This is a genomic window from Porphyromonas sp. oral taxon 279 str. F0450 (assembly GCF_000292995.1).
In the GTDB taxonomy this organism is placed as follows: domain Bacteria; phylum Bacteroidota; class Bacteroidia; order Bacteroidales; family Porphyromonadaceae; genus Porphyromonas; species Porphyromonas pasteri.
The window spans coordinates 115,343-173,013 of sequence record NZ_ALKJ01000016.1 but is presented as its reverse complement, the minus strand read 5'-3'; the positions used below and the strand labels follow the sequence as shown (position 1 = coordinate 173,013).

Annotated in this window: 42 protein-coding genes and 2 tRNA genes (2 of these 44 running past the window's edge); 19 read left to right on the top strand and 25 right to left on the bottom strand. The window is 57.5% G+C overall.

The features are described from left to right. The 11 genes from rpoC to HMPREF1323_RS03575 all read right to left on the bottom strand — a co-directional run. A protein-coding gene (gene rpoC, locus HMPREF1323_RS03625) for a DNA-directed RNA polymerase subunit beta' (RefSeq protein WP_009432736.1) crosses the window boundary here: on the bottom strand, nt 1-1,048 show its beginning. It extends 3,308 nt beyond the left edge of the window; 1,048 of the gene's 4,356 nt are visible here — the first part of the coding sequence; it begins with the start codon at nt 1,046-1,048; its stop codon lies beyond the left edge, outside the window. Nucleotides 1,049-1,073: 25 nt separating this feature from the next. Continuing rightward, the gene (gene rpoB, locus HMPREF1323_RS03620) at nt 1,074-4,886 is read right to left on the bottom strand and encodes a DNA-directed RNA polymerase subunit beta (RefSeq protein WP_009432700.1); all 3,813 of its coding nucleotides are present in this window, start codon (nt 4,884-4,886) and stop codon (nt 1,074-1,076) included. 117 nt (nt 4,887-5,003) lie between these two features. Then, nucleotides 5,004-5,372, bottom strand: a complete 369-nt coding sequence (rplL, locus tag HMPREF1323_RS03615; protein WP_009432679.1) for a 50S ribosomal protein L7/L12 — start codon at nt 5,370-5,372, stop codon at nt 5,004-5,006. Between the two features lie 56 nt (nt 5,373-5,428). After that, nucleotides 5,429-5,941, bottom strand: coding sequence for a 50S ribosomal protein L10 (rplJ, locus tag HMPREF1323_RS03610; protein WP_009432754.1), 513 nt, complete (start codon nt 5,939-5,941; stop codon nt 5,429-5,431). 17 nt (nt 5,942-5,958) lie between these two features. After that, nucleotides 5,959-6,654, bottom strand: a complete 696-nt coding sequence (gene rplA / locus HMPREF1323_RS03605; protein ID WP_009432822.1) for a 50S ribosomal protein L1 — start codon at nt 6,652-6,654, stop codon at nt 5,959-5,961. 11 nt (nt 6,655-6,665) lie between these two features. Further along, entirely contained in the window at nt 6,666-7,106 is a 441-nt protein-coding gene (gene rplK / locus HMPREF1323_RS03600; protein ID WP_009432763.1) for a 50S ribosomal protein L11, read from the bottom strand. A gap of 59 nt (nt 7,107-7,165) precedes the next feature. Next, entirely contained in the window at nt 7,166-7,717 is a 552-nt protein-coding gene (nusG, locus tag HMPREF1323_RS03595; RefSeq protein WP_044115652.1) for a transcription termination/antitermination protein NusG, read from the bottom strand. A gap of 23 nt (nt 7,718-7,740) precedes the next feature. Further along, nucleotides 7,741-7,947, bottom strand: a complete 207-nt coding sequence (secE, locus tag HMPREF1323_RS03590) for a preprotein translocase subunit SecE (protein ID WP_009432821.1) — start codon at nt 7,945-7,947, stop codon at nt 7,741-7,743. Nucleotides 7,948-7,964: 17 nt separating this feature from the next. Then, a tRNA-Trp gene (locus tag HMPREF1323_RS03585) sits at nt 7,965-8,037 on the bottom strand. A 63-nt stretch (nt 8,038-8,100) separates the two neighbouring features. Further along, entirely contained in the window at nt 8,101-9,288 is a 1,188-nt protein-coding gene (tuf, locus tag HMPREF1323_RS03580) for an elongation factor Tu (protein ID WP_044115653.1), read from the bottom strand. A gap of 73 nt (nt 9,289-9,361) precedes the next feature. Then, nucleotides 9,362-9,433, bottom strand: a tRNA-Thr gene (locus HMPREF1323_RS03575). 1,076 nt (nt 9,434-10,509) lie between these two features. Between HMPREF1323_RS03575 and ruvA the strand changes: the two genes are divergently transcribed. The 13 genes from ruvA (at nt 10,510) to der (ending at nt 29,824) form a co-directional block, all read left to right on the top strand. Further along, nucleotides 10,510-11,130 carry a Holliday junction branch migration protein RuvA gene (ruvA, locus tag HMPREF1323_RS03570; RefSeq protein ID WP_009432803.1) on the top strand — a complete coding sequence of 207 codons (621 nt, stop codon included), beginning with the start codon at nt 10,510-10,512 and terminating at the stop codon, nt 11,128-11,130. A 5-nt stretch (nt 11,131-11,135) separates the two neighbouring features. Then, a complete protein-coding gene (sprA, locus tag HMPREF1323_RS03565; protein ID WP_009432785.1) occupies nt 11,136-18,257 on the top strand; it encodes a T9SS outer membrane translocon Sov/SprA in 7,122 nt (2,373 codons plus the stop codon). A 558-nt stretch (nt 18,258-18,815) separates the two neighbouring features. Beyond that, nucleotides 18,816-20,039 carry a uracil-xanthine permease family protein gene (locus tag HMPREF1323_RS03560; RefSeq protein ID WP_009432705.1) on the top strand — a complete coding sequence of 408 codons (1,224 nt, stop codon included), beginning with the start codon at nt 18,816-18,818 and terminating at the stop codon, nt 20,037-20,039. Nucleotides 20,040-20,063: 24 nt separating this feature from the next. Then, a complete protein-coding gene (locus HMPREF1323_RS03555; RefSeq protein ID WP_009432728.1) occupies nt 20,064-20,771 on the top strand; it encodes a nucleoside-specific channel-forming Tsx family protein in 708 nt (235 codons plus the stop codon). Between the two features lie 16 nt (nt 20,772-20,787). Then, complete coding sequence (locus HMPREF1323_RS03550) at nt 20,788-22,092, top strand: NCS2 family permease (RefSeq protein ID WP_009432719.1); 1,305 nt, start codon at nt 20,788-20,790, stop codon at nt 22,090-22,092. 183 nt (nt 22,093-22,275) lie between these two features. Then, entirely contained in the window at nt 22,276-23,529 is a 1,254-nt protein-coding gene (locus tag HMPREF1323_RS03545) for an N-acetylmuramoyl-L-alanine amidase family protein (RefSeq protein ID WP_009432777.1), read from the top strand. A gap of 40 nt (nt 23,530-23,569) precedes the next feature. Then, nucleotides 23,570-24,448, top strand: a complete 879-nt coding sequence (locus HMPREF1323_RS03540) for an MlaD family protein (RefSeq protein WP_009432786.1) — start codon at nt 23,570-23,572, stop codon at nt 24,446-24,448. Between the two features lie 24 nt (nt 24,449-24,472). Then, nucleotides 24,473-25,486, top strand: coding sequence for an NAD-dependent epimerase/dehydratase family protein (locus HMPREF1323_RS03535; protein ID WP_009432797.1), 1,014 nt, complete (start codon nt 24,473-24,475; stop codon nt 25,484-25,486). A 123-nt stretch (nt 25,487-25,609) separates the two neighbouring features. Beyond that, nucleotides 25,610-26,155 carry a YceD family protein gene (locus HMPREF1323_RS03530; RefSeq protein WP_009432706.1) on the top strand — a complete coding sequence of 182 codons (546 nt, stop codon included), beginning with the start codon at nt 25,610-25,612 and terminating at the stop codon, nt 26,153-26,155. A gap of 22 nt (nt 26,156-26,177) precedes the next feature. Continuing rightward, nucleotides 26,178-26,354: a 50S ribosomal protein L32 gene (gene rpmF, locus HMPREF1323_RS03525; protein ID WP_009432677.1), complete on the top strand. Its 177-nt coding sequence runs from the start codon at nt 26,178-26,180 to the stop codon at nt 26,352-26,354. 124 nt (nt 26,355-26,478) lie between these two features. Further along, nucleotides 26,479-27,480 (top strand): beta-ketoacyl-ACP synthase III, encoded by a 1,002-nt coding sequence (locus HMPREF1323_RS03520; protein WP_009432778.1) that lies wholly within the window; start codon nt 26,479-26,481, stop codon nt 27,478-27,480. A 93-nt stretch (nt 27,481-27,573) separates the two neighbouring features. Beyond that, on the top strand, nt 27,574-28,476 hold the full coding sequence (gene era / locus HMPREF1323_RS03515) for a GTPase Era (protein WP_009432799.1): 903 nt from the start codon (nt 27,574-27,576) through the stop codon (nt 28,474-28,476). A gap of 37 nt (nt 28,477-28,513) precedes the next feature. Then, nucleotides 28,514-29,824, top strand: a complete 1,311-nt coding sequence (gene der / locus HMPREF1323_RS03510) for a ribosome biogenesis GTPase Der (protein WP_009432761.1) — start codon at nt 28,514-28,516, stop codon at nt 29,822-29,824. A gap of 349 nt (nt 29,825-30,173) precedes the next feature. Here the strand turns inward: der and HMPREF1323_RS09350 are convergent, their stop codons facing one another. Both HMPREF1323_RS09350 and HMPREF1323_RS03500 read right to left on the bottom strand, forming a co-directional pair. Beyond that, nucleotides 30,174-30,761 carry a 5-methylcytosine restriction system specificity protein McrC gene (locus tag HMPREF1323_RS09350; RefSeq protein WP_410524575.1) on the bottom strand — a complete coding sequence of 196 codons (588 nt, stop codon included), beginning with the start codon at nt 30,759-30,761 and terminating at the stop codon, nt 30,174-30,176. A 740-nt stretch (nt 30,762-31,501) separates the two neighbouring features. Then, nucleotides 31,502-32,905, bottom strand: coding sequence for an AAA family ATPase (locus HMPREF1323_RS03500; RefSeq protein ID WP_009432737.1), 1,404 nt, complete (start codon nt 32,903-32,905; stop codon nt 31,502-31,504). Between the two features lie 442 nt (nt 32,906-33,347). Here HMPREF1323_RS03500 and rpsU point away from each other — a divergent pair, with 442 nt between their 5' ends. From rpsU to cobC, 5 genes are all read left to right on the top strand, one after another. Then, nucleotides 33,348-33,542, top strand: coding sequence for a 30S ribosomal protein S21 (rpsU, locus tag HMPREF1323_RS03495; protein ID WP_009432718.1), 195 nt, complete (start codon nt 33,348-33,350; stop codon nt 33,540-33,542). Nucleotides 33,543-33,787: 245 nt separating this feature from the next. After that, entirely contained in the window at nt 33,788-34,519 is a 732-nt protein-coding gene (locus tag HMPREF1323_RS03490; RefSeq protein WP_009432693.1) for a nitroreductase family protein, read from the top strand. 165 nt (nt 34,520-34,684) lie between these two features. Further along, nucleotides 34,685-36,970: a GH92 family glycosyl hydrolase gene (locus HMPREF1323_RS03485; protein ID WP_156795191.1), complete on the top strand. Its 2,286-nt coding sequence runs from the start codon at nt 34,685-34,687 to the stop codon at nt 36,968-36,970. Continuing rightward, nucleotides 36,963-37,793 carry an adenosylcobinamide-GDP ribazoletransferase gene (locus HMPREF1323_RS03480; protein WP_009432683.1) on the top strand — a complete coding sequence of 277 codons (831 nt, stop codon included), beginning with the start codon at nt 36,963-36,965 and terminating at the stop codon, nt 37,791-37,793. The genes HMPREF1323_RS03485 and HMPREF1323_RS03480 overlap by 8 nt, the downstream gene beginning before the upstream one ends. 21 nt (nt 37,794-37,814) lie before the next feature. Beyond that, nucleotides 37,815-38,375, top strand: a complete 561-nt coding sequence (cobC, locus tag HMPREF1323_RS03475) for an alpha-ribazole phosphatase family protein (protein ID WP_009432758.1) — start codon at nt 37,815-37,817, stop codon at nt 38,373-38,375. Nucleotides 38,376-38,378: 3 nt separating this feature from the next. Here cobC and gmk read toward each other — a convergent pair whose 3' ends face one another. From gmk to HMPREF1323_RS03460, 3 genes are read right to left on the bottom strand one after another with little or no spacing between them, the layout of a single operon-like run. Further along, the gene (gmk, locus tag HMPREF1323_RS03470) at nt 38,379-38,951 is read right to left on the bottom strand and encodes a guanylate kinase (RefSeq protein ID WP_009432738.1); all 573 of its coding nucleotides are present in this window, start codon (nt 38,949-38,951) and stop codon (nt 38,379-38,381) included. A 36-nt stretch (nt 38,952-38,987) separates the two neighbouring features. Next, nucleotides 38,988-40,094: a recombinase RecA gene (recA, locus tag HMPREF1323_RS03465; RefSeq protein ID WP_009432708.1), complete on the bottom strand. Its 1,107-nt coding sequence runs from the start codon at nt 40,092-40,094 to the stop codon at nt 38,988-38,990. A gap of 42 nt (nt 40,095-40,136) precedes the next feature. Beyond that, entirely contained in the window at nt 40,137-40,598 is a 462-nt protein-coding gene (locus tag HMPREF1323_RS03460; RefSeq protein WP_009432784.1) for a peroxiredoxin, read from the bottom strand. 568 nt (nt 40,599-41,166) lie between these two features. Between HMPREF1323_RS03460 and HMPREF1323_RS03455 the strand changes: the two genes are divergently transcribed. Then, nucleotides 41,167-41,970, top strand: a complete 804-nt coding sequence (locus tag HMPREF1323_RS03455) for a DUF3575 domain-containing protein (protein ID WP_009432748.1) — start codon at nt 41,167-41,169, stop codon at nt 41,968-41,970. A 96-nt stretch (nt 41,971-42,066) separates the two neighbouring features. On the opposite strand, the gene HMPREF1323_RS03450 is transcribed toward HMPREF1323_RS03455, so the two are convergent. The 9 genes from HMPREF1323_RS03450 to HMPREF1323_RS03410 all read right to left on the bottom strand — a co-directional run. Then, nucleotides 42,067-43,137: a S41 family peptidase gene (locus HMPREF1323_RS03450; RefSeq protein WP_009432824.1), complete on the bottom strand. Its 1,071-nt coding sequence runs from the start codon at nt 43,135-43,137 to the stop codon at nt 42,067-42,069. 1 nt (nt 43,138) lies between these two features. Next, entirely contained in the window at nt 43,139-44,113 is a 975-nt protein-coding gene (locus HMPREF1323_RS03445) for a DUF3316 domain-containing protein (protein ID WP_009432745.1), read from the bottom strand. A 15-nt stretch (nt 44,114-44,128) separates the two neighbouring features. Further along, nucleotides 44,129-46,801, bottom strand: coding sequence for a DNA gyrase/topoisomerase IV subunit A (locus HMPREF1323_RS03440; RefSeq protein ID WP_009432802.1), 2,673 nt, complete (start codon nt 46,799-46,801; stop codon nt 44,129-44,131). Between the two features lie 179 nt (nt 46,802-46,980). Further along, on the bottom strand, nt 46,981-49,959 hold the full coding sequence (locus HMPREF1323_RS03435; protein ID WP_009432769.1) for a putative LPS assembly protein LptD: 2,979 nt from the start codon (nt 49,957-49,959) through the stop codon (nt 46,981-46,983). Nucleotides 49,960-50,609: 650 nt separating this feature from the next. Further along, complete coding sequence (locus HMPREF1323_RS03430) at nt 50,610-52,184, bottom strand: NAD(P)/FAD-dependent oxidoreductase (RefSeq protein WP_009432752.1); 1,575 nt, start codon at nt 52,182-52,184, stop codon at nt 50,610-50,612. 113 nt (nt 52,185-52,297) lie between these two features. After that, nucleotides 52,298-52,930 carry a DedA family protein gene (locus HMPREF1323_RS03425; protein WP_044123997.1) on the bottom strand — a complete coding sequence of 211 codons (633 nt, stop codon included), beginning with the start codon at nt 52,928-52,930 and terminating at the stop codon, nt 52,298-52,300. Between the two features lie 18 nt (nt 52,931-52,948). Continuing rightward, complete coding sequence (locus HMPREF1323_RS03420) at nt 52,949-54,679, bottom strand: glutamine--tRNA ligase/YqeY domain fusion protein (RefSeq protein WP_009432712.1); 1,731 nt, start codon at nt 54,677-54,679, stop codon at nt 52,949-52,951. A gap of 85 nt (nt 54,680-54,764) precedes the next feature. Further along, nucleotides 54,765-56,978, bottom strand: coding sequence for a heavy metal translocating P-type ATPase (locus HMPREF1323_RS03415; RefSeq protein ID WP_009432817.1), 2,214 nt, complete (start codon nt 56,976-56,978; stop codon nt 54,765-54,767). Between the two features lie 145 nt (nt 56,979-57,123). Further along, nucleotides 57,124-57,671, bottom strand: partial view of a GT-D fold domain-containing glycosyltransferase gene (locus HMPREF1323_RS03410; RefSeq protein ID WP_009432726.1) — the 3' end only. The gene runs 649 nt beyond the window's last position; the window shows 548 of its 1,197 coding nt (coding positions 650-1,197); its start codon lies off the right edge, out of view; the stop codon is at nt 57,124-57,126.

Below are 57,671 nucleotides of genomic sequence, written 5' to 3'. Positions count from 1 at the left end.
TGTTGTCGGAGCGTACAGCGCTTGACTTACGCGAGTTGTCGAAGAGGGAGTCGACAGCCTCCTGGAGCATACGCTTTTCGTTGCGCAGGATGACCTCAGGAGCCTTGATCTCGATCATACGCTTCAGACGATTGTTACGGATGATCACACGACGATAGAGGTCGTTGAGGTCAGACGTAGCGAAGCGTCCCCCATCCAGAGGTACGAGCGGACGGAGATCGGGTGGGATGACGGGCAGCACCTTCATGATCATCCACTCGGGGCGGTTGACATTCTTGGAGGCGCGGAAGCTCTCTACGACCTGAAGGCGCTTGAGGGCTTCGTTCTTACGCTGCTGTGAGCCGTCGGTGCTGGCGCGGTGGCGCAGCTCATAGGACAGAGCATCGAGGTCGAGGCGAGCGAGCATATCGTAGATCGCCTCAGCACCCGTCTTACAGATGAACTTCTCGGGATCCGAGTCTTCGAGCTGTGCATTACCTGGATATTCCTGATCGAGGTAATCAAGGTAGTCGAGGTACTGCTCTTCGGTGAAGACAGGATTGGGATCCTTGTCGAGCGACTTAGCGGCGGTCTCCTTCGTCAGGTCATCATTGATGCGAGACTGGAGCACACCACCCTGGATGAGGACGTAGCGCTCGTAGTAGATGATAGACTCGAGCTTCTTGGTAGAGAGACCAAGGAGGTAGCCCATCTTGTTGGGGAGTGAGCGGAAGTACCAGACGTGTGCGATGGGCACCTCCAGCTTGATATGCCCCATACGCTCACGGCGTACCTTCTTCTCCGTGACCTCGACACCGCATCGGTCGCAGACGATACCGCGATAGCGGATACGCTTGTACTTACCACAGTGGCACTCGAAGTCCTTGACGGGACCGAAGATGCGCTCACAGAAGAGCCCATCACGCTCGGGCTTGTAGGTACGGTAGTTGACGGTCTCGGGCTTCAGCACTTCGCCGCTGGAGTTCTCTAAGATCTCCTCAGGGGAGGCAAGAGAAATCCGGATCTGTGAGAAGTTGCTCTTTATCTTATTGTCTTTCTTGAAAGCCATAATAGAAAGGGAAATAATGCGGATCTTATTCGAGGGAGAAGCTTAGACCTAAGCCCTTAAGCTCGTTGAGCAGTACGTTGAGCGACTCAGGGATACCAGGCGTAGGCATGGGATCACCCTTGACGATCGCTTCGTAAGCCTTCGAGCGCCCGTGGACGTCGTCAGACTTGATGGTGAGGATCTCCTGGAGGATGTGCGAAGCACCGAAGGCTTCGAGAGCCCAGACTTCCATCTCCCCGAAGCGCTGACCACCGTGCTGAGCCTTACCACCGAGTGGCTGCTGCGTGATGAGCGAGTAAGGACCGATGGAGCGAGCGTGCATCTTGTCATCGACCATGTGACCGAGCTTGAGGAAGTAGGTCACACCGACCGTAGCGGGCTGGTCGAACTGCTCACCCGTACCACCGTCGAAGAGGTAGGTCTTACCATTGCGAGGAAGCCCAGCCTTATCCGTCCATGCGTGCATATCATCAAGCGAAGCACCGTCGAAGATAGGCGTAGCGAACTTGCAGTCAAGACGACGGCCAGCCCAAGCAAGGACAGCCTCGAAGATCTGACCGAGGTTCATTCGTGAAGGCACACCGAGGGGGTTCAGACAGAGGTCGACAGGCGTACCATCTGCGAGGAAGGGCATATCCTCCTGGCGGACGACCTTAGAGACGATACCCTTGTTACCGTGACGACCTGCCATCTTATCACCGACCTGGATCTTACGCTTCTTAGCGATGTAGACCTTGGCCATCTGGATGATACCGGAGGGCAGTTCATCACCCATGGTCTCGTCGAGCTTCTTACGACGGAGATCTGACTCGTATTCCTTAGACTTCTTGAGATAGTTGGAGATCACCTCCGTGATGAGCTTATCCGTGTGCTCGTTGCCCGTCCACCCCGAGAAGATGATCTCGTTGTAGTTCAGAGCCTCGAGCTCAGTGCGGGTGAACTTAGCACCCTTGCGAATCTTCTCGACACCGAGGAAGTCCTTCACGCTGTTCTTACAGGTCTTGCCTGAGGTCAGCTTGAAGAGCTTGTCGATGAAGAGCTCACGGAGCTCAGCCTGCTTGCGCTCTGCCTTCTCTTCGAGGGCCAGGACAGCATCCTTCAGCTCGGAGCGATTCTTCTTAGCAGCCTTAGAGTAGAGCTTCGTATCGACGATGACACCACGCAGTGAGGGCGTAGCCTTGAGTGAAGCATCCTTCACGTCACCAGCCTTATCACCAAAGATAGCACGGAGGAGCTTTTCTTCTGGCGTGGGATCCGACTCACCCTTAGGCGTGATCTTACCGATCAGGATATCACCTGGCTCGACGCGAGCCCCGACACGGATGATACCGTTCTCATCGAGGTTCTTCGTAGCGTCATCGCTGACGTTGGGGATATCGCTGGTCAGCTCTTCGAGACCGCGCTTCGTCTCACGGACCTCGAGCGTATACTCGTCGACGTGGACAGAGGTGAAGAAGTCCTCACGGACGAGGCGTTCGTTCAGCACGATAGCATCCTCATAGTTGTAACCCTTCCAAGGCATGTAAGCGACCTGGACGTTACGACCGAGAGCAAGCTCACCAGCCTGGGTAGAGTACCCTTCGGTGAGGACATCACCGGCCTCGACACGCTGCCCCTTGAAGCAGATAGGACGAAGGTCGATCGTGGTGCTCTGGTTCGTCTTGCGGAACTTAGGCAGGCTGTAGGTCGTGATAGGATCTTCGAAGCTTACGAAGAGCTCGTCATCCGTGCGGTCGTAGCGGATCTTGATAGAGGTAGCGTCGACGAAGACTACTTCACCAGCGCGCTCTGCTACGATCTGCGTACGAGAGTCACGTACCAGCTGAGCCTCGATACCCGTACCGACGATAGGAGCTTCGGGACGGAGGAGAGGTACAGCCTGACGCATCATGTTCGATCCCATGAGCGCACGGTTAGCATCGTCGTGCTCCAGGAAGGGAATGAGCGAAGCAGCGATAGAGGCGATCTGCGTAGGTGCAACGTCCATGAGCTGAACTTCAGCGGGCGTCACGACAGGGAAGTCAGCCTCCTTACGTGCCTTGACAGCGTCGCGGAGGAAGTTACCTTCATCATCCAGAGGAGCATTCCCCTGAGCTACGATGAGGTCTTCTTCTTCCTCAGCGGTATAGTACTTCAGAGCCTCATCAGAGAAGTCAACCTTCCCGTTCTCGACGCTACGGTAAGGCGTCGTGATGAAGCCGAGGTCATTGATCTTCGCATAGACACAGAGCGAAGAGATCAGACCGATGTTTGGCCCTTCAGGCGTCTCAATAGGACAGAGACGACCGTAGTGGGTATAGTGTACGTCACGGACCTCGAAGCCAGCACGCTCACGAGAGAGACCGCCAGGACCGAGAGCCGAGAGACGGCGCTTGTGCGTGATTTCGGCCAGAGGGTTCGTCTGGTCCATAAACTGCGACAGCGCGTTCGTACCGAAGAATGAGTTGACGACCGAGGAGAGCGCCTTAGCGTTGATCAGATCCGTAGGGACAAAGACTTCGTTGTCACGGACGTTCATACGCTCACGGACGGTACGAGCCATACGAGCTAGACCGACGCCGAACTGATTGTAGAGCTGCTCACCGACGGTACGTACACGACGATTCGAGAGGTGGTCGATATCGTCGACGACCTCCTTAGAGTTGACAAGCCCGATGAGGTACTTGATGATGGCCACGATATCCTCGTTGGTCAGCACACGTACCTCGGGATCGATGTCGAGACCGAGCTTCTTATTGATGCGATAGCGGCCTACTTCACCGAGGTCATAGCGCTTGTCGGAGAAGAAGAGGTTCGAGAGGACTTCACGAGCGTTGGCCTCATCGGCAGGGTCTGCATTACGCAGCTGACGATAGATATAGTAGAGGGCGTCGTGCTCGGAGTTACAGGGGTCCTTCTGCAGGGTGTTGAAGATCAGCGTGAAGTCAAGAGAATCCTCGGTCTTCTCCTTGTGAAGGAGGATCGTCTTGTTGCTCGACTCAAGGATCAGGTCGATGTTGTCTTCAGTGATCTCTGCCTCACGCTCTACGAGGACGGTGATACGCTCCATGGAGACGACTTCACCCGTATCCTCATCGCTGAGGTCATCGATATAAGTCTTGGTGACGCGGCCAGCAAGGCGGCGACCGATGTGCTTCTCAAGGTTAGCGCGCGTGACCTTCACCTCTTCGGAGAGATCGAAGAGATCGAGGATCTGCTTATCAGACTCAAAGCCAATAGCACGCAGCAGGGTCGTCACAGGGAGCTTCTTCTTACGGTCAATGTAGGCATACATGACATTGTTGATGTCCGTAGCGAACTCGATCCAAGAGCCCTTGAAAGGAATGATACGTGCCGAGTAGAGCTGCGAGCCGTTGGTGTGCGTGCTCGTGCCAAAGAACACCCCGGGAGAACGATGGAGCTGCGAGACGACGACGCGCTCAGCTCCATTGATGACAAACGTACCCGACTCCGTCATGTAAGGGATGTAGCCCAGGAAGACATCCTGCACAACCGTGCTGAAGTCCTCGTGGTCGGGGTCGGTACAAGACAGCTTCAGCTTCGCCTTGAGGGGGACGCTATAGGTCAGACCTCGGCTCAGGCATTCCTCGATAGTGTACTTAGGAGGATCGACATAGTAATCGAGAAATTCGAGAACGAAGTTATTACGCGTATCTGCGATAGGGAAGTTCTCATTGAAGACTCGATATAGGCCCTCAGACTTACGGCTCTCCGTAGCGGTGTCAAGCTGGAAGAAGTCGCGGAAGGACTTCAGCTGCACCTCTAAGAAGTCTGGGAAGACGAGAGGGTTCTTTATCGAAGCAAAGTTGATTCTCCCTGATTTTGGATTGGAAGCCATCTATTGATTCTTTGAGTAAAAAGGGGGTTCGGGAATGTTTAGACACGAAATGGTTAAGACCCCCCTCGTCGGGGGATCTTAACCATAATCACCTGATTAGAGGTGCTATAGGTGGGCTTACTTAAGTTCTACTTCAGCACCAGCTTCTTCAAGAGCCTTCTTGAGAGCTTCTGCAGTAGCCTTGTCTACGCCTTCCTTAACAGGAGCGGGAGCAGCGTCTACGATGTCCTTAGCTTCCTTGAGCCCGAGGCCGCAGTGTTCCTTGACAGCCTTTACTACCTGGAGCTTAGCAGCGCCAGCGCTCTTGAGGATAACGTCGAAGGAGCTCTTTTCTTCTTCCTGAGCGCCTTCAGCGGGGCCAGCTACGACAACAGCTGCAGCTGCTGGTTCGATTCCGTACTCGTCCTTAAGGATAGCTGCGAGTTCGCTTACTTCCTTTACCGTCAGGTTTACAAGCTGTTCGGCAATTGCTTTGATATCTGCCATGTCGATTAGTTATTTCGTTGTTGTTGTTTTTGTTTGTGGGATAGTTAGGACTCCTCTTATTCAGCAGCAGCTTCGGTAGCTTCGCCTTCGCCCTTGTTTTCAAGAGCAGAGATGACGTTGCGAATGGGAGACTGGAGGAGAGCGACGACGTCTGCGATAAGCTCTTCCTTGCTCTTGATAGCGACAAGTTCAGCGAGCTGGTCAGCGCCATAGAAGCCCGTCTCAGCATAAGCAGCCTTGAGGCGGAGCTTGGACTCTTCCTTCTTGTCCTTAGCGAAGTCCTTGATGATCTTAGCGGGGGCATTAGCTACCGTGGTGAACATGATAGCGGTGTTCCCCTTGAGGGCTGAGTAGATTGCAGCGAAGTCTGTTTCGGACTCGGAGAGAGCGCGGCGAAGCAGGGTGTTCTTAGCTACTACCAGACGGATACCCCCCTTGTTACAAGCACGACGGAGCTGGGCGGTCTTAGCGGCGTCCAGGCCTTCGATGTTGGTCAGGTAGAAATGTGGGTACTCGTTGAGGTAGCCCTTGAGCTGCTCTACGACGGTGCCTTTATTTTCCTTTCTCATGATTTCTTCCTCTGTTATTATTCTTCTACTGACTTAGGATCGATCTTGATACTTGGGCTCATCGTGCTGGAGAGGTAGATGCTCTTGACATACGTACCCTTAGCAGCAGATGGCTTGAGGCGGAGGAGCGTCGTGATGATCTCGTTAGCGTTGTCGTAGATCTGATCAGCCGAGAAGGAGACCTTACCGATAGAGGTATGGACGATCCCCGTCTTGTCGACCTTGAAGTCGATCTTACCAGACTTCACTTCCTTGACAGCAGCAGCGATGTCGTTGGTTACCGTACCGCTCTTAGGGTTTGGCATGAGGCCACGAGGACCGAGTACACGACCCAGAGCCCCGATCTTACCCATGATAGCAGGCATGGTGATGATGACGTCGATATCAGTCCAGCCACCGCGGATCTTCTCGATGTACTCATCGAGGCCGACATAGTCAGCACCAGCAGCCTGGGCTTCAGCTTCCTTATCAGGAGTACAGAGCGCAAGCACACGTACCTGCTTCCCCGTACCGTGGGGGAGGGTAACGACGCCACGAACCATCTGATTTGCCTTGCGAGGATCGACGCCGAGGCGAACATCCACATCAACAGAAGCATCGAACTTGGTATCGGTGATTTCCTTTACCAGCGCAGAAGCTTCGCGGAGTGAATAGATCTTCCCGGGCTCGATCTTGCTAAAAGCGATCTTTTGCTTTTTCGTAAGTTTACTCATCTTTCTATTGATTAGTTACCGGGAAATTCGCCCTTTACAGTGATACCCATACTGCGAGCCGTACCAGCGACGATCTTCATCGCAGCTTCGACGGTGAAGCAGTTCAGGTCGACAATCTTATCCTGTGCAATCGCGCGGACCTGTTCCCACGTCAGTTCAGCTACCTTATTACGGTTAGGCTGTGCAGAGCCACTCTTGAGCTTTGCTACTTCCTTGAGCTGTACAGCGACGGGAGGAGTCTTGACGATGAAATCAAAAGACTTGTCAGCATAGTAAGTGATCACTACGGGGAGGACCTTACCAGCCTGGTCTTGAGTTCTGGCATTGAATTGCTTGCAAAACTCCATTATATTGATCCCCTTGGCACCAAGAGCAGGTCCCACGGGAGGTGAGGGGTTTGCAGCCCCACCTTTAATTTGCAATTTTAGTTGTCCAGCAACTTCCTTAGCCATTGTCTTGAATCTTAAGTGTTACACACTAGAACGTGAGAAGGAGCACCTGCGTAACCAGCTTACTCCTTGACCACTTGCGAATAATTGAGCTCCAGCGGAGTCTTACGTCCAAACATCTTCACCATCACGCGAAGCTTCTGCTTCTCGGGGGTTACCTCTTCGACGGTAGCCTCGTAGTTAGCGAAAGCACCATCGATGATACGTACCACGTCGCCCACATAGAGCTCGAGGTCGTACACCCCTTCGGAGTCAGCCATCTGGTCTGCACGACCGAGGATGCGCTCCACTTCACTTCTCTTGAGCGGCTCGGGTTCTCCACCCTTGTTCGCTCCGAGGAAGCCGATGACGTTAGGCATATTGCGCAGGGTGTGGGCTACATCGCCGAGCAATGCGGCCTCCACGAGCACATAGCCTGGGAGGTAAGGACGCTCCTTGATGACCTTCTTACCAGCACGCTGGGTCACGATCTTCTCTGTGGGGATGACCACCTGGGAGACATACTGACCAAGATTAGTATTCTTCATCTCAGCCTCCAGCTGCTCACGCACCTTGGCCTCCTTACCGCTAACGGCTCGGAGCACATAGAATCTCTTTTCTGCTACTTCAGTCATGATGGGAAGGGTCTCAGCGAAGCTTAGGCTCCGATACGGCTATACACAAAATCAAGGATGGTCTCAAAAGTCTTGTCCATCCCTAAAACGACCAGAGCGATGATGAGGGAAGCAACCATCACCACCACGGCACTATTGGTGAGCTCTGAACTTGACGGCCAGGACACCTTCTGTGTAAGCTCGACATACGAGGCGCTGAACGCACCTCCTATCTTCTTAATGAAACTCATTATCGTTTTCTATTTAGCACGGGTTGAGAGACTCGAACTCCCGACACCTGGTTTTGGAGACCAGTGCTCTACCAACTGAGCTAAACCCGTAGAAGAAGGGACAGACGGGACGAGGCGCCTCGTCTGTCCCTTACTTTGAGGACTATCTGATGATTAGTCGAGGATTTCGGTGATCTGACCCGAACCTACCGTACGGCCACCTTCACGGATAGCGAAGCGAAGACCTACGTTGCAAGCTACTGGGTAGATGAGTTCGACGTTGATCTCAACGTTGTCACCAGGCATCACCATTTCTACACCTTCGGGGAGAGTGATCTCACCAGTTACGTCAAGCGTACGGATGTAGAACTGAGGACGATACTTGTTGTGGAAAGGAGTGTGGCGACCACCTTCTTCCTTCTTCAGGACGTAGACAGAAGCCTTGAAGCGAGAGTGGGGCTTTACCTGACCAGGCTTAGCGATGACCATACCACGCTTGATTTCGTTCTTGTCGATACCACGGAGGAGGAGACCGACATTGTCACCAGCCTGACCTTCGTCGAGGATCTTGCGGAACATTTCAACACCCGTAACAACGGACTTGAGACCTTCTGCACCGAGACCGATGATCTGAACTTCATCACCCGTGTGGATAACACCCGTTTCGATACGACCCGTAGCTACCGTACCACGACCGGTGATCGAGAATACGTCTTCGACAGGCATAAGGAAGGGCTTATCGATGTCACGAGGAGGCAGGGGGATCCAGGTGTCGACAGCATCCATGAGCTCCATGATCTTGTCTTCCCAGACAGGCTCACCATTGAGACCACCGAGGGCAGAACCACGGATAACAGGAGTGTTGTCGCCGTCGAATTCGTAGCTAGAGAGAAGCTCGCGCATATCCATTTCTACGAGTTCGAGCATTTCTTCGTCGTCAACCATGTCACACTTGTTCATGAAGATGACGAGACGAGGAACGTTTACCTGACGAGCCAGAAGTACGTGCTCACGCGTCTGGGGCATAGGACCATCCGTAGCAGCAACTACGATGATAGCACCGTCCATCTGAGCAGCACCCGTGACCATGTTCTTCACATAGTCAGCGTGACCTGGGCAGTCAACGTGAGCGTAGTGACGGTTAGCCGTCTCGTACTCAACGTGTGAGGTGTTGATCGTGATACCACGTTCCTTTTCTTCAGGAGCATTGTCGATGGAGTCGAAAGAACGGAGTTCAGAGAGACCCTTCTTAGCAAGCACCGTCGTGATTGCTGCGGTAAGGGTCGTCTTACCGTGGTCGACGTGACCGATCGTACCAATGTTTACGTGTGGTTTCGATCTGTTAAATGTTTCTTTAGCCATAACTAAAATTATCTATTCTTAAGAAATACTTCGTTGTATTCTAAGTGCGTATCACTACGTCGACTCCAACGAGAGCCGATGCCGGGACTTGAACCCGGGACCTCTTCCTTACCAAGGAAGTGCTCTACCGCTGAGCTACATTGGCTTGTTATCTACGAGTGCGAAGAAGACGCCTCTTCTCCTCATCCAGCAGGGCTTATGAGATAAGTATCCCCGCTAATTCGGTTGCAAATATACGCACTTTCTTGAATATACCAAAACGCGCGCCACGATGCGGTAGATTTTCGCACCCCATCAAACTACCCCACCCGATCACTCTCCCTCTCTATAATATAATGAACGCGCGCGTAAGAGCGGGAAGAGGTCAAGCGATGAGAAGGATGAAGCAGCATCCATCCAATGCTGGTAGAATGGGGCGAATAGGAGAGAAAAAAAACGAACCTATATAGGTCGGCGGGTGAACCTATATGAGACTGTTGCTTTCGAGTCCTGCCCTCTACTTATTGTGCTAAGGCATCGCGCGCTCAGCTCTCCGATATGCCTCTCCGAAGTGCTACACAAGTCCTTCGCTTTATCACACGTATTCCTCTTACTCTGCGGAGGGAAAAGCGTCCTTCTCGTGAAGGGGGAAATCGCATTCACGTAGTAGGATTTCTCTATCTACGCACGTAGTCTTAAAGACCAGGCACGCAAATCCAAATATCCACATACGTAGATATTAGAGCCACGTACGTAGTCCAAACTTATCTGCCACTCGTCCATAACTTTTATCCCTACGCAGAGCAACAACCTATGTATAGGTCACGAAGCGAAGTAATATAGGTCACATAGAGCATCCTATATGGGTCAGCTCAGCGACCTATGTAGGTCGGCTCAGCAGCTTTATATTGACTGCACCCCTCCCCCTACACATGGAGCCTTCCCCCCTAACGGCTGCACGCCGATGGCTCGGGGTAGCTGCATCAAAGCACAAGTATCTCGGTCGCACACCCTTCTTGGGAATTGCACTACAAGGCTAGGAGCGCGAGTGAAACGACAGAGAGTAGAGAGTCCAAAGCTGCAAATAGTCATTTGCAAATCAACTTTGCCTCCATACGGCTTGCTGATGAGGTAGAGCTTTTGTGATGCAGGAGCACTGCCGATGGCAGGCGGTTAGCGGGGAGATAGCGCCTTTTCCCTAACTTTGCCAGCGACAGTACAGAAAGAAAAATCCCGCATACAATGATAGCTTACCTTCGCGGAGCCTACACGGAGCTTACCCCCACCGCCGTCCTCGTCGAGTGCGCAGGCGTGGGCTACTCCGTGGCCATCTCCTTGACCACCTATACCGCCCTCTCCGGACAGAAGGAGGGCAAGATCCTCATCACCGAGATCATCCGCGAGGATGCTCACCTACTCTACGGCTTCGCCACGGCGGCAGAGCAAGACCTCTTCCGTCACCTAATGACCGTCTCGGGTGTCGGGCCGAATACCGCCCGTATCATCCTCAGCTCTTACCCCCCGCACGAGCTGACGAGCATTATCACGCTCGGACAGATCGAGCCTCTCAAGGCGATCAAGGGGATTGGCCTGAAGACCGCACAGCGCATCCTCGTCGACCTACGCGGCAAGCTCCCCGCTCTCGAGGAAGACGCCAGCCCCGCGACGACTATCCCCACGACGACCTCCCGTGGCAAGAAGGTACAGCCACTCGACACCACCACTCCGCAGGAAGCCGTCAGCGCCCTGAAGATGCTGGGCTATCCCGAAGCCTCCGCTCAGAAGGTCGTACGCGAGCTCATCGCTTCTGACCCGACCATCAGCGTCGAGGAACTCATCAAGCAGAGCCTCAAGCTCCTCTAAGGCTCGTGCGTACGTGGCGGGTAACAAGACACATCCGACGCCTGCTGGGAAGCCTCCTTCTCGGCACGGCCGTCCCCCTTGTTCTCGCCGCCCAACTCCCCATACTCCCCACCACAGCTGACAGCATCTCTCCGCGAGGGGCGATGCCTGCCCTCGCTGCACCCCTTCTCGAGACGCGCTTCGTCTATGAGCCGAAGAGTGAGCGCTACCTGCTGACGACCTTCCTCGACGGCAAGCCCTTCGGCACTCCCCTCCCCTATACCTTCGCCGAATACCTCCGCTACCAGAGCCTCCGTGGTCAAGGGCTCCACTGGGACAGTCTCAACGCTCCGATGCGCAGTAGCACCCAGCGCGCCAGCAAGCCCATACGCCGTGGGGTCATCGACCGCATCTTCGGCCCTGGTGGCCTGCGTCTCAAGCTCCAAGGGCACGCCGACCTCTCGGCTGGGGGGAAGACCGTTCGCTCCGACAACCCCGCCCTACCACAGGGCGCACGCAAGCAGACCTACTTCGACTTCGAGGAGAAGATCCAGGCTGGTGTGCAGGCTTCGCTCGGGACAAAGTTCCAGACGGGGCTGAACTACAACACCGCTTCCTCCTTTGACTTCGACACGAAGAAGCTCCGCTTGGCCTTCGAGGGTGAGGAGGATGACATCATCAAGCTCATCGAGGTGGGGAGCGTCTCGATGAGCCCTCGCAATAGTCTCATCAGCGGCGGGGGCGCCCTCTTCGGCCTGCATACCAAGTTCCAAATGGGGCGTCTCGAGGCCGACCTCCTCCTGAGCCAGCAGCGCACCGAGAGCCGTCGCGCCTCCAGCCGTGGGGGCGAGCAGGCCGAGCGCTTCGAGCTCTCCGCCTCGAGCTACGACGCCCTGCGCCACTTCTTCCTCGGGGACTTCTTCCGCACTCAGTACGACGGCGCTCTCAAGAGCCTACCCTACGTGCGCTCCTCGATACAGATCACCCGTATCGAGGTATGGGTGACGAACCGCCGTGGGCACTTCGATGATGCCCGTGACGTCGCTGGCTTCGCTGACCTCGGTGAGCCCCAGCGCCTGCACAACAGCTTCATCCAGCTCACCAGCCCCTCAAACCCCATCCCCTCCAACGGTGCGAATAGCCTCTACGCCACCCTTACCGCTTCCCCCCCTCTTCGCCAGCTCAGCGCCCTCAGCTCGGGACTACCCGCCCTACGCCCCGCCCTCGACTACGAGCGCATCGAGAGCGCACGACGCCTTGCCCCGAGCGAATACACCCTACACAGCACCCTCGGCTACCTCAGCCTCACGACGCCACTCGCCGCCGATGAGGCGCTCGCCGTAGCCTATGAGTTCACCTACGAGGGGAAGGTCTACCGCGTGGGGGAATTCGCAGCCGACCAATCCGAAGGCACCTCCTCCCTCCTCTTCGTCAAGCTCCTCAAGGGCACGGACTTCTCGCCAAAGGCTCCGACGTGGCCGCTGATGATGCGCAATGCCTACCGCCTTGGCGCAGGTATCACTGCTCTGCAGCGTACGGGCTTCCAGCTCGACGTCGTCTACCGCGATGATGCCACGGGACGCGCCCTGCCCTACCTGCCTGATGGCCCGCTGAAGGGCAAGCAGCTCCTCAGCGTCCTCGGACTGGACCACCTTGACGCCCAGCAGGAGGCACGCAGTGACGGGCGCTTCGACTTCGTGGAGGGCTATACCATACGCTCCAGCGAAGGGCTGGTCTTTTTCCCCACGATAGAGCCCTTCGGCTCGACACTCACGACGGCTCTCGGCGCAGGGAGCTGGAGTGACCGCTATGCCTTCCCCGAGCTCTACACGATGACTGCCGTCGAGGCTGCCCAGCACTCGGAGAAGAACAAGTACTATCTGCGGGGCGAATACCGTGCTACCTCAGTGGGAGAGATCTCCCTCGGCACGGTGAACGTCGCCCCAGGCTCGGTGCGTGTGACAGCTGCTGGCGCGCTCCTCACCGAGGGTACGGACTACACCGTCGACTACACCGCAGGGCGCGTGAAGATCCTCAACCGCCAGCTCATCGACGCCAAGACGCCCATCGAGGTGAGCCTCCAAGGCGGTGACGCCCTCAGCCAGCAGCGCAAGACCCTCATCGGCCTCGACCTCAACTACCGCTTCTCTAAGGACCTCCGCCTCGGCGCCACCCTGATGCACCTCTCGGAGATGCCTCTCACGGCGAAGGCAGCACTCGGACAAGAGAGTATGCGCAATACGATGTGGGGCGCCAACCTCTTCTACCAGACGAAGTCACCCCAGCTCACGCGCCTACTGAATCACCTCCCCTTCGTCGACCTCACACAGCCCGCCTCCTTCTCCCTCTCGGCAGAGGTGGCGCAGCTCCTCCCTGGACACTACAAGAGTAAGTACAGCGACGGCAGCAGCTACCTCGATGACTTCGACGCAGCACATACCGCTATCGACCTGATGAGCCCACAGGCCTGGCGCTTGTCCTCCACACCCGCGACGCTCGTCCCAGCGGGAATAGGCGCGAGTGACTACCTGCGCTACGGAGAGCGTAGAGCACGACTCGCGTGGTTCACCATCGACCCGCTCTTCACCCGTGAGCGCAGTGCCTATACCCCTGCCTATATACGCAGCGACCTCAGCCTCGTGAGCCGACATCTGGTGCGCGATATCCCGACGGCAGAGCTTTACCCAAACAGAGAAGTGAATGCCAGCCTACCGAGCTATATCCCCACCTTCTCGCTCAGCTTCTATCCCGAGGAGCTGGGCCCGTACAACCTCAATGCGGCGAGCCTCACAGCCGACGGAAAGATCAGTGATGCCCGTGGGAGCTGGGCGGGCATCATGCGCAAGATCGACCAGACGGACTTCGAGGCAGCGAACGTCGAGTACGTGGAGTTCTGGCTCATGGATCCTTATGCCGACGAGGGCACACCCCCAGCAGGGAGTGGTGGCGACCTGTACATCAACCTCGGAGATATCTCGGAGGACATCCTGCATGACGAGCGCCGCTTCTACGAGAGTGGCCTGCCGCTCACACCTCAGCCAGGAGCTACGGTCTCCACACCTTGGGGGATCGTGCCGACACGCCCGAGTGCAGGCTATGCCTTCGACAATGCAGCTGGAGCGAGAGAGAAGCAGGACGTCGGGCTGAATGGCCAATCGTCCGCCGAAGAGCGCCAGCATCCGAGCTATGCCTCCTTCCTCAGCGCTCTACGCTCCCGCCTCTCCAGCACGACCCTCCAGCGCTGGCAAGACGACCCACAGAGCCCACTCCACGACCCTGCAGGCGATGATTTCCACCACTACCGCGGGGCAGACTACGACACCGAGCGCCTGCCGATCCTCGAGCGCTATAAGTACTTCAACGGCACGGAGGGCAACTCGTCGGAGCGCCTTGGGGGCGATGGCTACAGCACCGCCGCTACCGTGAGCCCTGACACCGAGGATGTCAACGGCGACTACAGCATGAATGAGCTCGACCGCTACTATGAGTGGAAGATCTCACTACGCCCCGAGGATCTCGTCGCGGGGCGTGGGTTTATCACCAGCAGCCGCAGAGTCGAGGCTCAGCTCCGTGATGGGAGGACTTCTCCCGTCACGTGGTATCAGTTCAAAGTCCCCCTCTCAGCCTTCACCAGCCGTATCGGTGGCATCAGCGATCTGAGGAGTGTGCGCTTCATGCGACTCTACCTCACGGGCTTTGACCGCGAGACCCAGCTGCGCTTTGCCTCGCTACGCTTGGTGCGAGGTGACTGGCGCACCTACGAAGGGAGCCTTGATGAGGGACAGCCGGCACCCAGTGCCTCCACCCGCTTCTCCGTCACGTCGGTCAACATCGAGGAGCACTCCGACCGCACTCCTGTCAGCTACACGCTCCCCCCAGGCGTATCTCGCTCGCTCGACGCCCAGCGCGGGCAGAGCCTCCAGCAGAATGAGCAAGCCCTCTCCCTACGCCTCGAGGATCTCCCCGCAGGCGAGAGCCGTGGCGTCTACCGCCGTGTGCAGTACGACCTTCGTCGCTACCGCCGTCTGCAGCTCTTCGCCCATGCCGAGGCGCTCCTCGGTGACCTCACGGGGCTGGGTGATGGAGATATGACGCTCTTCGTGCGCCTCGGCTCGGACTACACCCAGCACTACTACGAGTACAGCCTACCGCTCACACTCACTCCCGCAGGACACTACAGCAGTCTCAGCCCCAGCGACCGCCGTCGTGTATGGCCCGAGGAGAATAGCATCGACCTAAGTTTAGAAGACCTCGTCTCCCTCAAGCGAAGCCGTAATGCTTCGCTCTCCGCAGGGCTCGGTGGCGCCTCACTCTACCGCCCCTTCTCACGCCCCGACGCCAAGCACCCCACCCATACGCTCACCGTCCTCGGCAATCCCTCCCTCTCCAGCGTGCGGGCGCTGGTCATCGGTGTGCGCAATAGCGCGGGCCTCACGCGCAGTGTCGAGGTCTGGGTCAATGAGCTTCGCGCCAGCGACTACCACGAGGAGGCAGGCTGGGCAGGGCAGCTACACAGCACGCTCCAGCTGGCGGAGCTGGGCGAAGCCAGCCTAAGAGCCCAATACGTCTCGGCAGGCTTCGGTGCTATCGACGCCCCACTGATGAGCCGCACGCTCGAGAGTCGTCGTGCTATCCAGTTCGCCTCCACGCTCGAGCTCGGCCAGCTCCTCCCTGCCGAGGCGAAGGTGACCCTCCCCATCTACTACACGGTGAGCGACGAAGTGCTGACCCCGCAGTACAATCCGCTCGATGAAGACGTGAAGCTCACCGATGCTCTCAGCGACCTCACCACGGAGCGTGAGCGCAAGGAGCTACGTGCTCGCAGCCTCACGCACCGCCGTAGCCAAGGCCTTGCCCTCTCGAAGGTCGCCGTCGGCATCCGCTCCGAGGAGCCTATGCCCTACGACCCTGCGAACCTCTCCTTCAGCTACGGACACAATACCTCCTCCGAAGAGACTCCCGACATCGAGTATAGCCGTCACCTCGACTGGCACGCCGCCCTGCGCTACGACTATACGCCGACCTTCCGCCCGCTACGGCCCTTTGCCAAGGCTTCGGGCGCCAGCCCGTGGGCGGACTTCCTCCGTCAGTACACCTTCACTCCGTGGCCCAGCCGTCTCGTCCTCGAGACCTCGATGGTGCGACGCTACGACGAGGAGCAGCTCCGTAGCCTCGGCGATGAGCTGAGTGGCACGCGCCTCCCCGCGACCTTCGCCCAGCAGTTCATCTGGAACCGCCGTCTGCAGCTCAACTGGAATCCCACCCGTTCGCTCCAGCTGGCCTTCAACTCCGGCACCGACGCACGTATCGAAGAGCCCCACGTGCAGGTCAATCGCCAGCTCCAGCCCGATGCGTGGCGTGCGTGGCGTGACTCCGTCGGACAGAGTATCCGTGAGGGGGGGACACCCATCCACTATGCCCAGCAGGCAAGCCTCGGCTATAAGCTCCCCACTTCCGACATCGCGCCCCTCTCCTTCATCCGCTCACAGCTCTCTTATAGCAGCGCCTATTCGTGGGACCGTGGGGCGGTACTCCCCGACCCGACCATCCGCCTGGCGCATACCCTTATGGCGCAGGGCGCACTCGAGTCCACCACGCAGCTCCAGCTCCGCCAGCTCTATCAGCACATCCCCGCACTCGCTCGGCTGGAGCGCCGCTTCGGCACGGCTGGTATGACCACCAGCGAAGGGCGCGGGAAGAAGGCCAAGGGTGGGAACGAGGGGAACGAGCTCATTGACCGCCTCCTCTACGCCCTCCTTATGGTGAAGGACGTATCGCTGACCTACCGCTCTACACGCAGTACGCTCCTCCCTGGCTTCCTCCCCACCATCCGAGCTATCGGGGGACAAGGCTCTTCGGGCGGTGTGCTCTCCCCTGGCGTGGGCTTTGCCTTCGGGCTAAGCGATGTGGACTTCATCGACCGCCTTGCCGAGCGGGGCGACCTCCTCATCTCGACGGAGCACCTCACCCCAGGGGTCTTCACCCACACCCGCACGGTGGACCTACGTGCCACGCTCCAGCCCCTACGCCACCTCACCATCACGCTCTCGGGCAATCACACCCGCACCGACCGCACCGAGGTACAATATATGTATGCGGGTAGCCCCCGACTCTACGGCGGGGACTTCACGATGACGACCATCGGCCTCAAGGGCTTCTTCGCCCCTCTCCGCTCCGAGGAGGGCTACCTCTCCGAGACCTTCGCCGAGATGCTCCGCCTAAGAGAGCCCATCGCTCGCAGGCAGGAGGAGGCAGGTAGCCCCGCCACAGGGCTCACCATCGACCGCAATGCTTCTGCCGTCCTTATCCCCGCCTTCCGCACAGCCTATATGCACGGCTCAGGGAAGGGGCGCAAGGGGCTGAGCGCCCTACCCGACCTCCTCGGCATGCTCCCGAACTGGTCGGTGAGCTACACGGGGCTCTCCGAGCTGCCCTTCCTCAAGCGCCACTTCCGTAGCGTGACCCTACGCCACACCTACCGCGCCACATACACCGTCGGGGGCTTCTCGTCGCTGGCAGGCTGGCAGGGGAGCGATCCCGACGCCATCGGCCTCTTGAGCGAGACGACAGCGGGCGGAGGAGGAGCGATGAGCAGCGCACGCCTTAGCTACGCCTATGACATCCCGTCGGTAGCACTACAGGAGAACTTCTTCCCCCTCATCGGGCTTGACCTGACGTGGCTCAATGGTCTCGGGACGAGTGCGCAATGGCGCCAAAGCCGTGGTGCCGTCCTGCACCTCGGGGCGCGTAGCCTCATCGAAGCCCTCTCGCATGAGCTAAGCCTCGGCCTCACCTACAAGATCGACGACCTCACGAGCCTCATCAGCCCCACCACCGCCCGCCGTAAGAAGCGCCGTGCGAGCAAGGAGCCTACGACGACCTCTGCCCACGGCCTCACCCTCCGAGGCGAATATGCACACCGCCGCACACTCACCCTCCTGCGCCGTCTTGAGGAGGGCTATACCCAAGCAACCTCGGGGATCATCGACCGACGCCTGCGCCTCAGTGCCGAATATGAGCTGAGCCGACAGCTCGGTCTCGAGGCGTACTACGAGTACAGCCGCAATGTACCACTCGTCAGCGCCTACTCCTTCCCCATCTCCACCAGCAGCTACGGCCTCTCTCTGCGCATCACGCTCGACAACTAACCGTCCCCCTCACGGCTCGACATACCAAGCCCGCACGAAGCATGCTCCTCGGCATCTTCGTGCGGGCCTTTCATATTCACGAAGCCCCCTTATCCCAGACGAAGCTACACGGACCTCTACGGGGGAGGGATTGCAACCTATATAGGTCGACGAGTCAACCAATATTAGGTTGTTGCCCCGCGTAGGGATAAAAGTTGCGGACGAGTGGTAGATAAGTTTGGGCTACGTACGTGGCTCTAATAGCTACGTACGTGGATATTTGGATTTATGCACCTGGTCTTTAAGACTACGTACGTAGACAGAGGAAAACCACTACGTGAAGGCGCTTTTTTCTTCACGAGAAGGATACTTTTCCTTCCGCTGAATAAGAGGAATACTCGCGATAAGGCGAAGGGCTTGTGTATCTCTTCGGAGAGGTATATCGTGGAGCTGGGCAGGCGATACCTTAGCACTCTACTATGGAGAGAGTTTGCGCAATCAATGATTGGGGTACTCTATATAGTGGAGAGATTAGCTACTTTTGTGAGCGTAATCACACTCCCCCCCCTTGAGAAAAGCATGACCTCTGACACCACCCCGCTCAGCCCCCTGCGCAAAGGGATCGCTGGCGCACAGTACCTATTCGTTGCCTTCGGGGCTACAGTCCTCGTACCCATCCTCGTCGGGCTCGATCCATCGACCGCCCTCTTCTCGGCGGGTATCGGCACCCTCCTCTTCCACCTCGTGACCAAGGGCAAGGTACCTATCTTCCTCGGTAGTAGCTTCGCCTTCATCGCACCGATCATCAAAGCCACAGAGCTCTACGGACTCAGCGGTGCACTCTTCGGCTGTATCGGGGTGAGTGCCGTGTACTTCGTGATGTCGCTCCTGATCCGTCTCTTCGGCCTGCGCTTCATCTCCCGCCTCTTCCCTCCGGTCGTCATCGGCCCTATCATCATGCTCATCGGGCTCTCCCTCTCGGACTCCGCAGTGAAGATGGCAGCGACGAACTGGCCTCTGGCGGTCATCTCGCTCGCTACGGCGATCATCGTCACGCTCTACGGCCGAGGGATCACGAAGCTCATCCCCATCTTCCTCGGTATCGTCGTGGGCTATATCGCTGACCTCATCTTCTTCGAGGTCGATCTAAGGCCCATCGCCGAGGCCTCTTGGCTCAGCCTACCTAAGATCACGCTCCCCGAGAACTTCTCCTTTGCCCCCATCCTCTTCATGATCCCCGTGGCCATCGCTCCCGTCATCGAGCATATCGGTGACGTGTATGTGGTGAATAACGTGGCAGGGAAGAACTTCGTCAAGGACCCCGGCCTGCACCGCACAATGCTCGGCGACGGTATCGCCTGTCTCTTCGCCTCACTCGTCGGAGGGCCTCCTGTGACGACCTACTCTGAGGTCACGGGCGCCATGTCACTGACGAAGGTCACCGACCCACTGGTCTTCCGTATCGCAGCCGTCACGGGCGTGCTCTTCTCCCTCATCGGGAAGGTCAGCGCCCTCCTGCGCAGCATCGACCAAGCTATCCTCGGTGGGATCATGCTCCTGCTCTTCGGCACGATCGCGGGCGCAGGGATCTCGAGCCTCCTGCATAGCCGTGTGAACCTCGCCTCGTCGCGCAATGTGGTCATCATCTCCGTCACCCTCACTACGGGTATCGGGGGTGCCGCACTCTCCTTCGGCAACTTCTCCCTCTCGGGTATCGGGCTCTCGGCTGTCATCGCCGTAGTACTGAACCTGCTCCTCCCCGAGCGCAAGGAGGATCGCGAGGAGCCTACTACGAAGCACTGACTTAACTCTCACAATAATCCATCCATGCGACAGCTTTATCGTATCGCGCTTGTACTCCTCCTGACTACCCTCGGGGCACAAGCACAAAACATTCAGCTCCACTACGACTTCGGGCGCCAGCTCTACAGCAAGGACCAGCCCGATCGCCCCAAGCTCACCACGACCGTGGAGCTCTTCCGCCCCGATAGCTGGGGGAATACCTTCTTCTTCGTCGATATGAACTATCAGCGCGAGGGCATCACCTCGGCCTACTGGGAGATCTCTCGTGAGTTCAGCCTCGGCAAGCTCCCTCTGGCCCTGCATATCGAGTATGACGGCGGGCTGAGCAATCAGTTCTCCTACAAGAATGCCTACCTCGCAGGTCTGACCTACGCGTGGAACCAAGCAGACTATCAGGCCGGCTTCACCTTCACGCCGATGTATAAGTATCTGGCACGTCAGGATAGACCCCACTCCTTCCAGCTGACGAGCACATGGTACCTGCACATGGCGGGTGGTAAGCTCTCCTTCCTGGGCTTCGCTGACCTCTGGGGCGACCGTCATTTCGTCACGGGCAAGAACAATATCATCTTCATCACCGAGCCGCAGCTGTGGGTGAACCTGAATAAGTTCGAGGGCATCAACCCCAAGTTCAACCTCAGCATCGGTACCGAATGGGAGATCAGCAGCAACTTCGCTGTACTGGACAAGACCGTCGTGAACCCCACGCTGGCCATCAAGTGGACCTTCTAAGCCCCCGCACACTCTAATGCAAGCACTCTATCGCCTCGTGGGCTTTGACCCCACGAAGTACAAGCTCCGCACCGAGCTTCTGGCAGGCCTGACGACCTTCCTCACGATGAGCTATATCCTGGCGGTCAACCCCGACATCCTCAGCACTACGGGCATGGACAAGGGCGCCGTCTTCACCGCTACCGCCCTGGCATCGGCCGTCGGTACGCTCCTCATCGCCTTCTTAGCTAAGCTGCCCTTCGCCCAGGCTCCCAGCATGGGTATCAATGCCTTCTTCGCCTTCACCCTCGTCATGGGCATGGGCTACAGCTGGCAGGCAGGTCTGGCAGCCGTCTTCGTCGAAGGGATCATCTTCATCCTGCTCACCGCCTTCAACATCCGCGAGCAGATCGTCCGCTGTATCCCGAAGAACCTCCGCTTCGCTATCTCGGCAGGCATCGGCTTCTTCATCGCCTTCATCGGGCTGAAGAATGCAGGGGTCATCGTCGCCAACGAAGCTACCTTCGTAGCCCTCGGCCCCTTCACCCCTACGGCGATCCTGGCCGTCATCGGTATCATCCTCAGCGGTGTCCTGATGACGCTGCGTGTACGCGGTGCGCTCTTCTACAGCATCGTCCTCTGCACGATCATCGGGATTCCCCTCGGCGTGACACAGATCCCCGATAGCTTCATCCCCGTCTCCCTACCCCGCTCGCTGGCACCTACGTTCCTGCAGTTCGACTTCAAGGCGCTGCTCAACATGGATATGGCGCTCACGATCTTCGCTCTGGTCTTCATGGATATCTTCAACACCGTGGGTACACTCATCGGTGCTGCCGCTAAGACTGAGATGATGGACAGTGAAGGCAACGTAAAGAATATCAAGCAAGCGATGATGGCTGACGCTTTGGCCACCTCCTTCGGTGCCGTCTGCGGTACGTCGACCGTGACGACCTTCGTAGAGAGTGGTGCGGGTATCGCCGAGGGCGGCCGCACGGGTATGACCGCACTGTCTACAGCTGTGCTCTTCATCCTCGCACTCTTCCTCTCGCCTCTCTTCCTACTCATCCCCTCCGCTGCGACGACAGGTGCTCTCGTGCTGGTAGGTGTGCTGATGCTGAGCTCTATCCAGGATATCGACCTCATGGATATCTCCGAGGCACTGCCCAGCTTCATCACCGTACTGACGATGGTGCTGACCTACAACATCGCTGAAGGGATGGCCCTCGGGCTCATCTCCTACACGCTGGTCAAGCTCCTCAGCGGCCAGTGGCGCCAGGTCTCCATCACCCTCTACATCGTCTCGACACTCCTCATCCTGCGCTACATCCTCGCTATATAATAGTAGAGCGCACTCCGAGTGTCCACAACGAAGAAGGCCCCTCCCTCACGACTGCAACCGGCGTGAGGGAGGGGTCTCGTATTATCTCTACGAGGATACAAGCCCCCTTTTACAAAAGCGTTGTATCTTTGCGTTATTAAATAAATCATTGTTCGTAGAGCCTATACGGCTCTTCCCAAGTATATGCCGCTCGCTGAGATCCACGCTATACGCTACGTCCGCGCCTCGATACTTACGCTCCTCCTCTGTCTCGCTCTTGCTCCCCTCGGGATGCAAGCCCAGCGCCTCTTCACCGTCGTCATCGACGCCGGTCACGGGGGGAAGGACTCTGGCACTGTAGGGAATGGTGGCAAGGAAAAGGATATCACCCTCGCAGTAGCCAAGCTCGTCGGCAGCAAGATCCAAGCAGCGCACCCCGAGGTACGTGTACTCTACACCCGAAGCACCGACGTCTTCGTCGGCCTGCAGGCCCGTGCAGACTTTGCCAATAAGCAGAAGGCCTCCCTGATGCTCAGCATCCACGTCAACAGCGCACCGTCGAAGGACGTCCACGGTACGGAGACCTATGTGCTGGGGATCGCTAAGTTCGCCAACAACCTCAGCGTGGCGATGCGCGAGAACAAGGCGATGCTCCTCGAGAGCAACTATAAGACGACTTACAAGGGCTTCGACCCGACGTCGACGGAGAGCTATATCATGTTTGACCTCATGCAAGATGCTTACTTCAACAAGAGCATCGAGCTGGCAAACAAGATCCAGCGCCAGTACCGCTCTGCTGGACGCTACAGCCGTGGCGTCCGTCAGGACATCCTCTGGGTACTGAGCCAGTCAGCCATGCCCAGCATCCTCACCGAGATCGGCTTCCTCTCGAATGCCAACGAAGCTTCCTTCATGCTCAGCGCAGCAGGCCAGCAGTCACTCGCCTCGGCCATCGCGGCGGGCTTCAGCTCTTACTACCGTAGCTATCGCGGCAAGAGCACAAAGACCCAGGACAGCAAGGAGGCCGATAGCACCGAGACGAAGAAGGAAGAGACCGCTACTGTTAGCGACGAGACCGCTGAAGAGCCTACCGCAGACAAGGACACCAGTCCCCGCGCAGAGGTAGAGCGTGCGATGAACAAGAGTCGTGAGCGTAGCAAGGAGAAGACGACGGAGCGCAAGCAGGAGAAGGGCAAGAAGGAGAGCGAGGCGAAGAGCTCCGACTCGGAGATCACGTACCGCGTCCAGTTCCTCTCCAGCCCCGATAAGATCGACACGAAGGATGCGCACTTCCGCAAGCTCCCTACCGCAGTAGAGCGAGTGAAGGTCGGGCGCGCGTACATCTATCTACTCGCTCCCACGAGCTCGAAGGCCGAAGCACAGAAGCAGCTCCGTGCCCTCCCCCGCACTTACCGCGATGCCTACATCGCACGCTACCGAGGCAAGACACGCCTATAAGCCCGACCTATCACAGAGCATATATAGAAATAAGATACATATGAAGATAAAGAAAGAGGTACAGATCGGCCTGCTGGCCATCGTCGCTGTTGCCCTCGGCTACATCGGGGTCAACTTCCTCAAGGGCATCGAAGTCTTTAAGAAGACCTCGATCTATTATGCCCACTTCGACAACCTCAGCGGCATCTCTGCAGCAGCTCCTGTCGAAGCCAGCGGATTCAAGGTGGGCAACGTGCGCTCCGTAGCCTTCGACTACAGCCGTGGCTATGGCGCTACGCTCGAGCTGGCGCTCGATGACGATATGCGCATCCCCGTAGGGAGTCAGCTGAAGATCAAGTCGAACCCCCTGGGGAGTGCTGAGCTCGTGCTCGTCATCAACCCCCAGAGTCAGACCTACCTCAGTGAGGGGGACACCATCGCCAGCCAAGACGCAGGCGACGGACTCCTATCCTCCGTCTCTGAGAAGATCCTCCCCGCTATCGCAGGGATGATGCCCACGATCACCAACACGCTGGAGCGCCTGAATGCCCTGCTCAACGACAAGAGCATCGACAGCATGCTCTATGGGCTGAGTGCCTCTACACAGCAGTTGCACGGCATGATGGCTGGGCTGAACCGCACGAGTCGCAGCCTTGGCCCCGTCCTCGACAACGTCGGGCACATGAGCTCCAACCTTGCAAACTTCTCTGGTCAGCTCTCCTCGATGCGCCTTGACTCGCTGATGCTCAGCCTTCAGGAGACGACGGCTCAGCTTCAGATGGTATCCCAGCAGCTCCGTGGCAAGGACAATACCGCAGGTCTTCTCCTCAACGATCCCTCGCTCTACAACCGCCTCGACAGCCTCGTAGGCAGTGCAGACCGTCTCATGCGTGACCTGCAGGAGAACCCCAAGCGCTACGTGCACTTCTCCATATTCTAAGCCCACACGACCGACACGATTACCATGGAGCGTCTACTCATCACTGGAGCCTCTGGCTTCATCGGCAGCCATCTCGTCCGCCAAGCCCTCGAAGCGGGCTACGAGGTATGGGCCGCTGTACGTAAGGACAGTGACAAGACCCGCCTTGAGAAGCAAGGGGTCAAGCTGCTTGAAGTCGACTACTATGATGAGGAACAGCTCTTCGACGCTCTCGACTCGGTCCGTCCCTTAGAGGAAGGCGGCCCCCAGTGGGACTACGTCATCCACAATGCGGGCATCACGAAGACCGCCCGCCTGGAGGAGTTCACAGAGGTCAATGCCGAGCATACGCGCCGACTACTCCATGCACTCAGCCGTCTCTCGGAGCAGCCCAAGCGCTTCGTCCTAATGAGTAGCCTCAGTAGCTACGGTAATGTAGCAGGCCCCGACGAAGCCCTGCATGCCGAGCTCCCTCAGAAGCCCAACACCCGCTACGGTCGTAGTAAATGCCTCGCGGAGCACTACACCGAGCAGTCGGGTATCCCCTTCACGATCCTCCTCCCCACAGGCGTCTATGGCCCAGGAGACAAGGATTACCTCATCGCCCTACAGAGTATCGCACGTGGCATCAATGCGATGTCTGGCCTGCGTAAGCAGTACCTGACCTTCGTCTATGGCGGGGATGTTGCCCGTGCTGCCCTCTTTGTATTGCGCGACGAGCGTGCCCGCGGCCAGCGCTATATCGTAGCCGACGGCGACACCTATATCGACCGAGAGTTCGGTCATCTGGCTCAGCGTCTGCTGGGTCGCAAGCACGTATTCCATATACGTATCCCCCTACCACTGGTGCGCCTCACCTGCCTCTTCGGCTCGCTCCGGGCAGCCATCACGGGGCAGACGACGCCACTCAATCGGGACAAGTACCCGATCCTCGCACAGCGCAACTGGCGCTGTGATCCCTCACCGCTCTTCGCTCTGGGCTTCACCCCAAGCAAGAACCTTGAGGAAGGGCTTCGCGAGACCATCGCCGACGGGCGCTCCCGCGGTCTCCTCCCTTAGTCACCGCCCCCGCATAGCCTACTCCTCTCAAGAGCTGGCAAACATTGCTCACTTTTTAATTGTGGGAATGGGGGCTTTTGTGTATCTTTGCGCAGATTTTTACGCATAGTTTAAGAGTCACCCATGCATACCGACCAGTACAAGATCAATCTACGGAGTCTCCCGGAGGGCGATCACGAGTACACCTGGCTCCTCGAGGACAGCTACTTCGAGCGCCTATCGGAGGGTAGCGTACACGGCGGTGAGGTCGATGTCGACCTACGCCTGCGCCGTACGGGAGACGTCTTTAGCCTGGACCTCTACTATGAGGGCTATGTAGTGGTTGACTGTGATCGCTGCCTTGACCCAGTAGATATAGATGTAGAGTCCGAGCGCGAGCTTATAGTCAAGTTCGGCAGTGAAGCCCTTGAGGAGAAGGACGAGATCCTCGTCGTCTCTGAGCAAGATGGGGTGCTCGACCTGGAGTGGGTCCTCTATGAGGATATCATCCTGAGCCTTCCCCTACAGCGAATGCATCTCGAGGGCGAGTGCAACGAGGAGATGATGTCGGCCTATGCCCGCGTCTCTACCGACGAAGTGCGCGATGAAGCCGAAGGCCCCGCCCCCACCCTCGATGATGAGGGGATCGACGAGCGCTGGGCTGCACTCAAGGCTCTCAAGCGAGATTAGTAATTAAAACAAAATAAGATTTATGGCACATCCTAAAAGAAGACAGTCCAAGACGCGTACCGCTAAGCGCCGTACTCATGATAAGGCAGCTATGCCTACGCTCGCAAAGTGCGCTAACTGCGGTGCATGGCACATCTACCACACGGTATGTGGTGAGTGCGGGTACTACCGTGGTAAGCTCGCCATCGAGCAGGCTTAATAGCCCCGCTTAGCCAACACAAAGAAAAGCCCCAAGGTATCCCCTTTGGGGCTTTTTTTGTAACTTCGTGAGCGACAAGCTAAGGCGATTGAAATTAATCTACATCAGTATATCCAACTAACCTATGAGTATCATCAACGCAGCCATCACGGCTGTCGGAGGGTATCTCCCTGAAGATAAGATAACCAATGCCGACCTCGAGAAGATGGTCGATACCAACAACGAGTGGATCATGACCCGTGTCGGGATCCGCGAGCGTCGTATCCTCAAGGACCCCACGAAGGGTGCTTCCTTCCTCGGCATCGAAGCCGTCAAGGACCTCTTCTCCCGCAACAACATCGACCCCGCCACCATCGACGGGATCATCGTGACTACGAATACGGCTGACTACCACTTCCCCACGACGGCTTCTATCGTAGCCTTCGAGACGGGCTGTGTCAACGCCTTTACCTTCGACATGCAGGCTGCTTGCCCCGGCTTCATCTACGCTCTCGAAGCTGGAGCTAACTACATCCGCTCGGGCCGCTATAAGCGCATCATCGTGCTTGCCACTGAGAAGATGACCGCCATCACCGACTACACCGACCGCGCTACGTGCCCTCTCTTCGGCGACGGCGCTGCTTGCGTACTCCTCGAGCCTACTGAGGAGAACGAAGGGGTACTCGACTCTTACTTCCGCACGGATGGTACGGGCCGCACCAACCTCATTATGAAGTCCGGTGGCTCGGCCAGCCCTGCCTCCCACGAGACGGTTGATCGCCGTGAGCACTACGTCTACCAGGAGGGTGCTGCCGTCTTCAAGCAGGCTGTCAAGGGCATGTCCTCCAGCTGCCGCACCATCATGGAGCGCAACGGGCTGAGCTATGATGACATCGCTTGGGTAGTCCCCCACCAGGCTAACCTCCGCATCATCGACGCTGTAGCGCGTGAGATGCAGGTACCTATGGATCGCGTGATGATCAACATCGAGTACCGAGGCAACACCAGCTCGGCTACGATCCCCCTCTGCATTTGGGAATTCGAGAAGCAGCTCAAGAAGGGTGACAACCTCATCCTCACGTCCTTCGGCGCAGGCTTCACCTGGGGTGCAGTCTACGTCAAGTGGGCTTACGATCCCAAGAACTAATCTCCCCATACGACAGACCTTGCCTGCCACTCTTCCCTTCGCTGGGAGAGGACGGGCAAGGTCTTTTATTCCTATCCCTCCACACTCCGGACGATGGAAGACAAGCAAGAAGTCACGCACCGCTCAGGCTTCGTCAATATCGTGGGCAACCCCAACGTGGGGAAGTCCACCCTGATGAACCTCCTGGTCGGCGAGCGCGTATCGATCATCACCTCCAAGGCCCAGACGACGCGTCACCGCATCATGGGCATCGTCAATACCCCCGAGCTGCAGATCGTCTACAGCGACACCCCTGGGGTACTGCGCCCGAACTACAAGCTCCAGGAGAGCATGCTCGAGTTCTCCGAGTCGGCTCTCGGTGATGCTGACGTCCTACTCTACGTCACCGACACGGTCGAGACAGCCGATAAGAATGAGTTCTTCCTCGAGCGCGTCCGTGGGGTCAAGTGCCCCGTACTCCTCCTTATTAATAAGGTAGACCTCACGACCCAGGACAAGCTCGTAGAGCTCGTAGATCGCTGGCACAAGGAGCTTCCTCAGGCGGAGATCATCCCCATCTCTGCGCTCAACAACTTCAATGTCCAGCCCTTGAAGAAGCGCATCGAGAGCCTCATCCCTCCCTCTCCCCCCTACTTCGAGAAGGACGCACTGACCGACCGACCCGCGCGCTTCTTCGTCACCGAGATCATCCGCGAGAAGGTCCTCCTCTACTATAAGAAGGAGATCCCCTACTCCGTCGAAGTCGTCGTCGAATCCTTCAAGGAAGAGGACGAGCGCATCCACATCCAGGCCCTCATCGTCGTCGAGCGCGACAGCCAGAAGGGCATCATCATCGGCCACCGCGGTGTCGCCATCAAGAAGGTCGGCACGATGGCACGTCGCGACATGGAGCGATTCTTCGAGAAGAAGATCTTCCTCGAGCTCTTTGTCAAGGTAGAGAAGGACTGGCGCAATCGCGACAAGATCCTCCGCGCCTATGGCTACCGCCTCGACTAAGAGCGGTAAGCCTCACCCACCAATCACAGCATCAGATATGAGTCATTTAGTAGCAATAGTAGGGCGCCCCAACGTAGGGAAGTCCACCCTCTTCAACCGCTTGACGCAGACCCGTGGGGCCATCGTCAGCGAAGAGGCAGGTACGACCCGTGACCGCCAGTACGGCAAGGTATCATGGCTCGACCGCGAGTTCTCCATCGTCGACACCGGCGGTTGGGTAGTAGGTAGCGAAGATATCTTCGAAGGCGAGATCAACAAGCAAGTAGAGATCGCTATGGAGGAAGCCGATGTCATCCTCTTCGTCGTCGACGTCGAGAGCGGCATCACCGACCTCGATGATGAGGTCGCTGCCAAGCTCCGCCGCACGAAGAAGCCCGTCCTCCTCGTAGCGAACAAGGCGGACAACTTCGCCCAGCACTACGAGGCAGCTGAGTTCTACAGCTTCGGGCTCGGTGATCCTATGCCTATCTCCGCTGTCAGCGGTAGCGGTACGGGTGACCTCCTCGATGCCATCACGAAGAACCTCCCCGAAGGCGAATACGTCGACGAGACTCTCGATGCTCCACGTATCGCTATCGTCGGCCGACCCAACGCGGGTAAGTCTTCGCTCGTCAATGCCTTCATCGGTGAGGAGCGCAACATCGTCACCAACGTAGCAGGCACTACGCGCGACTCGATCTACACGCACTACACGAAGTTCGGCATGAACTTCTACCTCGTCGATACCGCCGGTATCCGCAAGCGAGGCAAGGTCAACGAAGACCTCGAGTACTATTCGGTCATTCGCTCCATCCGCGCTATTGAGAACTCCGACGTCTGTATCCTGATGCTCGACGCCACCCGCGGTATCGAGAGCCAGGACCTCAATATCTTCTCGCTCATCCAGAAGAATAGCAAGGGGCTCATCGTCTGTGTGAATAAGTGGGACCTCGTCGAGGATAAGAGTAATGCTGTCATCAAGACCTTCGAGAACGCTATCCGCGAGCGACTCGCTCCCTTCACCGACTTCCCCATCATCTTCATCTCGGCCCTGACGAAGCAGCGTATCTTCAAGGTCCTCGAGGAAGTCCAGCAGGTCTACGAGCGTCGCAGCAAGCGCATCCCCACCTCGAAGCTCAACGAGGTCATGCTCCCCATCATCGAGGCCACGCCTCCTCCTGCTACCAAGGGCAAGTACATCAAGATCAAGTACGTCATGCAGCTCCCCACAGCGGTACCCAGCTTTGCCTTCTTCGCGAACCTCCCCCAGTGGGTCAAGGAGCCTTATCGCCGCTTCCTCGAGAATCAGATCCGTGCGCACTGGGACTTCTCCGGTACGCCCATCAACATCTTCATTCGCGAGAAGTAGCCCGCCCTTCTCCCCCTCCCAACGAAGCGCCCCAGCCGGTAGTCCTGCTACCGACTGGGGCGCTTACTTTTCCCCTCCTCCTGCACCTCACTCCGCAAAGCACTATAAGAGGGTGATACGAACCTCTACTGGTCACCGCTCCGACCACTACTGGTCCGTGAGCGAACCACTACTGGTCAGCGAGTGAACCACTATTGGTTCATAGTGCAAACCTATAGTGGTTCGCTCACGGAACTATATAGGTTCACCCGCCAACCAATATAGGTTCAACAGGGAGAGCTTAATAGAGCATGATTCTCGAGTAGTTACACTGAAAGCAATAGGCATCTATTAAGCTCTGTTCTCCAAGTCAAAGCGATCGAGCAATTAGCTTATCTAGCTCTCGTTGTGCTTCGCCTTTTCTTGCTATATCCAAGGGGATACCGACTAGGTGCACGTTGGTGGTGGCTCGTGTTAAGGGATTCGAAATCTGTTGCTGCTGACAAATAAAGACTTCTGCCGGATAGACTAAGGCCACCTGTTTATCCTCCGCTGTTCCAAATGAACTATAAGCCAAGACCTGGTGCAAATCATGCCTAAAGGAGTCCTTCAAACCATCACTTATCGTACCCCGATTGAGCATATGGCTTTTATACTTCGCATCGATGATAAGCTGATTATCTTCTCTCTGCAGCACGATATCAGGCTCGAGATAGCGAAGTGACCAAGCTGGAGCTCGCCCCGATATCAAATAACGAGGGTTACATACGAGCGAGCAACTTCTCTTCTGTGCTACCTCCCTAAAAAGATGCTGCACGTAGTGTTCGAAAAGAATAGCATAGTCTACTCTCCAAGGACGCCTACGTGTACTCTGATGTTGAAGGATAACATTTGCCAAACGCTTCGCCTCTCTGATAGTCAGAGGGTCAGAGGTATGCTCGACGAATCGGTCACACATCCTTGGCTTAGGCATATTGCCATAGAGAGAACTCAAGCGTGTTGTTTTACTGAGGTATCTAGATCTGACTGCAATAGGCGTCTGCATTTTCTGGACCTCTGATATAGCTAAAAGAAGCACAGCAACCAGCTGCCTAAACTCTAAATGATTTTTCGACAGTCGACTCTCTCGAGTGGGGAACTTCAGTGACATCTCTGGCACAAAACACCTCTGGACATATACATCCCACCGAGTACCGCTAGTAGGCAAATCGCGCTCCCGCTCTATTACTTCAAACTTACACCACTGTGCCTTCTCTACTCTTTGCCAGAAGTCAATGAATCTGCAACACTCAAAATAGAGAGGAGGCTCTACGGAGGTGTCTTGGATGTCAGGTAGACTTGAATCATATTCAGGCAACAAACTGTCTTGCACTGTGGTCAGCAGCCCTGAAATATCCTCGCCAAACCTTCCTCGAATAGTCAAATCGGCATAAGGCTTACCATTCCTTGGGGACAATAGGGGGACCGTCCCTGCATAGTGAGACGTAGTTATCAGCAAGCAAGTTGCATTGAACGAAGCATCAATATCTGCTCGGACCCCGATAAAATCAAATGCCTCTTTGTTCAAAGCGATGAAGTGCCTGAGGACATTCGCAGCATGGCGCTTGTCACATTTCCATATAGAATTCAGCTCCTCATATGGAATTGAGCTTTCCTCGAGCGTACAAAGATTCACCATAACCTTTCTGGCATAGCAAACTACTCATACAAGTAGACTCCTGCCTCCGTGTAGAAGAGATGAGCGAAGCTATCCGCAGCTTTCTGCAAGAGTCCTTCAGCCAGATACTCTTTGATTAATGGCAGCAGCTCATAAATCAGTCTCATCTTCATAAGCTGCTTGCCGTTTTTGGAGCTGGTCAGGAAATAGCTCGGGCCAGGCTGAAGATTAAGCTCTTCGTCTGAAGCATATCTCTCGAAGATATCGCAGAACTCTCGGAATAAACCTCCATGAAAAGTCTGTCCTTGCTGCGGGGCTATAGCCTGTGGCCGTATAGTATACCATGCAAACCGACGTCGAAGGGCAAAGTCAACCACAGCCAAACTCCTATCCGCAGTATTCATAGTCGCAATAACATCCAGGTTATCAGGTAGAGTCGAAAGGCTAAGAGTACCTATCTGTAAAGGAATACTCCTTTTCCCTACATGGGTTTCAAATAGGAAGAACACAGGACCTAAAACATTAGCCAAATTAGCTCTGTTTATCTCATCTATGATCAGCAAAACACGACCACCTGTGTCCTTCTTCACTTGGTCAGCAGTCTTGATTGCCTCGATCAATTTACCATCATAGGCCTCATACTTCAGTTGATCAGAAGACAGAACGGGCCGAATGCCCCCTACGAAATCCGCGTAAGAAGTCTCTGCATGAAACTGAATTAAGTGAGTCCCCTTATAGTCCTGGGCAATCTTTAGTGCATTGTAGGTTTTACCCGTACCTGGAGCTCCCTGTAGCACAATGAATCGCTTAAGCTTTAGAAGATTTCTGACATCCGTCTCTACGTCTACAGACTGCTGCCCAGACAAAAGTTTACCGATAGCCACCTTCTGCTTTTCACGCTCTCCTTTATTACCCCATCCTCTGAACTGGGCATACTGGGCTAGCCATGCAGAGATTATATGAAAGTCTTTATCCGGATCAACAACACATGCAGCAAGGATGTACCTCTTATATTTTTCCAGCGTTTTCTTAAGGTTGCTGACCTCATTCTCTATCTTTTCTTGCAACTCCGGAATAGATGTCTCTATATTGGAAAAATCATTCTTCAGAAAAGTATTCCCATCTGCACTAGCCAGCTTCTTATAAAGCCTTCTGAGCCATGGTATCGAAACGAGGTCATAGTCTCTCTGGAAGCCGGCAGATCCTACAGCCAGGGCAACTAGGCATTTACCTCCCGTTTCCTGAGGGAAGATCACAAATGACACATCGTAGTAAACACCTGAGGGCGCTTCTTCTGGTCTTATATAACCAAAATAAGCTCCCCCATCTTTGAAACTATCTGACTTAATATTGGAGCGAAGTACAGCATTCGCTACCTTTTCTTCCTTGAGACCAAACGCACAAGCCTCACCTTTAACTTTATCTTCTAGATCTTGGACATTCATATCTATATCATTTCTTGAGTTATACGTCTAAAATTAATAGGTTTCACACATAATCCTTTGACAGATAATCGTCCTTGAATCTATCTAGAACTGGATCAATCAGAGAAATCACGCTCTATAGCCTACCTACAAACCTAGGCATCTGACTTCTCAGGATTTTAATGTGCTCAAATTTAAGCATTTTATACTCAGCTTATCCAAACTCAAGTGGCAAAATTGCAAAGACATCATCTTCTTTCTTCCCACCCGAAAAGACGAGAGTCGGGAGGAAGGTACATCAGCGAGGTGCAGGGTAGGAGATTTTAGTGCGGGAGGCGCAGGCAGACGAAGCGGGAGTTTGTGTATTCGCCAAAGTATTAGTAATTTTGCGCACTGATTAGAGTGTATGTAGCACTCTCCCTGCAATAGAAAGTATAACAACAAAATAGATAAGTAAGACATTATGATCGTAGTTCCAGTAAAAGAGGGCGAAAACATCGAGAAGGCTCTGAGAAGATTCAAGAGAAAGTTTGAGAAGACCGGTGCTGTGCGCGCACTTCGTGCCCGTCAGGCCTACATCAAGCCCTCTGTAGCTCGACGCAAGAAGATGGAGAAGGCCATCTACGTCAAGCAGCTCCAGCAGGCCGAAGAGCAGTAGTAGAGACTCCGTCTCCCTCCCTTCGCTGACAGTGCTCGCACGAGCGAAGGCGATCATCCCGCCCTCGATTACGAGGCTACTCCATACCCCATCTCGCACCGCTCTTAGCGGACGTCAAGAGGTATCCCAATGATTTACACACCGCTGATATCCCACTCTGAGGATATCAGCGGTGTCGCTTTATCCCCCTATGCTATGGGGCGCACAGCCCCACGTGTATCTTATATCCCAATAGAGCCACCTCAATGAGCCTTCACGAAACCCTCCAGCATCGTCGCGCCATACGCTACTACGACCCAGAGAAGCCTCTGGATAGCGCCCGCGTCGAGGAATGCCTACGCCAAGCGACCCTCGCCCCGACGAGCTCGAATATGCAGCTCTACCGCTGCTACCATATCACCGACCCTGCCGTCATCGCTGCGCTCACCCCGGCTTGTCTCGGGCAGAGCACCATCAGCACGGCAAAGGAAGTCGTCGTCTTCGCCATCACCCCCTCCCGCTGGCGTGAGCGTGTGGATCACCTCTTCCCCCGCATCGTGGAGGATATCCACAAGCACCAGCCCGAGGAGAAGTGGGCAAAGTACGAAGCTATGCAGCGTGAATACATGACCAAGGTAGTCCCCTTCCTCTACAGCCGTGGGTGCAAGGTCTGGGGCTGGACACGCCATCTGGTAATGAACGCCATCGCACTCTTCCGCCCCATGATACGTCAGGGTACCGAGGGCGATATGAAGACCGTCCTGCATAAGAGCTGTGCCCTCGTAGCGCAGACCTTCATGCTCGCTATGAGTGAGGCAGGCTACGACACCTGCCCCGTCGAGGGCTTCGATGCCCGCCGTGTGCGCAAGGTGCTGGGCCTACCCTCCTCCGTCGAACCTTCGCTCATCGTCTCCTGCGGTATCCGTGATGAGAAGCGCGCTTTGGGTGACCGCATCCGTGTACCCTTCGAGAGCGTCTACGAGCGTATCGGGAAGTAAGACCTCCCCACCCATACGTGCGCCCCATCCCTCCCCGTAGTGAAGAGATGGGGCGCACGCTGTGTATAAGTAGTGGATAAGGCGGGGGAAACCCACCGTCACATACCGATTACCCGTGGGTAAATGCGTATCTTTACGCAATATTATATAGCTATGGCCTCCTCTATGACAAGACGATTACGTGCCCTCTTGGGCCTTGGCATCGGCCTTCTTACGACCCTCGCACTACCCGCACAGCGCAAGCAGATCGTTCGCCCTCAGTATCCACACCTCTCGCAGCGCGTGAATACGCTCATCGGTACCGACTGGGTGGGCAATGTCTATCCTGGCGCCTCAGCCCCCTTCGGCATGGTGCAGCTCAGCCCCGACAATGGGCGAGCGGGCTGGGACTATATCGCTGGCTACTTCTACCCCGACAGCACGATCGCAGGCTTCAGCCACACGCACCTGAGTGGCACGGGAGCAGGCGACCTCTATGATATCTCCTTCCTCCCCGTCACCCTTCCTGCGCTGGACGACCGTCTCACGCGCAAGCCTCAGGCAGGTAAGACGGAAGAGGAGCAAGCACCTATCGGCATCCACGCACGCTTCTCGCACGCTACCGAGGTGGCGAAGGCCGGCTACTATGCCGTGACACTCGAGCCCTATGACATCCGTGTCGAGCTGACCGCCACCGACCGCGTGGGGGTACAGCGCTACACCTTCCAGAAGGATGCCGACTCGGTCTGCATCATCCTCAATCTGGACAAGGCGATGAACTGGGACCGCACCATCAATAGCGACGCACGTGCTATCTCGCCCACACAGATCACGGGCTTCCGCTACTCCGACGGCTGGGCTCGCCATCAGAAGGTCTACTTCACCACGAAGCTCTCTCGCCCTGCCGCCCGCATCGAGCGCACAGCTACCCCATACATCCTCAGCAAGGGGCAGGTAGGTAAGTCCGTCGGCCATGGCGTCATCCTCCGCCTCTACTACAATAAGGTACGCGCTGGCGAAAGCATCACACTCTGCACTGCCCTCTCTGGAGTAAGCGAAGCAGGCGCACTGAAGAACCTGCAGGCTGAAGCCCCCCATACCGACTTCAACCGCTACCACCAGGCAGCTACCACCCGCTGGGACAAGCGTCTTGCACAGATCCGTCTCTCAGCGGATACACCCGATAGTCTGCAGACGACCTTCTACACGGCACTCTACCGCGCGCAGATCTGCCCCACACTCTATAGCGACGTCGACGGCCGCTACCTCGGCGCTGACCGTGAGATCCATCAGCGTGCAGGTGACACCTACAGCACCTTCTCACTGTGGGATACCTACCGTGCAGCCCACCCACTCTACTCCATCCTTCAGCCCAACCTCCAGCGTGACTTCGTGCAGTCACTCATCGACTTCGGCGAGCAGAACGAGGGTCACCTCCCCGTGTGGAATATGTTCGCCTCCGAGACCGATATGATGATCGGCTACCACTCCGTACCCGTCATCGTCGAGGCCATCCTGCGCGGGATCTACGTTCCCAAGGACAAAGCAAAGCTCCTGAGCCTCCTCCGCACGACGGCTGAGCGCAAGGGCTACCGCGGGCTGGATGACTACCGCAAGAAGGGCTACGTGGCGAGCGACCGTGAGGACGAGAGCGTCTCGAAGACCCTCGAGTATGCCTACGACGATGATGCTATCGCACGCTATGCCGCCTGGATGGGCGACCGCGAAGTGGAGAAGATCTACCGCGAGTGTGCCCGCTCCTATCGTCACCTCTGGGACGAGAAGACGGGCTTCTTCCGCCCTCGCAAAAGCAATGGCGAGCTGGATAGCATCTTCGATCCCTTCGCCTACACCAAGCCCTTCACCGAGAGCAATGCTTACCACTACCTCTTCAGCGTACAGCACGATATCGATGGGCTGACGAAGCTTATGCAGGGTAAGCTCGGTGAGCGCCTTGATGAGTTCTTCTCATCCGAGACGCCCAGCCACATCGAGCTCCCCATCTTCTCTACGGGGATGATCGGTCAGTATGCTCACGGCAATGAGCCTGGGCACCACGTCATCTTCCTCTACAATGCTGCCCGACAGCCTTGGAAGACCACAGACCTCACGCACCGCGTACTCAAGCAGCTCTACACCGATAAGCCCACTGGGCTCTGTGGCAACGAAGACTGCGGTCAGATGTCCGCCTGGTACGTCTTTGCCTCCCTCGGCTTCTATCCCGTCGATCCCTTGAGCGGACGCTACGAACTCGTCACGCCCCTCTTCCGCGAGAGTACGATCAGCCTGCCCAACGGCCGTACGCTCCGCCTCTCTGCTCCCGAGCTGAGCGAGAAGAAGCGCTACATCAAGCGCGTCACTATCAACGGGCGTGAGCTCTGCAAGTCCTACATCACCTACGATGACGTGATGCAGGGCGGCGAGATCCGCGTTTCCCTCACCGATCAGCCGGGTAGCGTCTGGTATGAATAGTTCGGGCACTAAGCGAAGTCACCTCGGGGCGCTCATCGCTGCCCTCAGTCTCTTCACACGCCTCCCCTTCTGGCGCCTGCGAGAGCTTACCAAGGCCGACTATGAGGATGCCCTCAGCTGGTGGCCCGTGGCGGGACTGGTGACGGCGACGACCCTCTCGGGGAGCTTCTACCTCTACGCACTCGTACTACCCTCGGTGGGAGCAGCGCTGGCCTTAGCCCTCGGCACGCGCCTGCTGCTGACGGGTGCCTTCCACGAAGACGGCCTCGGAGACTTCTTCGACGGCTTCGGTGGCGGAAGGGAGCGCAGTCAGATCCTCGCGATCATGAAGGATAGCCACGTGGGCAGCTATGCCGTCCTCGGGCTCCTCCTCTACTACCTCACCTACTGGGCGCTGGGCACGTCACTCCCTGCCGGCTGGCTCCCTGCAGTGCTCTTCGCCTCGGACATCACAGGGAAGGTCACCTCACTCTTGCAGGTGCAGTTCCTCCCCTACGCTCGTCGCGAAGAGGATAGTAAGATCGGGGTCACCTATCGCAAGGCACGCCCCTTGGCGATCTACGCAGCGCTGGCGATCTTCCTCACGGCACAGTGGTGGGCACTGCGCCCTATCGAGGCGACACCCATCGGAGGGAGTGAACTGACGCACTTCGTACCGCTCTCCATCTTCCTCCCCATCCTCGTCGGCGGTGGGCTCATCGCCTACCTGCGTAAGCGTATCAACGGCTACACGGGTGACACCTGCGGAGCGCTATGCCTCCTCTCAGAGCTGGCGACGCTCACGGGCTTCGCCATCCTCTACCGCCTCGGCTTAGGCATCTAAGCCACGATCCGACCTACTACCATGCGCCTGCACTTCATCCGCCACACCCGCCCCGACATCGCACGCGGTGTCTGCTATGGGCAGAGTGATATCCCGCTGGCAGCGTCCTTCGCCGAGGAGGCCGAGGACGTCAGAGCACGGCTCACTGAGCGGCTCGAAGGGCGCACACCTACCCGCATCTATAGCAGTCCCCTCTCCCGCTGTCGGCACCTCTGTGAGGCGCTGGGCTACAAAGCACCCATCCTCGACGCACGGCTCTTAGAGCTGAACTTCGGGGAGTGGGAGCTGCAGCGCTTCGACGAGATCACCGACCCACGCCTCCAGCTCTGGTACGACGACTACCTCCACGTGGCACCCACGGGCGGGGAGTCCTTCACCGAGCAGACAGCACGCGTAGCAGACTTTATCGAAGAGCTACGCAATGAACTCGCACAAAAAGAGGACTCCTCCGCATGCGAAGTCTTAGTCTTCACACACGGAGGAGTCCTCCTGTCTGCTGGGCTCTGGGCTGGCTGGTATCCCCTCGAGGAAGCCTTCAGCCACCAAAGTCCCTATGGTGCGATCTGTACGCTCGAGCTCTGAGCCTTAGTCTTCGCTGAGGAAGGCACTCACGATCGAGTAGAACTCCCCGTAGCAGCGCTCCAAATCATCGTTGGTCAGCACACGGTCGAAGAGCGGCGCATACGTCAGCTCGTGAGCGGCCTTCGCCACACGCTCCTCGATGACCTCGGGGCTATCCGTAGAGCGCCCGACGAGACGACGACGGAGCTCCTCGATCGAGGGCGGCTCGATGAAGATGCTCAGGGCTTCGTGCCCATATCCCTTCTTGATATTCAGCCCACCGACGCAGTCGACGTCGAAGATCACGCGGTCACCCGCAGCGATACGGCGGTCGACCTCGGAGCGGAGCGTTCCGTAATAGCGTCCGGGGTAGACCTCTTCGTGCTCAAGGAAATCGCCACGCTCGATGCCGGCCTTAAACTCCTCGGGAGAGAAGAAGTAATACTCCACGCCATGCTGCTCCTGCCCACGGGGTGGACGGCTCGTAGCCGAGACGGAGAAGCCGAGATGCAGCTCGGGGTGCTCAGCGAGCAGACGGCTGATGAGCGTACTCTTCCCCGTACCCGAGGGAGCGGAGATGATGATTAGCTTTCCCATAGATTACAATAGAAGCGAGAGGCCGGGGACGGGGAATTAATCCTCGTCCTCGTCTTCGTCCTTAGCGGCCTTCTTCTTGCGCTTGTCCTTGGGCTTGCCTTCGTTGCGCAGGGCTTCCTTGACCTTCTCCGTCAGCTCATCGAGGAGCTCGGGGTTGTCAGCGAGCGTCTGCTTAGCGTTCTCCTTACCCTGACCGAGCTTCGTAGCTCCGTAGCTGTACCACGAGCCACTCTTCTTGATGAAGTCTTCGCTCTCAGCGATGTCGATGATCTCACCGAGGCGGGAGATACCCTGACCGTAGAGGATCTCGAAGTTTGCGACGCGGAAGGGAGGTGCCACCTTGTTCTTGACCACTTTCACGCGGGTATTGTTCCCGATGACCTCGTCGCCATCCTTGAGCTGGCCGATACGACGGATGTCCAGACGCACGGAGGCGTAGAACTTCAGGGCGTTACCACCCGTAGTCGTTTCGGAGGGGCCGTAGGAGTTCCCACCGATCTTCTCACGAAGCTGGTTGATGAAGATACAGGCGGTATTGGACTTGCTGATAGCCCCCGTGATCTTACGCAGGGCCTGCGACATGAGGCGGGCCTGCAGACCTACCTTCGTCTCACCCATATCGCCCTCGATCTCCTGCTTAGGCACGAGGGCTGCGACGGAGTCGATGATGACCAGGTCGACGGCACCTGAGCGGATGACCTGCTCGGCGATGTCGAGTGCCTGCTCCCCGTTGTCGGGCTGAGAGATGTAGAGGCTGTCCATATCGACACCCAGCGCTTCGGCATAGGAGGGGTCGAAGGCGTGCTCGGCGTCGATGATGATCGCCTTACCGCCCTGCTTCTGCACCTCTGCGATAGCGTGGATAGCCAGCGTCGTCTTACCCGAAGACTCGGGGCCGTAGATCTCGATGATACGACCGCGGGGATAGCCGCCTACGCCGAGGGCGTGGTCGAGGTTGATCGAGCCGGTGGGGATGACGTTGACATCGGTCGTGGGGCGGGCAGCCATGTTCATGACCGCACCCTTGCCGTAGGTCTTCTCGATCTTACCGAGGACGGTCTCGAGGGTCTTCAGCTTGGCCTCATCCTGGGCCTGCTTCTCTTTATCCTTAGCGCTCTTGGAGAGCTTTACTTCTTCACTCATGTGGAGGTTGTCTATTTATATATGGCTCGGGAGAGCCCGTGATTAATCTTCGTGGAGGATCTGCTGGGCGTGATCCTTCGTATTGACGGCCTTGCCACGGATGATGCGCTTGATACGGCCATCGGTGCCGATGACGAAGGTCGTGCGCTCAGTGCCCATGTACTTGCGGCCGTACATACTCTTCTCGATCCAAGTGCCGAAGAGTTCATTGAGGCGCACATCGGTGTCGGCGATCAGGCGGAAGGGCAACTCGTACTTCGTGCGGAAGCCCACGTGGCTCTTCGCCGAGTCACGGCTCACCCCGATGATCTCGTAGCCAGCGGCGCGGAGCTCGCTGTAGCCGTCACGCAGGCTACATGCTTGAGCCGTGCAGCCCGAGGTATTGTCCTTGGGGTAGAAGTAGAGGACGATCTTACGCCCAGGGTAGTCCGAGAGGCGCACCTCCTGCCCTGCTTCGTCCAAGCCTAAGAGGTCGGGGACAAGACCCCCCAATGTCAGTGCCATAAGCAGCGTATCTAATAAAGTTCTATGTATCGTTTGCGGGAAATGGGAGGCTTCGCAAGGCGAGTAATCTCCCTAATACAAAAATACGCATTTGCCCTGAAAGGGCAGGCATCAGAAGTACATCGCCGGGAGTCGCTCTGAGGGGAGAGGCGCCACAGCCCCTATGGGGCCGTGATGCAAGCCTAAATGAGCCTGTTGCCGCGAGTCCTGCCTGCTATTTATTGTGCTAAGGCATCGCACGCCCAGCTCTCCGATCTACCTCTCCGAAGTGATACGCAAGCCCATTCGCCTTATCACGAGTATTCCTCTTATCCAGCAGAAGGGAAAGTGCTATCTCCATGAAGAAAAAGTGCCTTCACGTAGTGGTATTCTTCTATCTATGTACGTAGTCTTAAAGACCAGGCACGTAAATCCAAATATCCACGCACGGAGATATTAGATCCACGTGCGTAGCCCAAACTTATCTACCACTCGTCCAGAACTTTTATCCATACACGGAGCAATAATCCAACCACAAGAATATTAGATTATCTTTGCAACGTTAAATATCTAAAACATATACGTGCATATGAAGAAATTCTCTACTCTCTTGCTGAGCCTCGCCCTGGGAAGCACCCTCGCGGCTCAAACCCCTAAGTTCACTCCCGACCGTGGCGCGCTGCTCGACGGGAAGACCATCGTCAAGGCTAACATCACCAGCCCCATCTTCAAGAACTACAGCTTCGCTGCTGAGCGCATCCTCACGAAGGGTCTCAGCCTGCAGCTCGGCATCGCTACGATGCCTAAGGGTGCCCTGCCCTTCTCCTCATCGTTTGAGAATCACATCGGTCACGATGTCTCGATGAGCAGCGTAAAGCTCCAGTCTTTCTACGTCACGCCTGAGCTGCGCTGGTACACGGGTGGTGGCTACGGTCACGGCTTCTACCTGATGGCTTACTACCGCTATCAGAACTATAAGCTCTCTGGCTACACGCTCAATATGAACGTACGCGAAGGTGCTTCTTCTGCAGAAAAGCCCGTTGCTCTCGACCTCACGGGCGACTTCAAGACGAATAGCTTCGGTCTCGGTCTCGGTGCTCAGTGGCTCTTCGGTCGCAATAAGAACATCGTCCTCGACTGGAACATCCTCGGCGTGCACGCTGGTAAGGGTAAGCTGACCCTCGCGGGCGACTACTCTGCTACAGGCCTCTCCGACAAGGAAATCGCAGACCTGCAGCAGCAGATCAGCGAGAACGTCAGCGACCTGCCCACCATCAAGCTCGTCGGTCAGGATGTCAACGTAGACAAGGCCTCTAAGAAGGTCTCTATCAACAACGTCTCCACCCCCTGGGCTTGGCTTCGTGCCTCCGTCTCTCTCGGCTTCCGCTTCTAAGCCCCCGAGGAGATAGCTCCTATTAAAAAGTGATCCCCCGCAGTGACCGAGTCACTGTGGGGGATCGCTTTTATATGGACTACGAAGGAGCTACTGCTACTGCTTCTTCTGCTTCGACTTGATCTGTAGGATCCAGCGTGTGAGGAGACTTGCCGAGGCCTCGATATAGGGATCGACCTCTGCCCCGCGGGCGATCTCATCCTTGAGGACGACATCAGGCGTGATGCCCTGCTCGATATCAGCGCCGTCGGCATCGTAGGTGCGGGACGAAGAGAAGCGTACCGCCCAGCCATTAGGCAGCTCGGAGGACATCGGCAGACCACCGCCACCGCCCGTCTTCACCCCGACGATCTTGACCTGTGGGAGGCCCTTCATGCGGAGCGTGAAGTCATTGGCGGCGCTGTACACCCCTTGGTTGACGAGGACGACAACGGGCTTGAGCCAGATCGTACCCACCTGCAGGGTATCGAGGTAGAAGGGAGTGCGACGGGAGAAAGCATCGTGCGCGGGGCCCGTCTTGTGCGAGATATAGCCGACGAGCTTGCGCTCACGGATGAAGTGCTGCGCCAGCATATCGGAGGTCGTGACTTGACCGCCCCCATTATTGCGCAGGTCGAGGATGAGGCCGTTGCACGCCTTGAGGCGGTTGAGCACGGCATTCACATTGCTACTTGAGATCGCCGAGGAGAACGATGCCACACGGATGTAGCCGATGGGCTCCGCACGGCGCACGCCCTTCGGATAATCCAGCGACTTGTAGGCCAGCCCGCCAGCGATGCGGTAGTCATTGCCGAGGTAGCTCTCGATGAGCGTCTCATCATAGGAGCGCGGGCCTTCGCTCCGCCACTGCCAGTAGCGCCCGTAGTCGAAGGTGGAGATCAGGTTGACGTGCCCGTCACGCAGCTCAGCGAGAAGCTGGCTCATCACGAGGAAGAGCGAGTCGGTCGTCATCGTAGGGCGCAGGTCACGGCGGTGCTTATGGTAGAGGTCACGCCAGGTGGTGCCTTGAGGGAGCTTGAGGTCAAAGTAGCAATAGCCACGGTCAAGGATCTCCCAGAGGCGGTCATAGTTGGCATACGGATCCGCCGTGTACTCGCGCTCGGTGGTACAGCACGCGAGCGAGAGGAGAAGGCCAAGCACGGCGAGGAGCTTAGTGAGGTGCTTCATATCAGAAGGGCACAAGGGTCGAGTGATCATCGGCAGCACGACGCCCCTCAAGTGGAAGGATCTTCGTCGTCACCCCGATGAGGAGGCTGTGCTGATGGCGGTACGCGGAGAGGTGATTCAGCTCCGTGCGGCGGTAGTCCCAGCGGTAGCCTACCGAGAGCGTGAAGTAGTCAAGCACGGGGACATCTACGCTGGCGAGGACGAAGCCCGTGGGAGCCTTCAGTGGGTGCGTCAGGTAGATACGGCGCGAGGGCTGGCCGAAGTAATAGAGCTCGTAGAGCGTCTCACCGAACTCCTGCGAGAAAGCGAAGCCCAAGAGATCGGTATGCGCGTAAGCCTTGAGAAGGAGGGGGAGGCGTGCGGGGCCGAAGCGAAATGAGTAGAGTGCTGAGGGGCCTACCGAGAGCGCCATATCCAGCGTGCCAGGGTTGTTCCCATTGCGGGAGCTGTACATACCACCAGCGAGACCGACGACGCTACCACCGATAGCGAGACGCCCCCAGCTGCCGGTGCTAATGTGGCGCAGACGTCCCCAGTCATAGCGAGCGGTGAGGCTGTAGATAGAGCCGTTGCCAGCAGGATTCTTCGTCGAGGCCAGGTCGACATTCAAGAGCGTATGACGTAGCCAGCGTGGGTCGGTCGTGCGAGGCGTGTAGCCGAAGAGGCTTCCGCGTGCGACGCGCTGCTCTGGCAGGGAGCGGTAGCCCAGGCGGGTATGCTCCGAGGTGTAGCTGTAGACTTCCCCGCCGTAGTTGAGCGGTGTGAGGTAGGTATGCCCGAGACGCATCCCCCCGATGCCGAAGTACTGGCTGCGGTAGGTGATATTGCTCTGGCGGATCTGTGGCTCTGGTATCGTGAAGAGGCTACGCGCCTCTGAGCCTGCCCCGAGGCTATCCGCTGCACTCTGAGCTCTCAGCGGAGCCGAGAGGAGCGCCAGTGCGAGGGCCATGAGGGGCAGAGCAAGGGGCTTATTCATAATGGTAAGGGGGGCTTATTCGTTCGAGCTATCCTCGGCCTGTCCAGCGAAGAGGTCGGCTTCTTCTTCCTCAGTCTCCGCCATGGACTCGTCGTGCTCCGACTCGAAGACGGGGGATTCCTTCAGCGGAGGGAGCTCCTCGACTTGGTCGATGAGGTACGGAGCGATGCGCTTACCACGGGCACGGATGCTCTTGACCAGGGCAAACTCCTCGACATTGATCTCGGTCGTGCGCAGCTCGCCACCCTTCTCCTGACGCCCGATGAGGAGACGTGGATAGTAGGTATCGGTCAGCAGGAGCAGCTCGTTCTTGGGGTTCTCCCCAAGGATATTCTCACGCTTCTGATCTTCCTCGATGCTGAAGCGCTTGATGTAATGGTACTTCTGATCGGCATCGTAGTAGACGGCCGTCCAGATCTTGCGGGGATCATTCTTCTCGATGCGCAGGAAGTTCTCCTCGATATGGATAGAGTCGCTGAAGTCGGAGGTATAGCATTCGCCCGACTTGAGGACGACGAGGATGCGGTCACGGGCGTGGAAGGAGCCGAGGTACTGGCCCTGCTCGTTGTAGTTCAGGCGCAGGACATCGCGGTCGAACCATACGTCACGACCACCGAGCGTCGAGAAGCCCTTACTCAGGAGTGATACCGAGTGTACCTCTGCCTTCGTCACTAAGAGCCCGACGGAGCTACGCGACTTAATGGGGATATCGGAGAAGTCCTTCTCGAACTGGAAGAGGCGCTGGCGGGCATTGCGGATCTTGAGCTTGACGGCGACCTTCTCCGCCTCACCATTGCCGTTGGCAGAGAAGTAGAGCACGCGTGAGCCTTCCTTGCCACGCGTCAGGTCGTAGACGCGGTCACGGATGACCGAGAGCACGTTGAAGCGCTTAGCATAGACTGAGCCGACCTTACCATCGCGGTAGATGACGTTGTAGATCGTGCGCTCGTCATTGCGCTGATAGCGGTTGATATAGATGACCTCCTCGTTGCCGTAGAACTTCTTATCCTCGACCTTACCGACGAAGTACTTACCGGAGCGGAAGATGATGATGACCTCGTCGAGGCTCGAGCAGTTGCACACGAACTCCGCATCCTTCAGTGCCGTACCGAAGAAGCCCTCCTCGCGGTTGATGTAGAGCTTGGCATCCAGCTCGGCCACCTTCGTGACCTCGATAGTGCCGAAGTTCGTGATCTTCGTGCGACGTGGGAAGGCTGCCCCGTAGCGCTGGATGAGATGCTGGTACCAGCGGATGGTATAGTCGGTGAGGTGTGCGATGTCGTGACGAAGCTGAGCCATATCCTGCTCGATCTGCAGAAGTGCCGCCTCGTGCTTGGGGAGGTTGAAGCGCAGGATACGTGCCATACGCAGCTCCAGGAGGCGGCGCAGGTCGTCCGTCGTCACTGGGCGGAGGAAGCGATCGGCGAAGGGCTCGATGCGCTTAGCGATATGCTCGAGAGCCGTGGCTTCGTCGGCAGCTTCTTCGAAGGCCTTATCCTTATAGATGCGCTCCTCGATGAAGATGCGCTCGAGCGAAGCACCGAGGTACTGCTCTTCCTTCTCCGAGAGGAGGATCTTCAGCTCTTCGCCGAAGAGGTACTTCGTGCGCTCTACGCTGTAGCGAAGGAGCTCGCTGACGGTCGTGAAGAGAGGCTTCTCCTCGTAGATGACGCAGCAGTTGGGTGAGATGCTGACCTCGCAGTCAGTGAAGGCATAGAGGGCGTCGATGGCCTTGTCTGACGACACACCAGCGGCGAGCGTCAGGCGGATATCCGTCGTGGCAGCCGTCATATCGTCGACACGGCGGATGCGGATCTTCCCTTTCTCTACAGCCTTGAGGATGGACTCGATGAGTGTCGTCGTGGTCTTCCCTGCAGGGAGCTCGGAGATGCTCAGCGTCTTGGAGTCAATCTTATCGATCTTCGCACGGGACTTGAGGCTACCACCACGCTCGCCGTCATTGTAGCGGGAGACGTCGATAAGCCCCCCCGTGGGGAAGTCGGGATAGAGCGTGAACTCCTCGCTGCGCAGGTAGGCGCAAGCCGCCTCTGCCAGCTCGACGAAGTTGTGCGAAAGGATCTTGGAAGACAAGCCGACAGCGATACCCTCAGCACCCTGCGCCAAGAGCAGTGGGAACTTCACGGGCAGTGCTACGGGCTCATCGGTCGTGCCGTCGTAGGTCTTCTTCCACGGGGTGACGCGGTCGCTGTAGACAGCTTCGTGGGCGAAAGCCGAGAGCTTCGCCTCGATGTATCGGCCTGCAGCAGCGGGGTCACCGGTGAGGATATTCCCCCAGTTCCCCTGCGTATCGATGAGGAAGCCCTTCTGTCCGAGCTGGACGAGGGCGTCATTGATCGAGGCGTCGCCGTGGGGGTGGTACTTCATCGTCTCCCCGACGATGTTAGCTACCTTGATGAGCTTGCCGCTATCCATCCGCTTGAGGTTGTAGAGGATACGGCGCTGCACGGGCTTGAGCCCGTCATCGATATGGGGTACAGCACGCTCGAGGATGACGTAGGAGGCGTAGTCGAGGAACCATGTCTGGTACATCTTCGACAGGTTGCTCAGCTCCGGGCGGTAAGGCAAGCCCTCTGCCGGCTGGTAGGCGGGGGGCTCTTCGTCCTCGATAATCGTCTCGGGCGTCACCTCGGGGATCTTCTCCTCTTCGTCGTCGTGCTCTATATTCATATGCTGTCTATATCAGTATTATACGCTGGCAAAGATACGGAATTAACCGCTTCTTTCCTTGGGAAGCGTCCGCATAGACCCGTCTCCTATCCAGATCTCACCCACCCAGCGAAAAGCCATCGCCCCCGCCTCTCTCCAAAGAAGAGGTGGGGGCGATGTGCTATGAGAGAGGGGACGGGCTACCAGCTATTAGCCGAAGAGTAGCCGTGCTTGTCCCACTTGACGTCGTGCAGGAGCGAGCTCTTCACGCCGATAGAGATGCTGTAGCTGCGGTAGGGGCCGAAGGGGATCGCGTTGGCAGTGAGGCTCCAGCAGTGGAGATCACGGCTAATGCCGATGGTCATATTCGCGATGCGCTTGGCGATGAAGTCGTAGCTGGCGTTGACGTTGAAGGACCAATTCTTCGTAGGCTGGATGCTACCCGAGAACATCAAGCTGTGCGTCAGCCCGTAGTTGTACTCATCGCGACGGGGGTCGAAGGTCGTGCGCTGGAGGTTCACCCCATAGCTGAGCGAGAGGCTCCAGGGGATGCTGACCTTGAGGTAGCCATCTTCGTCGTACTCACCTTCGCTGTCGTTGGTGTCGAAGAGGCTCTTATTCTTCTGCCCCTTGGCAGCCATATCCGCCAGCGACGTGTCACGCCCGTCGGCAGGAGCACCAGCGAGGTTGGGATCTTCGCCCTCAGGCTTATCCTTATCCTTGGGCTTCTTGTCCTTTTTCCCTGAGAAGAACTCACGCAGCTTGCGGAAGGTATCGTTGCTCAGCGTGTAGCTGAAGGAGGTACCCGTACCACGGAGGCTACCGAAGCCCTTGCCGTTGAAGATACGGAGCTTATTCACGCGGTACTCGCTGACACGCCCCGTCGCAGCGTCCGTAGTGTGCCCGTACATATAAGGGTCAAAGGCACCGCTGAGGGAGAGATGGAGTGAGGGCGAGAAGCGCAGCGTGATGCTGGCGTTGATATCGGCGAGCTGGAAGGAGTCTGCAGCGAGGTTGTAGCTCGAGCTCAGCGAGAGGTTGTCGATGAGGCTAATCTTCTTCGTGGTCTCGGTGCTGTCGGTCTTCGTGCGCACCTTCATCTCGAGGTTGTTGTCAATGCCGAAGTTGATCGCAGCAGTCTTCCCACGCCCAGGCATACCGAAGATATGCCCATCGCCGAAGCGAGCATATTCCTCCGAGTGGGCGACACCGGCATTGTCAATGTACTGCAGGCGGTCGTAGTAGCCCCACATCTTATCGCCGAAGTCTGGCGTATAGCTGATACCGACACGTGGCGTGATGCGGTGACGGATCATCTGCACCTTATCACCGAAGATCTTCCACGGCTGGAAGAAGCCGTAGAGCGTGGTATTCAGGCTCGCCGACGTGGAGAAGTCGTACACGCGGTTGAAGCCATAGATACGGCGGAACTCCGTGCGGTCAGTCGTCGCATTATACTCCTTGACCGACTTGTAGGTGTACCAGCGCTCGTTGTAGTTCGCACTCAGCGTGAGGTCGATGTAGTTGAAGAGCTTGTACGACGCCGAGATGGGTATGTTGTGGGAGAAGCCATTGTTCCAGTCCTTGATGATGTTGGCCTGGAAGAGGCGGTTCTCCTTCGTGGAGATGCTATTGCGGAACTGCCCCGAGTAGCTGATGCTGATCTTCTCGTACCAGCGCTCTGCCCCGACACGCTTCTTGCGCTTGAAGGGGTAGATACGGTTCATACTGATAGCGATATTCGGCAGGCTCATCGTGACCATCGAGTCGGCAGAGGTCTGCGTCGCTTCGATAGAGGCGGAGATGCGGAAGGGCGTACCAGGGAAGTTGCGGCTATAGTTGACCGAGGAGTTCTTCGTATTCTGCGCCGCAATGCTGGGGTTGTAGAGCGTAGCGAGCGAGTTGTGGTTGAAGGAGCTCGTCGAGTAGTTCACGCTCGCCGAGAAGGTCTCGTTGGGGTTGGCCTTAGAGTCCTGCGTATGCGTCCAGTTGATGCGGAAGTCACGGCTCTCGGAGAAGTCCCCGACGACGTCGCGCTCCCCTGTCTTGGTCGTAAGGTAGCTGAGGTTGACGCTCCCCCCGAAGCGGTAGCGCTTGCGGTAGTTCGAGCGGGAATTGACGCCCCATGAGCCGAGGCTATACCAGTCCCCCGTGAGGGCCAGGTCGACGTAGTCGTTGAAGGCGAAGTAATACCCCCCTTCGCGCAGGTAGAAGCCACGCTGCGTCTCTTCCCCGTACTTCGGCATGATGATCCCCGAAGAATAGCTCTTATTGAATGGGAAGAAGCCGAAGGGCAGACCGATAGGCATCGGCACGTCAGCGATGACGAGGTACGAAGGCCCGGCGACGACATTCTTCTGCGGGCGAGCCTTACCCTTGGTCAGCATGAAGTAGAAGTGCGGATGCTCGTGGTTGTCACAGGTGCTATAGCGCCCGTTCTCCATGTAGAGACAGTTATTGCTGACCATCTTCGTGCGCTCGGCCGTGATATAGCCTTCGCCCTGCTGGGTGACAGCGCCCGTGATGAAGCCCTTGCTCGTCTTGAAGTTGTAGTTCAGGCTCTTCGCCTCATAGCTCTCCCCGCCGTCGCGGAACTTCGGGTAGGCCGTAGCCTTCCCCGTACTATCGAGGATATAGTGTGCGTAGACGAGGTTGCTGTCAAGATTGAGGCGCATGAAGTTGGCATCCATCCCCTTGTCCTTATAGTCCACGGTACTGGGCCCGAAGAGGTAGGTCAAGCTCTGCCCGATGAGGACCATCGAGTCCTGCGCCTTGTAGGCGATGATATCATCGAAGCTCTCACGCTGGCGACGACGGCGCTCACGGCGCTCGGCTTCCTCGGCCGTCAGGCTGAGGGTATCGAGGCGCAGCGAACTAAGACTGTCGAGGCTATCGGGGCGAGTCATGAGCGTATCGGCCTTCTTCTGCAGGCTATCAAGACGCACACCACCAGCGCCCTTGAGGCTATCTGATAGGGAAGAGTCGGGGAGGAAGGAGCTGAGCTGCGTGAGCGTACTGAGCGTATCGGCAGACGAAGACGCACGACCCTTAGCCAAGGTCTTCTGCTGCACCTTGGCCTCACGCGAGGGAGTCTTATGTCGTGTACCGCAGGCAGCGAGGATGACGAGGGCGACGACCCCCAGCGCTACCTTTTGTCCAAATTCTGTCTGTCTACGCATCTATGAGATAACGCCCGAGTGACATAGGGCCAGTATCTCTGCTCGCCCATTTGCCACGCTCGGTACGCCTGCAAAGATAGCTAAGAATTAGATAAGGGGCCGCCGCTCCCGTATCGTCTCTATCCACCCGCGCTCTCACCCCCGAGAAAGGCCGCTCAAGGAGCACCTTCGCGGGGAGTGTAGCACCTCACTCGCGAGAGAGGTTCAGAGCGCTAAGGTATCGCACGCCCAGCTCCCCGATAGGCCTCTCCGAAGTGATACACAAGCCCTTCACCTTACTACGAGTATTCCTCTTATTCAGCGGAGGGACAAGCATCGTTCTCGTGAAGAAAAAAGCTCCTTCACGTAGTGGTTTTCCGCTGTCTATGCACGTAGTCTTAAAGACCAGGTACGTAAATCTAAATATCCACGTACGTAGATATTAGAGCCACGTACGTAGCCCAAACATTTTGGCCACTCGTCCGCAACTTTTCTCCATACGCAGAGCAACAACCTTCCATATAGGTCAGCTCAGTGACCTATATAGGTTCGTAGCACCCCTGCCCAAGAGACGCAAAGTGAAGGACAAAGAAGAGCCCCTTCTTCCTGCCCGAAAAGGGACAGAGAGAAGGGGTACGAAGAGCGCAGCGAGGCGCTCCGTGGGGGGCGAACTACCGACCGAGGGCGAGAGCGATCTGCTGAGCAGCATTCTCCCCATCGATAGCCGCCGAGACGATACCGCCAGCGAAGCCAGCACCTTCGCCCGCAGGATAGAGGCCTGCGACGACAGGGTGCGCATAGGTTATGCGGTCACGGGGGATACGTACGGGCGATGAGGTACGTGACTCCACGCCGATGAGCTGAGCTTCGCCCGTGAGGAAGCCACGCGTCGTGCGGTCGAAGGCACGGAAGCCAGCCGACAGACGACGCGTGATGAAGTCGGGCATCCACTCGTGCAGGTCGCTCGAGGTAAGTCCCATCGTATAGGACGACGAGGGCAGCGTGGACGAATGGCGGCGTGCGACGAAGTCCGTCATACGCTGAGCAGGTGCACGGAGCGAGCGGTTAGCCGCCAGATAGCTCTTATGCTCGAAGGCTTCGCACCACTGCATCAGGGCAAGAGGCGAAGTGGGATCCTTGACCTGAATGCCTGTAGCAGGGATATCCTCGGGGTGAAGCTCTACGACGAGGCCTGAGTTCGCCCAACGAGAGCCGCGGTTAGCAGGCGACATCCCGTTGACGACAGTCTCCTCGGGTCCCGTGGAGGCAGGGACGACGAAGCCCCCAGGACACATACAGAAGCTATACACTCCCCTACCCTCGGCCTGCGCCTTGTAGACATATTCGGCAGCTGGGAGGTACTTCCCTCTCCCCTCGGGGCTGTGGTAGCGGATCTCATCGATGAGCGACTGCGGGTGCTCAAGACGCACGCCGACAGCGATGGGCTTGGCCTCGATAAGGATCTCCGCACGATGCAGGTAGCGGTAGACGTCGCGTGCCGAGTGCCCCGTAGCAAGTAGCACAGGGCCGTGGAAGGCACGCCCCCCCGAGCAGACGACACCACGCACCTCCCCACGCTCAAGGATCAGCTCCTCCATACGGCACGCGAAGTGCACCTCACCACCCGAGGCGATGATTTGCTCGCGCATACGGCGGATGATGATGGGGAGCTTGTCCGTACCGATATGTGGGTGGGCATCGATGAGGATCTTCGGGTCGGCACCGAAGCGACAGAAGACACGGAGGATCTTCTCCACGCTCCCACGCTTCTTGCTACGCGTGTAGAGCTTGCCGTCCGAGAAGGCACCCGCACCGCCTTCGCCAAAGCTATAGTTCGACTCGGGGTCGACGACGCCCGACTTCTCCAGCTGGACGAGGTCACGACGGCGCTGCATGACATCCTGCCCCCGCTCTACGACGATGGGGCGCACGCCCAGCTCGATGAGCCTTAGCGCAGCGAAGAGCCCGCAGGGCCCCGCACCGACGACGACTGCCGAAGGTGCCGACGAGACATCGGGATAGACGAGGTCGGAGAAGTCATCCACGGCAGGCTGCTCGCCATCGAGATAGACGTCGACGGAGAGGTTGACGAGGATACGGCGCTGACGAGCATCGATATTGCGGCGGCGCACTACGACCGAGGTGATGGACTCCAGCGGTAGGGCGAGCTCACGCGCCACGACCTCGCGCAGCGTAGCATCCGAAGACGCCTGATAGGGACTCAGCGTAAGAGAGAGGGTGGTCACAGGAAGACGGGATAAAGAGAGGTACGGCAAAAAGAAACCTCTAAGGGTGCGCCCCCATAGCACAGGTGGCGATGGGGACCTACCCTTAGAGGTGGTAGTGATGCGCCCTTGGATTAGGCAGCCTTCTGACGGCGCTTGTAGAGGTAGTAGCCGACACCACCGACGACGACGAGGCCGAGGATGATGAGGCCGATGATCGAGCTATAGCGCTGGATGGTCTCGGCGAAGAGCTCGGGCGGTACGGTCTTACCGATGAAGTAGCCGAGGAGTGCCAGGACGATATTCCACGCTCCAGCACCGATCGTGGTGTAGAGGAGGAAGCGACCAAGTGGCATACCTGCCAGCCCCGCAGGGATAGAGATGAGCTGACGAATCCCTGGGACAAGACGCCCGATGAGCGTGGAGCTGATGCCGTTCTTCACGAAGTAAGCTTCGGCCTTCTCGATCTTCTCCTGACTCAGCAGGCAGAGGCGACCGATGCGGGAGTTGGCGAACTTATACACGATCGGGCGGCCGAGATAGCGCGCCAGATAGTAGTTGATGAGCGCACCTATATCCGAGCCGAGCGTGGCGAAGAGCACGACGAGGAAGATATTCATCTCGCCCGTAGCGGCCTTGTAGGCAGCAGGGGGTACGACGACCTCTGAAGGGAAGGGGATGAATGACGATTCGATCGCCATGAGCACCGTCACCCAGAAGTAGTTCAGGTGATGGAGGATATCTTGGATGAAGCCTAAGGACTCGATCATATCTGTGGGAGGGGACTACTTATTGACCTTCTTCCACGTATCCTTGAGCGATACCGTGCGGTTGAAGACGAGGTGATCAGGACGGCTATCGGGGTCTACGCAGAAGTAACCGACGCGCTGGAACTGATAGTACTCGCCACACTTAGCCTGAGCGAGGAAGGGCTCGACACGTGCTTCGCGCACGATGGTGAGGGACTCGGGATTGAGGAGCTCAGCGAGTTCCTTGTCCTTAGCCGCCTCAGAGGGGTTCTCATCGAGGAAGAGACGGTCGTAGAGACGCACTTCGGCAGGGACGCTATCCGTGGCTGATACCCAGTGGATCGTGCCCTTGACCTTGCGGTTGCTCTCGGGGCGACCGCTGAGCGTCTCGGGGTCGTACTCAGCGTAGACCTCGATGACATGGCCGTTCTCATCCTTCTTGCAGCCCGTGCAGCGCACGATGTAGGCGCTCTTGAGACGCACCTCCTGACCAGGGGTCATGCGGAAGTACTTCTTCGGAGCATCCTCCATGAAGTCCTCACGCTCGATGAAGAGCTCACGCGAGAAGCGGATCGTGTGGCTGTCGGAGTCGGGATCTTCGGGGTTGTTGAGGAAGCTCATATCCTCCGTCTGCCCCTCGGGGTAGTTCGTGATAATGAGGCGCACGGGGTCGAGGACGGCCGAGCCACGCAGGGCATGGCGGTTGAGATCCTCACGGACAGCGTGCTCGAGGAGGGCCATATCGATGATACCATCGTACTTCGTGTAGCCGATCTTATCGATGAAGCTGCGGATGGACTCGGGCGTATAGCCACGACGACGTAGCCCGCAGATAGTCGGCATACGGGGGTCATCCCAGCCTGCTACGTGGCCCTCCTGCACGAGCTGGAGGAGCTTACGCTTGCTCATCATCGTGTAGGTGAGGTTCAGACGGTTGAACTCAATCTGTCGTGGGCGGTAACCCTCGGGGTGATTGGGCTCGACCTTCTTCAGGAGGTCTACGAAGTAATCATATAGCGGACGGTGCACCTCGAACTCCAGCGTGCAGATCGAGTGCGTCACCCCTTCGAAGAAGTCACTCTGCCCATGGGCAAAGTCATACATAGGGTAGACGCCCCACTTCGTACCCGTACGGTGGTGAGGCACCTTGATGATGCGGTAGATGATGGGGTCGCGGAAGTGCATGTTCGACGAAGCCATATCGATCTTCGCACGCAGGATCATCGCACCTTCGGGGAACTCCCCAGCGTTCATGCGGCGGAAGAGATCGAGGCTCTCCTCGATGGGGCGGTCGCGATAGGGGCTGGCGACGCCAGGGGTGGTAGGCGTACCCTTCTGCGCTGCGATCTCCTCGGCAGTCTGCTCATCGACGTAGGCATGGCCTGCGCGGATCAGCTCTTCGGCGAACTGGTACAGACGCTCGAAGTAGTCCGAAGCATAGTAGATATTGCCCCAGTGGAAGCCGAGCCACTCGATATCCTCACGGATAGCATCGACGTACTCGACGTCTTCCTTCGTGGGGTTCGTATCGTCGAAGCGGAGGTTACACACCCCGCCGTACTTCTGTGCGATACCGAAGTCCATGCAGATAGCCTTGGCGTGCCCGATGTGGAGATAGCCGTTGGGCTCTGGTGGGAAACGCGTCTGGATGCGTCCATCATTCTTCCCGGCACGAAGGTCGCCCTCGACGATCTGCTCGACGAAGTTCAGGCTCTTCTTCTCTTCCCCACTCTCTGCTGGGGCTACGCTGTTAGGCATATCTGACATAATGCTGTGTATACTTTAAGAGTATCCGTATCTATTATCCTTTATTATAGGGCACAAAGATACCTAAATATCACGGGAGCTCTATTTAGCTATGCTGGCGGCGTGCGCTGAGGAGGCTATTGGTGACGACGCTAAGGCTGCTGAGCATCATCAGCCCGCCAGCGAGCATGGGATTGAGCAGATAGCCCGTGAAGGGATAGAGCACACCTGCCGCCACGGGGATGGCGATGAGGTTGTAGATGCACGCCCAGAAGAGGTTCTGATGAATGGTCCTGAGGGTCGTGCGTGCCAGATGGAAGAAGCGCTCCAAGGCCTTGAGGTCGGAGCTACGAAGCGTCACCATCGCGGTCTCCATCGCCAGATCACTCCCACTGCCCATCGCTATCGAGAGGTCGGCACGTGCCAAGGCCGCGGCATCATTGATGCCGTCACCGACCATCGCCACACGACGCCCTTCCTTCTGCAGACCTTCGACGAAGGCCGCTTTCTCCTCGGGACGCACGCTGTCTACGACACGGCTTACCCCGACAGCTTCGCCGACGGCACGGGCGGCACTCGGCCCGTCACCTGTGAGCATGATGACCTCCAGCCCACGAGCACGCAGTGATGCGATAGCTTCGACCGAGGTGGCACGTATCGTATCGGCGATAAGAATGACGGCCAGCACCTCCCCACTACGGGCAAAGAGGCTACACGTAGCACCCGAGTGCTCACCTTCCTCTAAGGCCTTCAAGGCTTCGGCACTGAGTGCCCCCGAGACCTCTTCCACGAAGGCACGCTGCCCGACACGATAGGTCACCCCATCGACGACACCTTCCAGCCCACGCCCCGCCTCTTCGCGGAAGCTCGTGGGCTCGGCTACTCCCTGCGTAGATACACCAAGGGAGCGAACGATCGCCCCAGCCAAGGGGTGTGATGAGCGCTCTTCGAGGGCAGCCAAGATGGTAGCGTAGGAAGTATTCTCTTCGGCGAAGCACCAGCGAATGGCCTTCACTTCGGGACGCCCCTCGGTGATCGTCCCCGTCTTATCCAAGACCAAGGTATCGACATGGCCTGCAGCCTCCAGCGCCTCGGCATTGCGCACCAAGAGGCCTTCTTCGGCGCCACGGCCGATACCCACCATGATAGCGGTAGGAGTAGCCAGCCCCAGAGCACAGGGACAAGCGATGATAAGCACCGTGACGGCGGCGACAAAGCCGTGCTCCCAGCCGTCTACAGGACTAAGGAAGCCCCATACGACGAAGGTCAAGACGGCGATGAGGACGATCACAGGCACGAAGACTCGAGCCATTCGATCCACGACCTGCTGAATCGGTGCGCGTGACGACTGTGCCTCCTCCACAAGACGGATGATGCGGGAGAGTACCGTCGCACGACCTACCTCACGGGCACGGTAGACGAGCGTCCCCGAGCCATTGAGCGTACCGGCATAGACTTCGGAGCCAGCGACCTTCGCCACGGGAATGGGTTCACCACTGATGAGCTGCTCGTCAGCATAGGATTCACCCGAGATGACCTCGCCATCGACGGCGAAGAGTTCGTGCGGCAGGGCGCGTAGCTCCATACCGGGCTCTACCTCACTGACAGGCAGCGTGATGACTTCGCCCGAGGGGAGGAGCTGCTGCACGGTCTTCGGCTGACCGCCCATGAGGCGACGCAGAGCCGAAGACGTGCGACGCTGTGCTCGTGCCTCGAGCACCTTGCCCAGGAGCACGAAGGCGATCGTCGTTGAGGCGGCTTCGAAATAAAGGTGGTGCAGGTGGTGCGCTTCTGGCGCGATGAAGAGGTATTCGCCCAGATGATAGAGGCTGTAGAGGAAGGCTACCGAGGTCGAGAGCATCACCAGCAGATCCATGCCCGCCGCCCCAGCACGTAGCTGGCGCCAGCCACGCACGAAGAAGCCCGAGCCTGCCCAGATGAGGGTCACGGCAGTGAGGACAGCGGAGATGAGCGACTTCGGGAGCGTCATCGGTGGCCACATCATCAGCGCCATCACGATGAGCGAGAGGACGACTGCCACCAGCGTTTTGCGCTGTAGGGCTCGCTCTTCCCGCTGACGAAGTGCCTCCAGCTCGCCCACCTCAGGCTCATCGATGCGCAGGTCATAGCCCATGGTAGCCACAGCTGCACGGAGCATCTCGGGGGTACACTGCGTCTCATCATAGACGACAAAGGCCGTGGCGGAGGCGAGGTTGACTGTGGCGGACTGCACGCCAGGCGTACTCTCCAGGGCCTTCGTCGAATGAGCGGCGCAGGCTGCGCAGTTAAGTCCCAGGAGGGGGAAAGATCTCTTGACCATATGGAATGAATATAACTATTAGTACGGGCAAGGGGTACACCTGTCGTCTGCAGATGTACCCCTCACCGATGATCGATGCGGTATGGATAAAACGACTCGTACCGCCTATTTGTTCGGTCCAGCCGAAGCTGGCAGCCTCGTTTTGCTATGCTTTGGGCGCATCGATGCGGAGCGTGTAGCCAGCAGCCTCTACCGCAGCACGCAGGGCCTCGGGCGTGCAGTGCTCAGCGTCATACGTGACACTTGCCTCGCCAGCCTCCAGCGAGATAGTGACGGAGCTAACGCCCGCCACCGCCTTGAGGGCTTCGGTAGCACGCGCTACGCAGTGCTCGCAGCTCAGCCCCTCGATAGGATAGACGGCAGTCGTCAGAGCGGCAGTCGGAGTGGGCTTCGCTTCGCCTACACGGGCTACGACCTGCTGGAGGTAAGTGGCTTGTGCAGGGTGCTCTGCGACGGTACGCCCGCCAGGGGCTTCATTGACGTACTTCCCTGGGATAGGCACCTTGGTCTTCGCACCCATACGGTACCATTCGTACTCCACATCCACATGACCGAGGTCAATGGCCTGCAGCCCTGCCTCGGAGAGGTCATAGGCGAGGACGGTCGCTGTCTGCCCGAGAGCAATGAGGACGAGGCGTCCCTCTCCATACTCCTTCGCCAGACGGAGGATCTCGGGATAGCTACCCCAAGCAT

Bases quoted from the DNA above. Each gene is read 5' to 3' on its own strand.
- ruvA (WP_009432803.1), top strand. From the start codon at position 10,510: ATGATAGCTTACCTTCGCGGAGCCTACACGGAGCTTACCCCCACCGCC.
- HMPREF1323_RS03540 (WP_009432786.1), top strand. From the start codon at position 23,570: ATGAAGATAAAGAAAGAGGTACAGATCGGCCTGCTGGCCATCGTCGCT.
- HMPREF1323_RS03560 (WP_009432705.1), top strand. From the start codon at position 18,816: ATGACCTCTGACACCACCCCGCTCAGCCCCCTGCGCAAAGGGATCGCT.
- HMPREF1323_RS03480 (WP_009432683.1), top strand. From the start codon at position 36,963: ATGAATAGTTCGGGCACTAAGCGAAGTCACCTCGGGGCGCTCATCGCT.
- HMPREF1323_RS03555 (WP_009432728.1), top strand. From the start codon at position 20,064: ATGCGACAGCTTTATCGTATCGCGCTTGTACTCCTCCTGACTACCCTC.
- HMPREF1323_RS03485 (WP_156795191.1), top strand. From the start codon at position 34,685: ATGACAAGACGATTACGTGCCCTCTTGGGCCTTGGCATCGGCCTTCTT.
- HMPREF1323_RS03445 (WP_009432745.1), bottom strand. From the start codon at position 44,113: ATGAATAAGCCCCTTGCTCTGCCCCTCATGGCCCTCGCACTGGCGCTC.
- HMPREF1323_RS03450 (WP_009432824.1), bottom strand. From the start codon at position 43,137: ATGAAGCACCTCACTAAGCTCCTCGCCGTGCTTGGCCTTCTCCTCTCG.
- HMPREF1323_RS03500 (WP_009432737.1), bottom strand. From the start codon at position 32,905: ATGAATGTCCAAGATCTAGAAGATAAAGTTAAAGGTGAGGCTTGTGCG.
- cobC (WP_009432758.1), top strand. From the start codon at position 37,815: ATGCGCCTGCACTTCATCCGCCACACCCGCCCCGACATCGCACGCGGT.
- rplJ (WP_009432754.1), bottom strand. From the start codon at position 5,941: ATGAGAAAGGAAAATAAAGGCACCGTCGTAGAGCAGCTCAAGGGCTAC.
- secE (WP_009432821.1), bottom strand. From the start codon at position 7,947: ATGAGTTTCATTAAGAAGATAGGAGGTGCGTTCAGCGCCTCGTATGTC.
- HMPREF1323_RS03530 (WP_009432706.1), top strand. From the start codon at position 25,610: ATGCATACCGACCAGTACAAGATCAATCTACGGAGTCTCCCGGAGGGC.
- HMPREF1323_RS03415 (WP_009432817.1), bottom strand. From the start codon at position 56,978: ATGGTCAAGAGATCTTTCCCCCTCCTGGGACTTAACTGCGCAGCCTGC.
- HMPREF1323_RS03490 (WP_009432693.1), top strand. From the start codon at position 33,788: ATGAGCCTTCACGAAACCCTCCAGCATCGTCGCGCCATACGCTACTAC.
- HMPREF1323_RS03440 (WP_009432802.1), bottom strand. From the start codon at position 46,801: ATGAATATAGAGCACGACGACGAAGAGGAGAAGATCCCCGAGGTGACG.
- HMPREF1323_RS03545 (WP_009432777.1), top strand. From the start codon at position 22,276: ATGCCGCTCGCTGAGATCCACGCTATACGCTACGTCCGCGCCTCGATA.
- recA (WP_009432708.1), bottom strand. From the start codon at position 40,094: ATGAGTGAAGAAGTAAAGCTCTCCAAGAGCGCTAAGGATAAAGAGAAG.
- HMPREF1323_RS03435 (WP_009432769.1), bottom strand. From the start codon at position 49,959: ATGCGTAGACAGACAGAATTTGGACAAAAGGTAGCGCTGGGGGTCGTC.
- rpmF (WP_009432677.1), top strand. From the start codon at position 26,178: ATGGCACATCCTAAAAGAAGACAGTCCAAGACGCGTACCGCTAAGCGC.
- rpsU (WP_009432718.1), top strand. From the start codon at position 33,348: ATGATCGTAGTTCCAGTAAAAGAGGGCGAAAACATCGAGAAGGCTCTG.
- rpoB (WP_009432700.1), bottom strand. From the start codon at position 4,886: ATGGCTTCCAATCCAAAATCAGGGAGAATCAACTTTGCTTCGATAAAG.
- nusG (WP_044115652.1), bottom strand. From the start codon at position 7,717: ATGACTGAAGTAGCAGAAAAGAGATTCTATGTGCTCCGAGCCGTTAGC.
- tuf (WP_044115653.1), bottom strand. From the start codon at position 9,288: ATGGCTAAAGAAACATTTAACAGATCGAAACCACACGTAAACATTGGT.
- HMPREF1323_RS03550 (WP_009432719.1), top strand. From the start codon at position 20,788: ATGCAAGCACTCTATCGCCTCGTGGGCTTTGACCCCACGAAGTACAAG.
- era (WP_009432799.1), top strand. From the start codon at position 27,574: ATGGAAGACAAGCAAGAAGTCACGCACCGCTCAGGCTTCGTCAATATC.
- der (WP_009432761.1), top strand. From the start codon at position 28,514: ATGAGTCATTTAGTAGCAATAGTAGGGCGCCCCAACGTAGGGAAGTCC.
- HMPREF1323_RS03455 (WP_009432748.1), top strand. From the start codon at position 41,167: ATGAAGAAATTCTCTACTCTCTTGCTGAGCCTCGCCCTGGGAAGCACC.
- HMPREF1323_RS03420 (WP_009432712.1), bottom strand. From the start codon at position 54,679: ATGTCAGATATGCCTAACAGCGTAGCCCCAGCAGAGAGTGGGGAAGAG.
- HMPREF1323_RS03460 (WP_009432784.1), bottom strand. From the start codon at position 40,598: ATGGCACTGACATTGGGGGGTCTTGTCCCCGACCTCTTAGGCTTGGAC.
- HMPREF1323_RS03535 (WP_009432797.1), top strand. From the start codon at position 24,473: ATGGAGCGTCTACTCATCACTGGAGCCTCTGGCTTCATCGGCAGCCAT.
- rplL (WP_009432679.1), bottom strand. From the start codon at position 5,372: ATGGCAGATATCAAAGCAATTGCCGAACAGCTTGTAAACCTGACGGTA.
- HMPREF1323_RS03520 (WP_009432778.1), top strand. From the start codon at position 26,479: ATGAGTATCATCAACGCAGCCATCACGGCTGTCGGAGGGTATCTCCCT.
- gmk (WP_009432738.1), bottom strand. From the start codon at position 38,951: ATGGGAAAGCTAATCATCATCTCCGCTCCCTCGGGTACGGGGAAGAGT.
- rplK (WP_009432763.1), bottom strand. From the start codon at position 7,106: ATGGCTAAGGAAGTTGCTGGACAACTAAAATTGCAAATTAAAGGTGGG.
- rplA (WP_009432822.1), bottom strand. From the start codon at position 6,654: ATGAGTAAACTTACGAAAAAGCAAAAGATCGCTTTTAGCAAGATCGAG.
- HMPREF1323_RS09350 (WP_410524575.1), bottom strand. From the start codon at position 30,761: ATGTGTGACCGATTCGTCGAGCATACCTCTGACCCTCTGACTATCAGA.